This window comes from Pseudomonas sp. SORT22 (assembly GCF_018417635.1).
In the GTDB taxonomy this organism is placed as follows: Bacteria; Pseudomonadota; Gammaproteobacteria; order Pseudomonadales; family Pseudomonadaceae; genus Aquipseudomonas.
This window is the reverse complement of the sequence record NZ_CP071007.1, coordinates 3,780,644-3,835,001: the sequence shown is the minus strand read 5'-3', so window position 1 is coordinate 3,835,001 and position 54,358 is coordinate 3,780,644. Positions and strand designations below refer to the sequence as shown.

The following is a 54,358-nucleotide window of genomic DNA, read 5'->3' as shown; positions in this document are numbered from 1 at the left end:
GCCTGCAAACGCTGGCGCAGGGCCTCGGTGAAGCCGGCCAGCTCCTCAGGGCTTTCTTCCTTGTGGCGCAGCAGCATCAGGAAGGCGCCGAGCTGGGTTTCCTCGACCTTGCCATCGAGCAGCATGCCCATGGCCTCGCGGGCTTCCTCGCGGCTCAGGCCACGGGCGCCGCGCTTGCCCTTGCCAAGAATGCGCACGAACTGGGCAAACGGGTGTTCGGCCGGGGTTTCGGTGATCAACGGGCTGTGTTCGGTCATATGCAATTGGTCGGCTTCGGCAGGCCCGCAAGTTTCGCGGCGAGTTTGGCGGGGGTGCCCTTGAACAGGCGGTTCAGGTGCAGGCTGTTGCCCTTTTCCGCGCCCAGCTTGAGCGCGGTGTACTTGATCAGCGGGCGGGTGGCCGGCGACAGCTCGAACTCCTGGTAGAAGTCGCGCAGCAGCGTCAGCACTTCCCAGTGCTCCGCGGTCAGCTCCAGGTCTTCATGGGCGGCGAGGGCGCTGGCGACCTCCTCGGACCAATCACCGAGCTCGACCAGGTAGCCGTCCTTATCCAGGGCGATGCTGCGCTCGCCGACAGTCAGGGTACTCATAGCCAGCTGTTGACCTTGTCATAGTGCAGCGACAGCTCGACGAAGGCCGGGTAGTCGATGGCCTTGCCCAGCTCACTGAGGACGATGGCGCGGGCTTGCAGGTCTTCGTCCAGGGCGAACAGGCGTCCGCCCAGCTGGTTGGCCTGCAGGCTGCGCAGCGGCTCGCTGCCGGGCTGCAGGGCATACACCGCATCGCCGCACAGCAGCAGGCCGTCGGCGCTGCCAAGCAGGCGCAGGCAACTGCTCAGGCGGTTGTCGCCAAACGGCGAGTGGCAAATCACGTGCAAGGTGCTCATCAGAGGGTCACCACCTGGTCGAAACGGTCGATCAACGCGGCCAGCGCAGCGTCATCCAGCACCTGTACCGGCAGGCTCAGGGTGTCGGCAGCAAGGCCGCGCTCCTGCAGGCTGCTGCTGGCGGCGAACAGTTCCTCGACACCGAACATCGGCAATGCTTGCAGGTTGGCCGCGAGGTTCTTCTGCTGCAGCTGGGCCGGCTGCTGGCCGGGGGCGAGCTGGAACACGCCGTCATCGAGAAACAGCATGCCCAGCGGCAGGTCGAAGGCACCGCCGGCCAGGGCGATATCCAGCGCCTCGCGGGCGGATGGCCCGGCCCACGGCGCTTGGCGGCTGATAATCAGCAAGGACTTGGCCATCTCAATCGCCTCCAAAGCACATCAGTCGATCGGCGACTTGCGCCGCCTCATGCAACTGGCCCAGCCCGGACAGCTCCCAGGGCGCTGGCAGGTTGACCGCCGGGCGCTGGTAGCGCTGGGCTTCCTCGGCATTGAGCACGCCGCGGCGCAGAGCGGCGGCAATGCATACCACGGCATCGAGCTGCTGCGCGCTGACGAAGGCGCGCCACTCGGTGGGTAGGTCCAGCTCATCCTGAGGCGTCACGACATTGCCCGAGGCGCTGTGCACGCCGTCCTGATAGAAAAACAGCCGGACAATCTCATGCCCGCCAGCGAGCGCCGCCTGGGCAAAACGCAGGGCGCGGCGCGAGGAGGGCGCATGGGCCGGAGAAAAAACCGCAATGGCGAACTTCATGGAAGTCTCTTTCAGCAAATCTGCGGGAATGATAAAGCAAAAAGCCCGCTCCTGTTGGAGCGGGCTTGACCCGCGATGGGGGCAACCTCAACTTCAGGCCTTGTCTTTATGCTCCGGCAAGAACCAGTTCAGTACCAGGGCACAAATCCCCCCGGTGGCCACCCCCGACTCCAGCACATTACGCAGTGCCGACGGCATATGCGCGAGGAACTCCGGCACCTGCGCCACGCCCAGGCCCAGCGCCAGCGACACGGCAATGATCAGCAGCGCGCGACGATCCAGGCTGATGCTGGCAAGGATATTGATCCCCGAAGCCGCCACCGCGCCGAACATCACCATCGCCGCCCCCCCGAGCACCGGCTCCGGCACCGCCTGGATCACCCCGGCCACGCTCGGGAACAGGCCAAGAATCACCAGCATCGCCGCAATCCATACACCGATATGACGGCTGGCAATGCCGGTCAGCTGAATCACGCCATTATTCTGGGCAAAGATCGAGCTCGGGAAGGTATTGAACACCCCGGCCAGCAGCGAGTTGGCGCCGTTGACCAGCACCCCGCCCTTGATCCGCTGCATCCACAGCGGGCCTTCCACCGGCTGGCGCGAGACCTTGCTGGTCGCGGTCACATCACCAATGGCTTCCAGCGATGTAACCAGGTAAATCACCAGCATCGGAATAAACAGCGCCCAAGAGAAGCCCAGGCCGAAATGCAGCGGTACCGGCACCTGGAACAGCGCGGCTTCGTGCATACCGGTGAAATTCAGGCGGCCCAGGTAGCCGGCCAGGGCGTAGCCCACGGCCAGGGCGATAACGATGGCGCAGCTGCGCATCCACACCACCGGAATACGGTTGAGAATGACGATGATCGCCAGCACCACACCCGACAGCAGCAGGTTCTCGCCATTGGCAAAGGTACCGTTGCTCATCGCCGCAAAGCCGCCGCCCATGCTGATCAGGCCGACCTTGATCAGGGTCAGGCCGATCATCAGCACGACGATCCCGGTCACCAGCGGGGTGATCAGGCGTTTGACGAACGGCAGGATGCGCGAAATGCCCATCTCCACGAACGAACCGGCGATCACCACTCCAAAAATCGCCGCCATCACGCCTTCGACCGGCGTGCCTTGCTTGACCATCAACGCGCCACCGGCGATCAACGGCCCGACAAAGTTGAAACTGGTGCCCTGCACAATCAACAGCCCGGCGCCGAACGGCCCGAAGCGGCGGCACTGCACGAAGGTAGCGATCCCCGAGATCACCAGCGACATCGACACAATCAGGTTGGTATCACGGGCCGAAACCCCCAGTGCCTGGCAGATCAGCAGGCCGGGGGTGACGATCGGCACAATGATCGCCAGCAGATGCTGCAACGCCGCCAGCATCGCAATCAGCGGCCGCGGCCGGTCTTCAAGGCCGAGGACCAGTTCATTGGCCTGCGCGGGTGCGCCGGGTCCTTGCTCGATTGAACTCATGGGAGTGCTGCCCCGGAAGAAAAAAGGAGCGCATTCTACGGGGCCGCACTCGTTTACGGTAGTGCGGGAGCTGGTTTTGCCGGCGATGCAAGGCAAAGCCTTGGCAAACCCGGCCACAAAAAAGCCCGCCGAAGCGGGCTTTCTCTTAAAACATCACACCAACAACCAATCAGTCATCGCGACCCATCAGGCCGAACAGCTGCAGCAGGCTGACGAACAGGTTGTAGATCGATACATACAGGCTGATGGTCGCCATGATGTAGTTACGCTCGCCACCGTGGATGATCGCGCTGGTCTGGAACAGGATGCATACCGACGAGAACAGCACGAAACCGGCGCTGATCGCCAATTGCAGGCCGCTGATCTGGAAGAAGAAGCTGGCAACCACGGCGCCCAGCAGGACGAAGAAGCCTGCGGTGATGAAACCGCTGAGGAAGCTCATGTCCTTGCGGGAGATCAGCACATAGGCCGACAGACCACCGAACACCAGGGCGGTCATGGCAAATGCCGAGCTGACCACCTCGGCGCCACCGGCCATACCCAGGTAACGGTTGAGGATAGGGCCGAGCAAAAAGCCCATGAAACCGGTGAGGGCGAAGGTAGACACCAGGCCCCAGACCGAATCACGCAGCTTGTTGGTGAGGAAGAACAGGCCATAGAAGCCGATCAGCACCACGAAAATGTTCGGGTAGCCAACGCGCATCTGCTGCGCCACATAGGCCATGACGCCACTGAAGGCGAGGGTGATAGCCAGCAACCCGTATGTGTTACGCAGGACGCGGCTGACCTCCTGCTGCTCGACCTGCTGGCCGTGATTGACGGCGTAATCCTGTTCGCGCATGGCGACACTCCTGTGGGTTTGAAACGTTCAGATGCAAAGATCATAACAGAGCCGCGCAAAGCAGCCACATAGAGAGTTTGACAGCTTGTTTCATTTCGGTATTATGGCGCCCGCAATACGAGGAAGCGTGGCCGAGTGGTTTAAGGCAACGGTCTTGAAAACCGTCGATGGGCAACTATCCTAGAGTTCGAATCTCTACGCTTCCGCCACTTCCAAAGCCCTGATTAATCAGGGCTTTTTGCGTTTCTGAGGGTCGAAAAATAGGGCCTCGGGAACACGCTTGGGAATATCGCTTCCAATTCGGCTTGGAATCGCTTCGAAGACGTTCACTATTTTGCCTTCTGTGTGCGCGCCCCCTTCTCCGAAATCATGTCCGTTTCGTTTAGACCAACCTAGCCGGGGTGGCGCGCTTCGTTGAAGTGGGTAATATGCTTCGCTTCCTTCTAGGCGGGAGAGCGGTCATGCGCCAAAGGCTGCAGCAGCTTCGAGAGTGGCTCACACCGCGTAGGCGGCTATGGATGGGCATAGCTCTGATTACAGTCACTATCGCTGTGCCAGTTGTCAGTCCAGGAACCACCGTCAGTTGGCTTATCGGACCTGCGAGCGTTTTCTTCGTGGGTGCCTTTATGCCCGCTACGAACGGAAAATGATAAGGCGCTGGCGGGCATCCGGCAGATGGTTTTGGCGGTACCTTGGAATGTGAGTTTACCGGAATGGCAACTGCCTCGAGTCTGTCACCAGAACGGGCTGAATAAAGCCTTCGATGTCACCAGCCAGCCACGATTGTTCTGTTCTTGATAAGTAAAACTTAACGGCTGCGCCCGATTCGTCGGTCGACGCTACTGCGATCAATGTCTGCTGTGGATACTGTGTGCGCCACTGCTGAAACACTGCGTTGATCAACAGCAAGGCCTGTGCAAGATTATCGCCTGTGAGGTAGTTGAATTGACCCAGCATTCAACGCTTGTCTCGTCCGGGCGGAGCGATCGCTGAACAGTTCCAAGTCTTTTCTTGAAAGCGGCGTGAATCGCCTAACGCTACCACTGAAGGCAACTGGCCGATCATCGCTAGAAGGGAACGATTTGCCTCGCAGCATCACCCCGGACTCGCTAGGATGGGCTGAATTCGTATTTTTGCCAGGCGATGAGTGGATGTTCCAGGACTTAAAAAACAATTCCCCGCACGGGAGCATGCTAAGCAAACTCCAGCCTGTTGCCTCATCAATGCTTGCCCACCTGATCGAATGCTATCCGTCTCTTCCCGAGGATTACAGCGCCTTCCTGAAGGAATTCGGAAGCGGAGCAGTAGGTGCGGAGCAGCCGCTGTTCATTCTGTATGACGGTCTGCTAGCGCCGAATGAAGTTTACGATGCTGACAGTGCCACCGCGCTGGAGGGAATTCTGTTGTTCGGTGATGACATGCAGGGCTACTGCGCAGGCTTCGATACCGACAACGCCTGGCAGGTAGTCGAGATTGATCCGCTCGATGGGCAGGCTCATGTAGTTGCCGCCAGTTTTCAGGAGTACTTGTGGGACATGTTGGATTAGCGGCGAGTCCGCCGTAACCTTTGTCCTATTCAAGCGCGAGCGTTGGCGAGAAGCCGATAGCGAACAAAGCGCACGCCATCCAAACAAACTTCCCCATCCGGCTGAAACCCTAACCAAAGCATCCCCTTGACCCGCGTTCTGCTAGGCGCAAGCAAAACGGTAACCGATTCCAGCCCAATCTCCTCAAAGGCTCGCCGAAGGATTTCAGCAAAAATCGCTCTGCCATGGCCCCAGTAATCTGGATGTAAAACCAGCGCCAGGTCCGCATCACCTTCTGTTAACTGCAGACCACCCCAGCCGGCAAACTTCTGATTCACCAAGAAAGCCCACGGGCCATAGCCATTAACCTGCCACTGCGACTCTTTCTCGGCGACCCACGCTGCGCATTTGGCTTCGTCAAAGTCGGGGCGGCCCAAAGGCAGGTGGCGCAAGACCCGCGAGTTGTTGTTGAGCTCAATGATGTCGGCGCTGCTGATTTCACAGAGTCGCTTGAATTGCAGGTCCATGCTTTGCCTTTTCCGCAATGTTTGATGCGCGGGTTTGCACTCGCGCAGGCCAACCAATCTAGCCGGCGGGCTTGAAACTAGCAGCCCCTTTCGCAAGCTCAACAGCAGCAGTAATCGCTGCTCGCGCTTGCGGGCTGTTCTTCCAGCAGGTCGAGCCCAGTGCCGCTGAGGCCTGAGCCAGTATGTCACTGACATCCGCCTTGCCCAGTTCTGCCAGCGATTCAATCCCCATCTGTTCGAGCCGGGTAATGACAGTTGGGCCGACGCCCTTGAGGGCGAGCAATGCAGCGCGTTCGTTCGGTAAGAAGGGCATTTGCGAAATCCTTTTCTGGGTAGTCTGGGGTATGTTCAGGTATAGAAACACCGCAACTTGGCTTGAGTCGATGCACAGACCTGTGCCCGAAACTTCGCATCGTCCGAATTCCAGCACAACGCGTAGCCATAACAATTGGGCACGTGGTTGGCAATTTCATACGCCCGCCATTGTGTCATTGCCCGGCCATCCAGTGTATCTGGCGTGTACTCAAGTAACCAGGCAACAGCATTGATGAACTGCCCATGGGAGAACACTGCAATGTCCTGGGCAGGATGTGCGGCAAGTTGTTCCAGGAATGCCTTCGCCCGAGCCACGAAGTCCAGAAACGACTCTGCTCCGGCACCATCCCTGAATGCCGGGTCCGATCTGGCCCAGTACGCTTCAACCCAGTTGCGACGTTGGGCCACTGTCGTGTCGGTACAGCGCGCAGGTTCAAGGTAGGTGAACTCTTGCACAGCCCAGGTTTCGAGCGGCACGGCAGGGAAGGCGGTGGCCGTTGCCTTGGCGGTCGCTTGGGCTCGGAAGAATGGCGAGGCAACAATTAATTGCGGCGCCTGGGTGAACGAATGGGCCACCCGCTGCGCTTGTTCGATTCCCTTTTGAGTAAGGGCAATGCTCGCATGATCGCGACTGGCTTGGCCTGCGTTGGCAGCGCTTTCGCCGTGGCGAATCAGCTTGATGTGCTTCATTGACGACCTGTCTTTTCAACGTGAGTGTTGATTGTCCTGTTGCGCAGCATAACGGCAATCTGGTTTAAGATGGTGCATCATGGCTGACTGCCATGCAGCCACAAGACAAGGAGGTTTGACATGACCAACCCAAGCAAAAAGCCTTTCATCCTGGCCGGCGCGCCACTGATTGCCATGGGCTCGGGCTTCATTGCCGTGGGGTTATCCGGGCAACCTGCATTTGCTTACACCGGTCTGGGCTTGTTAATACCCGGCATCGTACTGGTTGCGATCGAATTCTATTCGAGACGTCGACGGGCTTGAGTGAGCCGCGACAGCATTCGAAGATAAGGATATCCGTGCAAAACCCACAACCGACCGACCCCGCTGAACGCCCTGCAGCAAACCCGCCCGATACATTAATGAACTGGTCGATCAAGGCGCGCCTGATTGCGCCCAGGGACCTGCGCAATGGCATCCTGGCGATGACCATCGCGGTGCTCGGGGTGGCCGGTATGCTCAGTTGGCTGGGGGCCGACAAGTGGGTCTACGGGTTATGCGCGGTGATGTACGTCCTGGTGCTGTTGTTATTAACGGTCAGAACCCACCTTTCATTCCAGCTCACCCGCGACGGCATAACCATCAGCAAGTACGTGCGCTCCGATCGCGCCGCCAGGACCACCATCGTCGTGGTTGTGGTAATCGAGGCGCTGTTGATGCTCTGGCTGGCGGTCGCGACCGGCACCTGGTGGCTGTTGCTGACGCCGCTGTTTATCGCTTATATCCTGTTCACTCGCGAGATGGTGCCGCCTTCGCCCGAAGCCTGTGCGAAACATGAACACGGCCCCGGGTGGGAGCAATATCGCTACCTGACCATCGACCGCAAGCGCCGGATCCTGGTCCCGCATATCAGTAACCTGTCCATCGGCTTCGAACTGCGCCTGCCCGACATAGCGATGTTCGAACAGTGCCTGGCGCTGTTGCGTGAGCTGTTACCTGCCGAGGTTGAGTATCTGGAGCGGGATTGGGAGTTTGCGTGATCTGCAGCGGGGCGGTTCAAACAGCCGCTCAAATGAACCCCTCAAAAAAACAATCCCCGAATACCGGGGATTATTTTTAAGTGGCGCTAAGCAACTTATTGCTTCCCCGTTCCCTCCGGCAACGCATAAGCAATGATGTAGTCGCCCACATCCGGCGAATGGCTCATGCCGCCCGCCGAGATCACCACATATTGCCGGCCGGTGGCCGGCGACTGGTAGATCAACGGCGCCGCTACAGCACCGACCGGCAGGCGGGCTTTCCACACTTCTTTACCGGTGGCCGAGTCGAGCGCGCGCAGGTAGTAATCCTGGGTGCCGGCAAAGAACACCAGGCCGGACGCCGTTGAGGTCGGCCCGCCAAGGGTCGGCATGCCCAGCGGGATCGGCAGGTGGGTTTTGATCCCCAGTGGGCCGGTGTCCTGGACAGTGCCCAGCGGCACTTGCCAGACCAGTTTCTGGGTATTCAGGTCGATGGCGCTCATGCTGCCGAACGGCGGGCTGTTGCACGGTACGCCCAGGGGGGATTGCAGAATATCGATTTTCACCCCGCCATAGATGCCGGCAACTTGTGGGCGAATGGTGCCCATGAAGCCAGGCACTTCATCGGTCGAGACTTTAAACTTCTTGGTGTTTTCCTTGGTAACCAGGGCCATACGCAGCGGCACGCGCATGTCGTTGACGAACATCATGCCGGTGTTTTCGTCGATGGAAATACCACCCCAGTTCATGCCGCCCAACAGGCCCGGCCATTCGATGTAGGGTTTTTCGGTTGGCGGGGTAAAGGGGCCGACGTAGACGGAGTCCTTGAACATGATGCGGCAGTACAGTTGGTCGAAGGTGCTCACGCCCCACATGGACTTTTCAGTCAGTGGCTCGGCACCAATCACCGGCATGCCCACCGAGTGCGGTTGGGTGGGCGCCAGGTGTTCCCCTTCTGCGGCCGGTGCAGTCGGCACCGGGCGCTCCTGCACTTCGGTAACCGGCTGGCCGGTGCGGCGGTCCAGTACGAAGATGTTGCCGGTTTTACTGGTCTGGATCAGCACCGGGGTTTTTTCGCCCTGGGCATTCTTGATGTCGTACAGCACCGGCTGCGATGGCAGGTCGTAGTCCCACACGTCGTGGTGAACGGTCTGGTAAACCCATTTCGCTTTGCCGGTCGAGGCATCGACGGCAACCACGGCCGAGCCATACTTTTCCTTGGCCTGGTTGCGGTCGCCACCCCAATAGTCGGGCGGGCCGTTGCCGGTTGGCAGGTAGACCAGGTTCAGTTCCTTGTCGAAAGTCGGAACGGTCCAGACGTTAGGGGTTTCCAGCGTGAAGGCGTGATCGGCGGCGGTGGTATCCGCATCCTCAGGCGCGCCGATATCCCAGGCCCACACCAGCGCACCGGTGAGTACGTCAAAGGCCCGCACCGCGCCGGAAGGTTCTTTGCCGACGATGTCGCGGACCCAGCCACCGACCACAGTGAGGTGGCCCATGACCACCGGTAGGGAGGTCGGGTGATAGCGCTTGCTGTTCTCGGTCGGGCCCATACCTTTTTTCAGGTCGACGAAGCCGTTGTCGCCAAAGTTCGGGCACAGGCTGCCGGTGTGCGCATCGAGGGCAAACAAGCGCGCATCGACAGACGACACCAGAATGCGCTGACGGCATTGTTGCTGATCGTTGTAGGAGGCTTTGACCTCAGCGCTCAGGCTGTCGTCCTTGTCGATGTCGTAATAGCCCACGCCGCGGCAGGTGACGTGCTCTGCACTGCTGGCGTGCGGGTCGAATTTCCAGATCGGCTTGCCGCTGTCGCCGTCGAGGGCGGTGATCAGGTTTTCCGGGGTGCACGAATACAGCACGTTGCCGATCTGCAGCGGGGTGTTTTCGTCGACACCGGCGCCATTGCCGGTGGTCCTGCGGCCGGTGCGGTAGATCCACGCCACTTGCAGGTCCTTGACGTTGTCTGCGGTGATCTGGCTGAACGGCGCAAAGCGCGTGCCGGATGCACTGCGGCCAAAGAACTCCCAGTTTTCGGGTGCGGAGGCGGGCGCTTTGGGCGCGGGCGCACCGTTGCTAGCGACCGGGTTGGAGATCGCGCCGTGCGGATAGAACGCAGCAACGAAGGTTGCGATCAGCGCCGCAAACACGACAAAACCGCTGCCGTTGGCCAGGCGCCTAGTGTTCGCAGAGGTACCTGGGAACGCAGCACCGACCCACAGGCTCAGGGTCAGGATAATCGCCGGAACCACTAGGCGCGGCAGCAGTTGCCAGTAAATAAACTGACCCACTTCGTAAAATGCCCAGGCACAGGTTGCAAGGGCGATAACCACGGAAAGGGTAATGCCACTGCGTTTGCGCCAGAAAAACAGTGCCGCCAGCAGTAAGTAGGCAAGGCCGGCGATCAAGTAATAAGTTGATCCTCCCAGTATCACCAGCTTGAGGCCGCCATATAGCAACGCCAGCGATATCACTAGAACCAGCAGGGAAAACAGCACGCTCGCGGTCGTGGCAAACTTCCGGGTTTGCGTTCGAGGGGCATCCGTCATTGTTTATACGTTCCGTTAGTCATAGGCATTGCACGCACGCAGTGCGCAAGGCTCAGGGGGAATTAAGTTGGCAGCATCAACGCCTGATGGGCAGCGCTGGTCAGCTGGGAAGCGGGGCAGGGGCTTGGCCTGGAAACTGATTTCAGTTTAGGCCGAGGGTGTTTGCGGATAAACGCCCGGGGCTGAGAAGCTTTATTGGTGAAACAGTAACAATGGCGTTTGCCGCACAAGCAATAAGCGCTAATGGCGGTTATCATCCGCGCCCGCAGGGTGTACTGCGGATGTCTTGGTCAAGGAGCAGGCTTGTAATGAGTCGAAGTGCGGCAGGGAAGCTGATGGTGGGTGCGGGTATCGGGTTGTGTGCACTGCTCGCTGTGGCCTTGTTCAAGGAGCCCAGGGTGGTGCTGGCGCAGTTGCAGTTCCAGGGCGGTGCCCATCCTCGCGGTGACGCCGGGCAAGTGCACGAGGTTTACCGCCAGGCCGTCGAGCAGCTGTTGGCCACCCAGCACATCGATACGCAACGGCTGCAGATCGAACTCGATCCCCAGCACAGTGACACCCTTGTGCTGCGCGGCCCTGAGCCTGCCCTGAGCGCCGCGCAACGCCAGGCCCTGGCCGGCCAGTTCGATACCATCCTGAAGGCGCGCAAGTCGGTGGTCTCCAGCGTGCAATTGCGGCTGGACTACAGTCAGGCCAAGCGCCTGAATGCAGCAGGGAGGGAAATCGGCCCGGCGCCTGCCAACGTCGTCGCGATGGGGCGCAAGGTCATACCGCTGTGGTTCGACTTGCCCTACGAAACGAGCCTCGATACCCGCATCAGCGACAGCGAGCGGCGCCATGCCTTTGCCGGTAGCCGCACGGTCAAGGCCGAGGTGAGCTGCCAGCTCGACAGTTTCGTGCAGAGCGCCTTGCCGTTCGTCATTACCGGCTTCAAGGCCGATAGCGCGCAACTGGAAGGCGGCATGGACATTCTCACCCACGACAAGATGACCCTGCGCGTGCCTGCCAGCCTGTACTTTGACGACCGTGACTTGCGCGAGCGCCTCGAGGCGGGAGGGCTGAAGGTCAGCATGGGAAGCCAGATGTCCTACGGCAAGTTTCGCTCGACCTGGCTGACCATTGAGTTCGGATCACTCGGCGAGCATCCCTACCAGCCCTTTGATATGGCCGACGCCGGGCGCCAGGGCCTGCGCGAGATGTGTGGCGATTACGCGTATCAGGCCGGGCGGCCGTTTTCGTTCTACTACGGGGTAGGGCTGGACCGACTGCAAAAGGTCGATATCGCGCCGCAGGGCTGAAGCCCAGCAGAAGCGCCGGCGCGGTGCCCGGCGTGATAGCATGCCGCCGCGTTTCAACGCGGGTCATCCAACCATCTTCACTGGCATCACCGAAAGGACTCAGCAAGCCCATGTACTTCACCCTGGAATTCTACAACGCCCTCACTTCGCAGTTCTGGACGCCGCTGCTCGCCGCTGTGCTCACCTGGATTCTGCTCTGGTTTCGCAGCCAGTCCTACGACGGCACCGGCGCCTGGACCCTGGGCTTGATCGTGGTGCTGTGCGCGGTGGCGTTCTTTCCCAATGGCTACCACGCGCTGTTCAACACCGGCCCGACCTTCTACAGCCATGACCGTATTTATGCGCCTGACTACTCGGCAAAGTTCAGCGCCGATGTGCTGCTGACCCTCGCCGGTATGTTGGTGGGCATGCTTGCGCGCAAAATCGTTATCAGCCTGCGCTAATCGCGAAACTTCACCACCTGGTTGCACTTGGGGCACTCGATCAGCTTCTGGGTGAAGACCTCGTGGGGCAGGAAGCCGCGGTGCATCAACAGCCCTTCACCCGGCTTGTACAGGTGGTGCATGGAGGTGTTGCATTCCGGGCAGCGCACGAACAGCGCGGTGAAGAAGAACAGGCAGAGGCTGACGATGGCAAACACTGCGTAGGTCTCGAAGTATCGCGTCGCATCACGGTCGAACAGCACCCAGATCATGTAGAGGCCGCCGGTCCAGATGCTGAGGTTGAGCTCCACCTGCATGGCGATGGCGAGAAAACGGTTCTTGAGGGGTTTCACCAGGATCATCCATTGATCGTTCAAAGGCGGGGCCGCGCGCGGGGATGCGCGGGCAGTACGGCGGCCATTGTACTTCGCCAGCGGCGAAAACGCCTGCTCCCGAGCGCAGCGCTCGGGAGCAGGGCGGCGTGCCTGGGGCTCAGCGGGTACCGAGCTTGCGCAGGTTGCCGGGGGTGAACTCGTCGGCGGCAAAGTTGCTGGCGTTGAGCTTGGCCGGCTTTTGCTCGTCGAGCAGGCGATCGACCAGGTAGGAGCCGGCGATCAGGTCGTGGTAGATCCCCAGGCGCGCGTGGAAGCGCTGGATCTCATAGGCATACACCGAGGTCTGCATGTTGGTGCGCCACAGCTGGCCACGGGCGTCGAAGTTGTCGGCCAGGGTAGCCGCCCAGCTGTCTTCATCGATGTAGATCAGGCGCTTGGCATAGATGTGCCGGGCAGATGGCTTGAGGCTTGCCTGCAGCACCCACACCCGGTGTTTTTCATAGCGCATCAGCTCCGGGTTGATGTGCCCGCTGGTGGAGAGGATCTGCGCGGTGTTCACCTCGGGGCTGTCGATCTTGTAGTTGTTGTAGGGGATGTAGATTTCCTTCTTGCCGACGATGCTCCAGTCGTAGCGGTCGGTGGCACCGTTGAACAGGCGGTCTTCATCGTAGACGCGAAAGCCGCCGGCACCGGTGGGCGAATCGTAGCCCACGGTCGGCGCCCGGCGTACCCGGCGCTGGCCCGGGGTGTATTGCCAGGCCTGGCGCGGTTGGGCGGCGGCGTTGATGAATTCGTGGCCGACGATGATCTCGCCTTTCTTGCGCACCGGCTCAAGGGTGGTGAGCAAAAAGTCGGTGAACACGCCGTTGACGCTTTGCGCGCTCTGCTTGGGGTCGGACCACAGCGAGTAGATCTTGTAGTTGACCTTCTCCAGGGCCTTGTTGTTGTCGGCATACACCACCACCTGCTGGTAGTTGGCCTCTTCGGTGACCGCCCGTGCCTGCATGTTGTGGTTGAGGATCAGCTCGTTGCCGTTCTTCGGGATCGGGAACGGCGAGGCGCCGAAGGCGTTGAGGGCATCGTTGCCGTCGGCGCTGAGCGTGGCGTTCAGTGCGTTGCGCTTGAGCGCATCTTCGCTGGCCTGGTCGACCCTGAAGTCCCGATGGCTGGGGTAGACCGGGATCTTGAACGAGTTGGGGTAGCGCTTGAACAGCGCCTTCTGGCCGTCGGTGAGGTTGGCGGCGTATTGCTCGACGTTCTGCGCGGTGATGGTGAACAGCGGTTTTTCGTCGGCGTATGGGTCGGGGTAGGGCGTGCCTGGGCCGGCGAATTTCAGATGCGGCGGCAGCCCGCGCCATTTGCCGGTCCAGGCCGGAATACTGCCATCGGCGTTGCCGGCGCGCTCGGCGCCGACCGGGGTCAGGTCCTGGCCCAGGCGCGCGGCATCGTTATTGCTGACATTGGCGTGGGCCAGGCTTGCGCCGAGCAGGGCGGCCGCCAGGGTGGTGCGCAACCAGGGATGCGTGAGAGTGGACATGCGGTGCTCCTCCATCAGGGGCTTCAGAAGCGGTACTTTAAGTTGAGGGCGACGTTGTCGCGGTCGGCCAGGGGCGAGTTGTTGGCGTTACCCAGGTAGGCGTTGTAGAGCGCTTCGACGGTGAAGTTGCCGAGGTAGCGCCAGGTGGTGCCGATGCTTGCGCGCTCATCGCCTTGCCCGGCATTGATCGAGCCGGTCAGGGCGCTGTCGTGCTGGGCGGCGCTGCTGTAGGTGACCGGTACCGACATGTCCCAGCCGCTGAACACGTCGTTGTAGTCGAAGGTCGCCTGTACCGTGTAGCCCCAGGCGTCGCGGTCCAGCACCAGGCTGTCGGTGCCCGGCAGGGTCAGGCCGGGGGCCAGGGTCAGCGGGGTGGAGGCGTCGTTGTCGAGCACGGTGTTGTAGACCAGCTCGCCGACCAGGGTGGTGTTGTCGGCAAAGGCGGTCGGGCCGACCACGTGGATCATCGACACCTGGGCCTGCAGGGTCTGCGCCCGCACCGGGCTTGAGAAACCGTTGTCGACCATCACCGGCGCGCCGTCGCGGTAGCTGACTTCACCGGCGATGCTGGTGTCGCCGAGCACGGTACCGAAGCTTGCGCCGTACTGGTCGATGTTGTCGAAGTAGCGCACGCGGTAGTGGCCCAGGTCGGTCTGGAAGTCCAGCGACGGGTTCTTGTCGTGGTAGCGCGAGTAGTAGAGGCCGAACTCGGTGTTGTTCAGCGACTCGGCGGTGTAGCGCAGGGCCACGCCGTACTGGCCGCTGTCACTGGGCTCGTCGTCCTTGAGGCGGGTAACGAAGCCTGAGGCGTCGCTGAAACCGCCGCGGTCGATCAGGTCGGTGCTGGAAAAATAGCTGCCGACCCCGAACAGGTCGGTCTTCTCCCACTTGTACTGGTAGTAGGCTTGCAGCTCCAGGGCCTCGGTCAGGCTGAACTGGCCGAACACCTGGCCGACCGGCAGCAGCACTTCCTTGACCTCGACCCCGGGGGTGGTGGCCTTGGTCGCATCGACCGGGCTCTGGGCCGCAGAGATGCCCGGGTAGAACAGGCTTTCACCCCAGCTCACCACCTGATCGCCGACCCGCAGGTTGAGGTTGTGGCCGCTAACGTCCCAGCTGCCGTAGGCATAGGCGTCGAGCAGGCGCAGATCGTCGCGGTGCTGGTCGATGGTGTCCTGGGAGAAGCGGTCGGCGCGCCGGCAGTTGCCGCTGGCCAGGCAGTTGGAGGCACCGCTGTTGTTGTCGTTGCCCTGGTCGTAGACGTTGTCGTAGAAGCCGGCAGCGCGCACGAACAGGCCGTAGTTGTCCTGCCACTTGAGGTTGGCCTCGGTGAGAAAGCCAACGCGGTTGTTGATCAGGCTGCCGCGGTCGAAGGCGTTGTCGCCATCGTTGCCGTCGGCGTTGGCCACCAACTTGTGGTCGCGGCCCTCGGTACGCCAGGCCAGGCTGTAGGTGAGGGTGGTGTCCCAGTCGATGCTCAGGTCATCGTTGGCCTGAAAGGTCAGGGCGCTGGCCGGGGTGCCCAGGCCGCCGGCCAGCATCAGCATCCCCAGGCGCACGCAGGTATTGAGTGAAGGTGGGGCGATTGTTGTTTTTATCATGTCGTCCTCATGCCGCGGTCAGACCTGCCCGACCGCTGTATTCAAGGTGGGAGGTGAAGCTGGAGGCGACTATGGAATCCCCTTGGCGGCGCAACATCGTCCAAGCGGACTAAGCGATGCCGCCACGTGCGCCGGACGCTGGCGCTAGTCCCATCGGACGATGTTGGCCCGTGCCGGGCATCGAACAATCAATGACCAATGCCCCCGGCCGACCGCCGGCGCGGCCTGTTGTCCATTGCCCTTTACAAGGTGAGCACATGAACGAAGCCGGGATCGACTGGGACCACTGTTGCGACGTGCTGGTGATCGGTTCGGGGGCCGGCGGCATGACCGCCGCCCTGCGCGCCCATGACCTGGGGCTCAAGGCCCTGGTGATCGAAAAAAGTAGCGAATACGGCGGTACCTCGGCGGTGTCCGGCGGTGGTGTGTGGATCCCCAACAACCCGCGCATCAGCGCCCTGGGCGGGCACGACTCGGCCGAGGAAGCTATCGCTTACCTCAAGGCCGTCACCCAGGGCGAGATCGACGACGGGCGCATCGAAACCTTCGTCGAGCAGGGCCGGCGCATGCTCGAATACCTCGAACAACACTCGCGGGTGCGCTTCGAGGCGCAGCCGCACTATGCCGACTACTACCCCGAAGTACCGGGCGGCAAGCCTGGCTACCGCTCCATGGACCCCTTGCCGTTCGACGCGGCGCAACTGGGCGACGAGTTCCTGAAGATGCGCGCGCCGTCACCGGGCACGCTGATGATGGGTAGCATGGCCATGACCATGAAAGAAGCCCAGGTGCTGCTGTGTCGCGGCAAGGGCTGGCTGCGCCTGACCTTGCGGGTGATGTGGCGCTACTGGCGCGACCGCACGGGCCGCAAGCTGTCGAAACGTGATCGCTTCCTGACCCTGGGCAACGCCCTGGTCGGCGCCTTGCGCTGCTCGTTGCTCGACCGTGAGGTGCCGCTGTGGCTCGACTGCACGCTGGAGCAACTGCTGATCGTCGACGGGCGCATCGGCGGCGCCCAGGTGCGCCGTGACGGCAAGCTGCTGCGGATCAAGGCGCGTCACGGGGTGATCATCGCCGCCGGTGGCTTCGAGCGTAACCAGGCGATGCGCGACCAGTATCACCCGCAGCCCTCGCAAGCGCGCTGGAGCGCGACGCCGCCGCACAACACCGGCGACGGCATTCGCGCCGGCCAGGCCGTGGGCGCGCGCACCGCGCTGATGGAACACAGCTGGTGGGCGCCGACCACCCATGTGCAGGGCGAAGAGAAGCAGCGCGCGCTGTTTGTCGAGCGCACCTTGCCCGGCTGCGTGCTGGTCAATGCCGCGGGCCAGCGCTTCGTCAACGAAGCGGCGCCGTACACCGACATCGTCTACGCCATGTATGCCAACAACCGCGAAGGCGCCAGCAGCGTGCCGTGCTGGATGGTCTTCGACGCCAGCTTCCGGCGTAAATACCCCTGTGGCGCGCTGTTGCCGGGCTATGCCCAGCGCGACTGGCAGTTACCCCGGCACCTGCGCGACTACTTCCACAAGGCCAACAGTCTTGAAGCCCTGGCGACCAGCATCGGGGTCGATGCCGCAGGGCTGGCGCGTACCGTGCAACGCTTCAATGCCATGGCCAGCCTGGGTCGCGACGAAGATTTTGCCAAGGGCGAGTCGTTGTTCGACCGCTATTACGGCGACCCCGGTGTGCAGCCCAACCCGTGCCTGGCGCCGTTGCTGCAGGCACCGTTCTATGCGGTGCGGGTCGATGCCGGCGATATCGGCACCAAGGGCGGCTTGCTCACCGATGTGCATGCGCGGGTGCTGCACGAGGACGGCCAGCCGATCCTCGGCCTGTATGCCATTGGCAACAGCGCCGCATCGATGATGGGCCGTACCTATCCGGGGGCGGGGTCGACCCTCGGCCCGGCCATGACCTTCGGCTACCTGGCCGCCAACCATATCGGCGCGTTAGCCAGTAATCACCAGGCCCAGGCGGCGCTGGTTTCTTGAGGATGCACCCCATGAGTACACAACACAGGCAGGTTGCCGTGGTCACCGGCGCCAGCCGCGGTGTCGGCCAGGGTATCGCCCTGGCCCTCGGCGCGGCCGGCATGACCGTTTACGTTAGCGGCCGGGCCCGCGGGCAGGGCGGTTCACATTTGTACGGGCATGCCCTGGACGGCGACCTGCAGGCCACCGCCGAGGCCATCAGCGCGGTGGGCGGGCAAGGTATCGCGGTGACCTGCGATCACGCCGACGATGCCCAGGTGCAGGCGCTGTTCGCCCGGGTCGAGCGCGAATGCGGGCACCTGGATCTGCTGGTCAACAACGCGGCGTTCATCCATGACCAGTTGATCGAACCGGGGCCGTTCTGGAGCAAACCGCTGGCGCTGGCGGGCATCCTCGACGTCGGCCTGCGTTCAGCCTATGTCGCCAGCTACCATGGCGCGCCGCTGTTGCTGCGCAGCCGCCAGGGGCTGGTGTGCTTCACCTCATCGTTTGGCGCTGGCTGCTACATGCATGGGCCGGCTTATGGCGCGCAGAAGGCCGGCTGCGACAAGCTGGCCGCCGACATGGCCATCGATTTCGAAGGCCAGGGCGTCGCCGCCGTGTCGCTATGGTTAGGCCCGCAACTGACCGAGCGCACGCGGATTGCCGGCGAGCAGCATGGTGAGCAGTACAAGGCGTTTCTTGCCGATGCCGAGACCCCGCAGTTCAATGGGCGGGTGATTCATGCGCTGCTCAATGACCCGCAGTTGATGCGCTATTCCGGGCAAACCCTGATCACTGCCGAGATAGCCGCTGGGTATGGCATCAGCGAAGCGGGCGGGCGCCAGCCGCCTTCCCATCGCGGCTTGCTCGGCGACCCGCGCCAGCAACATCCGGCGCGGGTGATCTGAGCGGCGGATTACGACCCCTTCGGGCTCGATCGCCGGCCTTGCCGGCGATGGGCTGCACAGCAGCCCTCACACCCAGCCGCGCAACACCTGCTTGGCCACCTTGCCCGTGGCATTGAGCGGCAAGGCCTCGACCACGTGCACCCGCCGCGGCACTTTGTAGTTGGCCATCTGCTCGCGGCACCAGGTATTGAACTGCGCCACGTCGATCACCTGTCCAGGCACCGCCAGCAAGAAGGCCATGGCCACTTCCCCCAGGCGTTCATCGGCAATCCCAATCACCGCCGCCTGGGCCACCCCGGGGTACTGCAGCAAGGTCTGTTCGATCTCCGCCGGGTAAACGTTGAAGCCACCGGTGATGAACATGTCCTTGAGCCGGTCGGTGATGCGCAGGTAACCCTGTTCATCCAGCACGCCAATGTCGCCGGTGTGCAGCCAGCCCTCGGCATCCACCGCTTCGAGGCTTGCCTGCGGGTCGTTGAGGTAGCCGTGCATCAGGTTGTAGCCGCGGATCAACACCTCGCCAGGCACGTTGGCCGGCACCCTGGCGCCGCTGCTGTTGACGCAGCGGATCTCGACCCCTGGCATGGCCCGGCCGCTGGTGCTGGCGACCCGCTCGGCGCTGTCGCCGGGGCGGCAGATGCTGGCAAAGCCGCAGGCTTCGGTCAGGCCGTAGGCGGTGACGATGGTGGCAAAGCCCAGCTCCTCGCGCATGCGCCCGATCATCTCCACCGGGATCGCGGCGGCGCCAGTGACGGCGACGCGCAAGGAGCTCAGGTCGTAGTTCTGGCGTTGCGGGTGGGCCAGCAGCGACTGATACAGGGTCGGCGGCCCGGGCAGGATGTTGATGCGCTGGCGCTGCACGCAGTCGAGCAGCGCCTGCACCTCGAACACCTGCTGCGGGATGATGGTACAGCCGCGCATCAACGCCGCCAGCCAGCCGGCCTTGTAGCCAAAGGAATGGAAGAACGGATTGACGATCAGGTAGCGATCGCCCCGGCGCAGGCCGACGATCTCGCTCCAGTCGCGCACCACCTGCAAATTCTGGCCGTGGGCGGTCATCACGCCCTTGGGCTTGCCGGAGGTGCCAGAGGTAAACAACAGGTCGGACAGGGTCTGCGGCCCGACCTGCTGCTCGCGGGCCTGCAACAGCGCCTGCGGCACTTGCTCGGCGAGGGCCATGAACGCCTCCCAGGCCAGGCCGCCGTGGCGCGGCTCTGCCGGGCGCAGGCTGATCACCTGGCGCAAGGCCGGCAGGGTTTGGTCGGCGAGCATGGCCGGGTAGTCGTTATCCAGAAAGCGGCTGATGCAAAACAGCACGCAGGTGCCGCTCTCGCGCAGGATGTGCCCGGCCTCGCTGCCTTTCATCCGCGTGTTCAACGGCACCAGGGTGGCGCCGATGCTCTGCAGGGCGCCGGCGGCAACGATCCATTCCCACAGGTTGGGCGCCCACACTGCCACCCGGTCGGCCACTTGCACGTCCAGGGCGAGCAGGGCGCGGGCGGCCTGCTGGCGCAACAGCTCGAGCTGGCGGTAGCTGATGCGCTGCCCGCCGTCTTCGATGGCCGGGCTGTCGCCGTAGTCCCGGGCGGCGCGGGCGAACAGTTGGGCGATGGTCTGAGCGTTTTCGACAGGCAGCATGATGCCTCCTCAGGCTGAGGATGAATGAGCAGGGAAAGCGCCGGGCAGGCTGCCCGGCACCGCGGGTCAGGCGCTAGGCGGGGCGAAGCGGCGGCCAGCGGAGAAACCGCCGTCCACGGCAATCATCTGGCCGCTGACGAACGACGCTTCGTCAGAGGCAAGAAACAGCGCGACGTTGGCCACTTCGTCCGGCTGCCCGGAACGGTTGAGCATGTGCTGCGAAGCGAAGAAGGCGTGGAATGCCTGCTGTTCGCGGACCATGCTGGTCATCGGCGTTTCGATCAGGCCCGGGCACAGGCCGTTGACGCGGATGTTGGCGTAGCCATAGTCGATGGCCATCGAGCGGGTCAGCTGGTTGATGCCGCCCTTGGAGACGTTATAGGCAACGTTGCCGTCGCAGCCCTGCAGGCCGAAGATCGAACCGATGTTGATGATCGAGCCGCTGCGCTGGGCCTCCATCTGCGCCAGCACGTGCTTGCTGGTGAGCATGCTGCCGGTGAGGTTGATGTCCAGCACCCGCTGCCAGTTGGCGGTGCTGGTCTGGGTCACGCTGCCCTGGTCGGCGACGCCGGCGGCATTGACCAGCACATCAATACGCCCGAAGCGGCTGATGACTTCGCTCATCACCTGCTGCACGCGGGTTTCATCGCGCACATCCAGGCTCATGAACAGGCCGGGGAAGTCCGCCGGCGCCTCGCCAATGTCCAGGCCGACGACCTCGGCGCCCTCGGCAATGAAGCGGCGCACGCACGCCAGGCCGATACCCGATGCGCCGCCGGTAACCACGGCGACCTTGTTGTGCAAACGAGCCATAACTGAACCTCTGTCTTATTGTTGTGGGGCTGCTGGCGCCGAGTCTAACCGCAGTCGGGGCCGCAGTGATCGTCCGATGAGACTAGCGGGCACCGGCCCTCAGCCGGGGAAGCGCAAGCGCACCCGCGCGCCCAGTGGCCGGCTCTGGCAGGCCAGGGTCCAGCCTTCCTCCAGCTCGCGGGCGTTGAGCACATCGTTGCGCGAAAGATGCGTTTCACCCTCGAGCACCGTACACATGCAGGCCCCGCAAAAGCCTTCTTCGCACGAAGACGGCACGTCCAGGCCCGCCGCCCGGCAGCTTTGCAACAGGGTATCGCCGGGCTGGCAACGGATTTCGTGTTGCTCGCCATCGAGCTCGACCAGCAGCAGCTCACAGGCCGAGTCGCTGCTGACGGCGCGGGCAACGGCCTCTTGCGCGGCGAGTTGATCCGGGTCGGGCGGCGAGACGAAGCGCTCGACATGGATGCACTCGGCAGCTTCGCCCAGGGCCAGCAGGCTGCGCTCGACGGTGTCCATGAACGGCCCCGGGCCGCAGATGAAGTAGTCGCCGCCGCGCATTTCGCTGACCAGTTGCTGGACCTGGGCGTCGCGCAAAAAGCCCTGCAGTGAATCGAGCAGGTGGATCACCTGCAGGCGCTGCGGGTGATCCTGGCTCAGCTGGCGCAGCTCGTCGCGAAAGATCACCGAGGCTTCGTCGCGGTTGGCATACACCAGCCTGATGGATCGAGCGCCGCTGTGCAGCACCGACTTGAGGATCGACATCACCGGGGTGATACCCGAGCCACCGGCAAACAGCACCAGTGGCCGTGAAGGGTCAGTGGCCAGGCGTTCATCCAGGCAGAAATGCCCGGCCGGTGGCAGCACTTCGAGCCAGTCGCCGACCTGCACCTGCTGGTTCATCCAGTTCGACACCCGCCCGTCGACAACCCGCTTGATGGTCACCTTGGGCCGGGCATCGCACAGCGGCGAGCTGGCCATGGAGTAGCAGCGGGTCAGCAGTTTGCCGGCACAGGGCACGCGAAAGCTCAGGAACTGCCCCGGCTTGTAGCGAAAGCGCTCGTGCAGCTGCGCCGGCACCTCCAGGACCAGCGAGCGCGCATCGGCGGTTTCGTCGATCACCGCGCAAACCTGCAGCCGATAGCTGCCGCTGGCCGACACCAGCGAGTCCTGCCCAAGCGCTTGCATGCCCATGTTCATCGTCGCCTCAAATGCCGCTGATAAATTGCGCGTTGTCCACCCGCAGTTCGGCGCCGTTGACGAAGTTCGATTCGTCGCTGGCCAGAAACAGCACCACGTTGGCGATATCGCGCGGCGCGCACATGCGGTTCATCGGGTCCTGGTCGAGCAGCGCCTGGTCGATCGGCTGGCCACCGGCCAGGGCCTGGGTCATCGGCGTGTTGACGCCGTCCGGGTGCACGCTGTTGCAGCGGATGCGATACCCCTGCTGCTTGCAGTGCAGGGCGATGGAGCGGGTCATTGCCGCCACCGCGCCCTTGGAGGCCGAATAGGCGCAGAACATCGGCATGGCGCCCAGGGCGGCCACCGAGGACATGTTGACGATCGAGCCGCCGCCACTGTCCTTCATGGCTTCAATGGCATATTTGCAGCCGAGAAAGTAACCGTCGCTGTTGATCGTCTGGACCTTCTGCCAGGTTTCCAGCGAGGTGTCCTCGATGGTGCCGGCCACCAGGATGGCGGCGTTGTTGACCAGCACATCGAGGCGCCCGAAGTGCTCCAGGGTGGTCTTGACCACCTGCTGCCAGTCGCTTTCACTGGCGATGTCGTGGCGGATGAACAGCGCCTTGCTGCCAATCTGCGCGGCGACTTCGCGACCGGCCTGTTCATTGAGGTCGGTAAGCACCACCCGGGCGCCCTGGCTGGCCAGCAGCAGGGCGTCCTCGCGGCCGATACCGCTGGCGGCGCCGGTGACGATGCAGACTTTGCCTTCTACACGTTGCATGGTTGTTCTCCTGATGGTGCGGGGTTGCGGGCGGCGTGCGCGGCGATATGCGCCGCAGCGCGCCGCCCGGAGTAAATGCAGTCGGCCAGGGACAGGCCGGAGACATATAGGTTGGAGGCCACGCCCACGGCATTGCGCCCGGCGCTGTACAGCCCGGCGATCGGCGCGCCGTGCAGGTCGAGCACCGCGCCGCTGCGCTCGTCGACGCGCAGGCCGCCCAGGGTCAGGGCCGGGCAGGGGAACAGGCGGCTGTCATAGGACAGGTCGAGGGCATACCAGGGGCCGCTGTCCAGCGGGCAGAGCATCGCCGCCGACTTGCCCAGCGGGTCGGCGATTTCGCCTCGGGCCGCGCTGCTGTACTGCGCCACGCTCTGGCGCAGGTTGCCGGCGGGCAAGGCGCAGCGTTCGGCCAGCTGTTCCAGGCTGTGGCCGCGTTTGGCGTTGAACAGCAGGTTGAGCAGCACCGGCAAACGCTGGAAGTTCCACACCTTGCCCGGGCCGACCTGCTTGAGCGCCTGGCACACCAGGGCGCGGTTGAGAATCAGGATGGCCTTGCCGCGCTGTTCTTCAACCATGGCGTGGCCGAGGGTGGCGCCGTACCCCTCTTCGTTGCAGTAGCGCAGGCCCAGGCCGTTGACGATCATGCCGCGGGCCCAGGCCAGCGGCGGGTTGATAAAGCGCCAGGCGCTGATCTTGTCCATCCGCGCCAGGCTGGCGCCTGCGCTCTGGCCCAGGAGCAAGCCGCTGCCATCGCAGGCGCTGCTACCCAGCGGCAGGCCGGCCAGGTACTGCGGCGCGTGCCGGGCCACCAGCTCGCGGTTGAAAATAAAACCGCCACAGCTGAGCAGCAGGCCTTTTTCGGCGCGAATCAGGGTGCGCACGGCATGGCGCTGCTCGATCTGTCGCAGGCGCTTGCGCAGCACCTCGGCCAGCGCCGGGGCGTACATCTGCAGGACGCTGACCCAGCGCGCCAGGCGTGCATGGCGGCGGGCGGCGCGGCTATCGGCAGGCAGTTGCCAGGCCACCACACCGAGCACCCGGTCGTGGTTGTCGACCACCAGCTGGCGCACTTCACACTGGCTGCGCAGGCGCACGCCGAGCTTCAGGGCGCTGGCGCGCAGCGGCGCAAACAGGCTGGCACCGGACATGCCCGGGCCTTTGGCGCGGTGCCCGCGAGGGGCGGGTGTGGCTTGCGCGGCGTAGGCCGGCACCGCTTCGTTGCCCGAGTAGTAGAGGTAGTAACGGTCGCTGGGGTAGGAGGTTTTCTGTGGCGGCACGCTGGCTTCGAAGGCCACGCCGTGGCGCTCCAGCCAGGCCAGTTGCTCGACACTGCGCTGGCAGAAGTCGCGCAGGGTGTCGGCCGATACCGCCTCGCCGACTTCCTGGCGCAAATAGTTGAACATCGCCTCGCTGTTGTCCGGGTAGCCGGCGCGCTGCTGGTAGGGCGTGCCGCCACCGGCATAGACCACGCCACCGCTGAGCGCCGTGGCGCCGCCACCGGCGAAGCGGTCCAGGGCCAGCACACTGAGGCCGCTGCTGGCGGCCTCGATGGCGGCGCAGACCCCGGCGCCGCCAAAGCCGACCACCAACAGCTCGGCCGCGGCGTGCCAGTGCAGCTCTCCCGCATGCTCCACCCGCAGCGGCGCCAATGCGCTCAGGCTGTTCATGGCCCGGCCTCAGCCCGCTGCCGCGATCATGCGCGCAGGCGCTGCGGTGGTGGTGTAGCTGCCGTCCAGGTACACCAGCGGGGTGATGCTGGCGCTGGTGCGGATGCGCAGGATGCGGCCAATGAAAATGGTGTGGGTGCCATAGGTCATGCGCCCGTCCTGGCGGCAAAGAATCGATGACTGCGCGTCGGCCAGAAACGGAATGCCTTCTTCGCTGGTCTGCCAGTCGCCGCGCTCGAAGCGTGCCTCGCCCTTGATCGCGCCGCTGCACAGGTGCGCCAGGTCTTGTTGCTCGACGCCGAGGATGTTCACGCAGAAGTCGGCGCCGTCCGCCAGGGCGGCATGCGGTGAGGCGCTGGTGTTGACGCAGATCAGCAGCGACGGCGGCTCGGTGCTCAGCGAGTCGACCGCAGTGGCGGCCATGGCGAAGCGCTGGGTGCCGTTGCTGGTACTGATGATGGTCACGGACTTGGCCAGGCGGCGCATGGCCTGGAGCATGTCGGCTTTGAGAGTGTTGTTGTTCATCGCACGGCCTCTGGTTGGCTTGGAGTGCGATGAATTCTTGCAATCGGTGCAAGGCCCAACATCGTCCGAGGGGACTAGTCGAGCCACGCCGGCGCGGCATGGTCCGTTTGAGGGATGTTGGCCGTCGGGCGCCTTGCTTGAATGCCGGGGCAGAGGCCGGTTGCGCCTCTGCTGCACGCGCGCCCCGGCGGACGGGGTGATCAGAGGAGAACAACAACATGCTCAATCACGACCTGATACGCCAGCGTCTGGCCCAGCGCGCCCGCGAGCTGGTGCCGATCCTGCGTGAACGTGCCGCCCATGCCGCGCAACGTGGCCAGCTACCGGAAGAAACCCTGCGCGATTTCCACGACGCCGGGTTTTTCCGCATCCTTCAGCCGGCGCGCTGGCAAGGCTACGAGCTGCAGCCACGGGACTTTTTCGAGGTGCAGATGACCCTCGCCGAAGGCTGCATGTCCTCGGCCTGGGTGCTGGGGGTGGTGGCCATCCACAACTGGCAACTGGCGCTGTTCGACGACCGCGCCGCCGAGGATGTCTGGGGCCAGGATTCCAGCGTGCTGATTTCGTCGTCCTATATGCCGGTGGGCAAGGTCGAGCGGGTCGAGGGTGGCTTCAAGCTCAGCGGCCGCTGGGGCTTTTCGTCGGGCAGCAAGCATTGCCAGTGGGCCTTCCTTGGCGCCCTGGTGCCGCCGCAAGAGGCGGGCGGGGCGCCGGACTACCGGACCTTCCTGGTGCCGCGCAGCGACTACCAGATCATCGACAACTGGAATGTCATGGGCCTGGAGGCGACCGGCTCCCACGACATCCAGGTGAGCGATGCCTTCGTCCCGGAGTACCGCACCCACCGCGCTGCTGACGGTTTCATGCAGTACAGCCCGGGCAACGCGGTCAACAGCGCGCCGCTGTTCCGCCTGCCGTTCGGGCAGATCTTCGTGCGCGCGGTGTCGTCGTCGGCCATTGGCGCCCTGCAGGGCGCGATCGATCTGTTCGTCGAGCACAACCGCAGCCGGGTCGGGGTCAATGACGGGCGCAAGATGCTCCAGGACCCGGCGGCGCAAACCGCCCTGGCCAATGCCATGGTCTGCGTCGACGAGTGCCGCACGGTGCTGCTGCGCAACTTCGATTTCATGCTCAAGGCCGCCGAGGCCGGCGACGCCCTGGCCATGCAGACGCGGGTGAAGATGCGCTACGACTCGGCGCTGGTCGCCGACAAGTGCGCCAAGGCGGTGGCCGAGCTGATGTTCAACAGCGGCGCCTCGACGATCTTTCGCAGCCACGCCATCAACCGCGCCTTTCGCGACATTCATACCGGCCGCGCCCACGTTGCCAACAACCCGGCCAAGTACGCCTGGAACCTGGGCGGCGTGAGCATGGGCCAGGACAGCAGCGACTTCTTCCTCTGAAGCGCCAGATCACAGAAACCGGCTAGTCCGTTTGCGGGATTCGAGCGGCGCGGCGATCCCCGAGCATGGTGGCAAGGCGCGGGTCCCTGGCGCCGACCGAGCGGTTAACAAGAACAAGGATCAAGCATGAAATTCTCATTGATTTACGAAGCACAGACGGTGGACTCCAGCCGCGAAGGCGACCGCAAGATCTTCGATGACACCGTCGAGCAGGCAGTACTGGCCGACCAGCTCGGTTTCGACACCTTCTGGTGCGTGGAACACACCGCCCTGAGCAACTACTCGCACATGTCGGCGCCAGAAACCATGCTCGCCTTTGTCGCCGGCAAGACCGAGCGCATCGGCATCGGCCATGGCGTGGTGTGCCTGCCGCCGGCGATGAACCACCCGGTCAAGGTCGCCGAGCGCATCGCTACCCTCGACCTGCTGTCCAAGGGCCGGGTGCATTTCGGCGTGGGCAAGGGCGGTACCCAGCAGGAGGCCGGCACCTTCGGCTACGACCTGGCGACCCTGCAGCCGCAGATCGATGAAGCCATGTACCTGATCCCGAAAATCTTCGTCCAGGACGAGATCGAGCACCACGGCGACTTCGTGCAGATCCCCAAGCGGCCGATCCATCCCAAGCCGTACCAGGACCCGCACCCGCCGATGTACCTGGCCTGCACCAACACCGAATCGCTGAAGAACGCCGGCGGGCGTGGCATGGGCGCGCTGGTGCTGGGTTTCGGCGGCCCGGAGGAAATCGCCAAGAAGGTCGAGGTGTACCACCAGGCCTGGGACAACCGTGACGCCAAGCAGCAGGTCGGCTTTCGCCCCAACCGCCACATCGCCGCGCTGTGCCCGGCCATCGTCCTCGACGACAACGAACTGGCGCGGCGCATCGGCATCCGTGGCCAGCGCTACTTCATGGAGTCGCTGGGCTACTGGTACGGCGGCGGCGAGCGGCCGGACCCGCAAAAGTGGAAAGACGACACCTACGTCGACGGCAACGGCCAGGCAGTGATCAAGTCGCGCTTTGCCTCCGAGGAAGTCAGCGTCGACTTCTCCGACCCGACCATGGCGATGATGAACCCCAACCATGCCTACGGCACGGTCGAGGACTGCATCGGTTACGTGCAACGCCTGATTGATGCCGGCGCCGACGAGATCCTGTTCATCTGCCAGATGGGCACGGTGCCGCAATGGGCGCAGCTGGAGACCCTGCGCAACATCGGCGAGAAGGTGATTCCGCATTTTCGCAAGCAGTGAGGTGAAAGCATCGCGGGTCAAGCCTGCTCCCACAGACCCGCGAAATTCACCCGATAGCGCTAGTCCCAACAGACGATGCCCGGCCTTGTGCAGCGGGCTTGAATAGCGCTCAACACGTCGATCAACGCGAGGATAACAAGCATGGATATCCGCGGCCTGGGTTACGTCACCCTGCTGTCCACCGACCTGGCGCAATGGCGTCATTACGCAACCCAGGTGCTGGGCATGATGGTGGCCGGCGATGGCGCTGACAGCGCCCGGCTGTACCTGAAAATGGACGATCGCCCGTACCGCCTCCTGGTGTTGCACAGCGACCAGGACAGCTTCGGCGCCTGTGGCTGGGAGCTGGCCGGCGAGGCCGCCTTCGAGCAGGCAATCGCCGAGCTGCAGCAGGCCGATATCGCCGTCGAGCGCGGCAATGCCGCCCAGGCCGAGCTGCGCAAGGTCCAGGCGGTGGCGCAGTTCTGCGACCCGGACGGCAACCGCCACGAACTGTTCTGGGGCCCGCGCCAGGATTTCGCCCGCTTTGTCTCGCCGGTGGCAGTCAAGGGCTTTGTCACCCATGAGCTGGGCATGGGCCACGTGGTGCTGCCGGCGCCAACCTTTGAGCGCTGCCGCGATTTTTATCAGCGGGTCATGGGTTTTGGCCTCTCGGACCTGATGAAAGTGCGCTTTACACCTGACCCGGCCGAGGCGGAAAAGCGCATTCATTTTCTGCACTGCAACAACGGCCGTCACCACTCCCTGGCGATCTTCGAATGCCCGGTGCCCCATGGCTGTGTGCACATGATGGTCGAGGTCGACGGCCTCGACGAGGTCGGCCGCGCCCTGGACCGCATGCACGCCCACGGCGTCAAGCTCTCGGCCACCCTTGGCCAGCACACCAACGACCAGATGGTCTCGTTCTACATGAAGACCCCTTCAGGCTTTGACCTGGAGTACGGCTGTGACGGCCTGGTGGTCGACTGGAACCAGCACACCCCCTTCGAAAGCACGGTGGTCAGCCACTGGGGCCACGACTTCAGTGTCGGCCGCCCATGAGGACAACGATGATGGACAAACAAATGACCACGGCGCAGATGGTCGGCCAGCTGCGCGACGGCATGACTCTCGGCATCGGGGGCTGGGGCCCTCGGCGCAAGCCCATGGCGCTGATCCGCGAGATTCTGCGTTCCGACCTCAAGGACCTGACCGTGGTCGCCTACGGCGGTGCCGATGTCGGCATGCTTTGCGCCGCGGGCAAGGTGAAGAAGCTGGTATTCGCCTTCGTCTCGCTGGATTTCATTCCGCTCGAGCCGTACTTTCGCAAGGCCCGCCAGGACGCCGCCATCGAGGTCATGGAGATCGACGAAGGCATGCTCCTGCTTGGCCTGCGCGCGGCGGCCATGGGCGTGCCGTTCATTCCCACGGCGGTCGGCCTGGGCACCGATGTGCTGCGCCACAACCCGCAAATCAAACTGGTGGCCTCGCCCTATGCCGACGGCAAGGACTGGGTGGCGATGCCGGCGCTTGACCTCGACGCGGCGCTGATCCACGTCGACCGTGCCGATGCCCGCGGGGTCTGCCAGATCAGCGGCCCCGACCACTACATGGACGATCTGTTCGTGCGCGCCGCCCGCCACAGCTACGTGACCTGCGATCAGCTGGTCGACAGCGACTACTTCCACAGTGCGCCGGAGCGCGCGCACCAAGTGTTCTGGGAGCGCAACCTGACCACCGCCGTGGCCCATGTGCCGGGCGGTGCGCACCCCTCGTCATGCGCGCCGCTGTACGGTTTCGATGTGCCGCATTTCAAGGCCTACACCGCCTCGGCCCAGGCCGAGGAGGGCTGGCAGGCCTATGTCGAGCAATTTGTCGCCTGCTCCCACGAGCAGTACCTGGAACAGGTCGGTGGCCTGGGCGCCATCCGCCAGCTTCCCCTGCCGGTTTTCTAAGCGAGTTTTCTATGACCACGCCAGCTACGACGTACAGCCTCGCCGAACTGATGATCTGCGCCGCCTCCGAGGCCTGGCGCGACGACGGTGAAGTCCTGGCCACCGGCATCGGGGTGATCCCGCGCCTGGCCGCCTCCCTGAGCATGCTGACCAGCAACCCGCAGTTGCTGATGACCGATTCCGAAGCCTACATGGTCGCGGAACCTGTGCCTCTCGGCGCACGCAACGGCTATCAACCCAAGCGCGACAGCTGGATGGGTTTTGCACGGATTTTCGACAACGTCTGGGGCGGCAAGCGCCATGCCCTGGTCGGCCCGATCCAGATCGACCGCTTCGGCCAGGCCAACCTCTCGTGCATCGGCGACTATGCCCGGCCCAAGGCGCAGATGCTCGGGGTGCGCGGCCTGCCGGGCAACTCGATCAGCCATGCCAACTCGTTCTTCGTGCCCAGCCACAACCGCCGGGTGTTCGTCGAAGGCGAGGTCGATATGGTCTCCTCGATCGGCTACAACCCCGCGCGTCTGGCCCGAGGCTGGGCGCTGGATGAGGTGGATATCCGCCTGATCGTCACCGACCTGTGCGTCCTCGATTTCCACGGCCCGCAGCACCAGGTGCGGATCCGCTCGCTGCACCCGGGGGTGAGTGTCGATGAGGTGCAGGACAACACCGGCTTCGCCTTGCAGGTGGACGCCGATTGCCCGGTTACTGCCGCGCCCAGCGAGGCGCAGTTGCAGCTGATCAGGCGCCTCGACCCGCACAACCTGCGGGCCAGCCAGTTGAAAGACAACCCCGCCGGCCTGCGCAACCTGCGTTGAGCCAGGCCCGGGCAGTACGCCTTGCCGGAGTAGCAATCGATGAGCGAACAGAACAATAACAACCAGGCCGAGGTGGTGCTGTACGAGGTCCGTGGCGCGGTGGCCATGGTCACCATGAACCGCCCGCAGTACCACAATGCGCAGAACTCGCGCATGACCTACGCGCTGGACGCGGCGTTTCGCCGGGCCTGCGCCGACGACGCGGTCAAGGTCATCGTGCTGTGCGGGGCCGGCCGGCATTTTTCCGCCGGTCACGACATCGGCACCCCGGAGCGCGACGTCAACCAGAGCTTCGAGCGCGTCAGCCTGTGGTACGACCACGTCGACAAACCGGGCGGCGAGTTTCTCTATGCCCGCGAGCAAGAGGTGTACCTGGGCATGTGCCGGCGCTGGCGCGAGATGCCCAAGCCGACCATCGCCATGGTCCAGGGCGCGTGCATTGCCGGCGGCCTGATGCTGGCCTGGGTCTGTGACCTGATCGTCGCCAGCGAGGATGCCTACTTCACTGATCCGGTGGTGCGCATGGGCATCCCCGGGGTCGAATACTTTGCCCACGTGCATGAGCTCAACCCGCGGATCGCCAAGGAATTCCTGTTCATGGGCACGCCGATGCCGGCGCCGCGGGCCTATCAGATGGGCATGGTCAACCGCGTGGTGGCGCGCGAGGCCCTGGAGCCGGAAACCCTGGCCATCGCCGAGCGCATCGCGCAAATGCCGCGCCTGGGCCTGCAGCTGAGCAAGCAGGCGGTGAACAACGCCGAGGATTTGATGGGCAAGCGCGCGACCATGGACATGGTCTTCGGCCTGCATCACTTCGCTCACGCCCACAACGAGCTGGTGTCCGGCGACCGCCTGGGCGGTTATGACGCCCGCGCCATGGCCAGTGCCCAGCGCAAGCCGGAGGGGGTGTAAGCATGACGGTCTGCTTGCAAACGCCGCTCACCGAACTGTTGGGCTGTCGCTACCCGATCATCCAGACCGCCATGGGCTGGGTCGCCGAACCGCTCCTGGTGGCGGCCACCGGTAACGCCGGCGGCTTCGGTTTTCTTGCCGGCGCGACCATCGAGCCGGCACGCATGGAAGCGGCGATCGTCGAGACCCGGCGCCTTAGCGACCAGCCGTTCGGGGTCAATTTTCACATGTACCAGGCCAATGCCGCCGACATCGTCGAGCTGGTGCTTCGGCACAAGGTCAAGGCGGTCAGCTACAGCCGTTCGCCGGGCAAGCAGATGATCGCCCGGCTGAAAGATGCCGGCGTGGTCTGCATCCCCACCGTTGGCGCCCTCAAGCATGCGCAAAAGGCGGTGGAAATGGGCGCCGACGCGGTGACCATCCAGGGCGGCGAGGGCGGCGGCCATACCGGCGCGGTGCCGACTTCGCTGCTGCTCGGCCAGGTGGTCGAGGCGCTCAAGGTGCCGGTGGTCGCCGCTGGCGGCTTCAAGGACGGTCAGGGCCTGGTCGCCGCCCTGGCCTATGGCGCCGCCGGCATTGCCATGGGCACACGCTTTTTGATGAGCGCCGAAAGCCCGGTGCCGAGTGCGACCCTGGCCCGCTACCTGGCAGTCAACGACCCGGCGGCAGTGATCGTCAGCCGCGCCATCGACGGCATGCCGCAACGGATGATCCGCAACGAACTGCTCGATGCGCTGGAAGCCAGCGGCGGCCTCAAGCGCTGGTTACTGGCGCTCAAAAGTGGCCTGGCCTACCGCCGCCACAGCGGCACCAGCCTGGCGCAGTTGCTCGCCAGCGCGCTGAAGATGCGCGGCAGCGGCGAGCTGAGCGCGGCGCAGGCACTGATGGCCGCCAACGCGCCGATGGTGATCCAGAAGGCCATGGTCGACGGCCTGCCCGCCGAGGGTGTACTGCCGGCCGGGCAAGTGGCAGCGAACATTCACAGCCTGCCCAGCTGCGCCGAACTGATCGCGCAGATCGTCGGTGACGCCGAAGCGCGCCTGGGCGAACTGAGCCGCCGTATTTCATGAAGGGGAAGGGCATGAGCACATTTAGCGTCAGTATTGACAACGGCATTGCCGAGCTGGTCTTCGACCGGCCACCGGTGAATGCTTTCGACTGCAAGGGCTGGGCGGCAATCGCCAGCGCCATTGAAGCGCTGGGCAGCGATGCACAGGTGCGGGTGATCGTCATCCGCGCCGAAGGCCGTGGTTTTTGCGCCGGGGTCGATATCAAGGAACTGGCCGCCGACGGCAACCTGATCGTCGCGGTCAACAAGGGCAACTACGACAGCTTCAAGGCCATCCACCGCAACCCGAAACCGGTGATCGTTGCCGTGCACGGCTTTGTCCTTGGTGGCGGCATCGGTATCTGCGGCGCCGCCGACATCGTCGTCGCCGCCGACTGCGCACGCTTTGGCGTGCCCGAGGTGGACCGTGGCGCCATGGGCGGCGGTGCCCACCTGCAGCGCCTGTTCCCGGTGCAGAAGGTCCGTCACATGTACTTCACCGGCGAGATGATCGACGCCGCCGAAGCCTACCGCCTGGGCGCCGTCGAGCGGGTGGTCAAGCGTGAGGCGTTGCGCGACACCGCGCTACAGATCGCCCGCAGCATTGCCGCCAAGAGCCCGGCGATGATCGCCCTGGCCAAGGAGGCGCTTAACGGCATCGAGGACGGCAATCTCGAAGACAAATACCGCTGGGAGCAGGGCTTCACCCTCGAAGCCTACCGCACCCAGGATTCCCAGGAAGCGCGTGACTCGTTCGTCGAGAAGCGCGATGCCCACTTCAACGGCTGAAGGTACTGCGATGGACCTGACTTACACACCGGCGCAACAGGCCTTGCGTGCCGAGGCCCGGGCCTGGCTCGCGGCCAACGTACCGGCGCAAGCGTTGCAATCGTTCGACACCGAGCTCGGTTTTGCCCAGCACCGGGCCTGGGAGGCCCGCCTCAATGAAGGCCGCTGGGGCATGGTCACCTGGCCGACCGAACTCGGCGGGCGCGGTTGCGACCTGATCGAATGGCTGATTTTCGAAGAAGAGTACTACCGCGCCGGGGCGCCGGCACGGGTCAACCAGAACGGCATCTTTCTGCTCGGCCCGACCCTGATGGAATACGGCAGCGAAGCGCAGAAAGCGCGCTTTCTGCCGCGCATGGCCACCGGCCAGGACATCTGGGCCCAGGGCTGGTCGGAGCCGGGCGCAGGTTCCGACATGGCGGCGATCCGCTCCCGCGCCGAGCGGGTTGGCGACCACTATGTGATCAACGGCCAGAAAACCTGGTCGACCCGCGCGGTCTGGGCCGACTGGCTGTTCGGCATCTTTCGCACCGACCCCGATTCCCAGCGCCACCACGGCCTGACCTTCATCCTGTTGCCGCTCGACAGCCCCGGCATCAGCGTACGGCCAATTGCACAGCTCAATGGCTTGCCGGGCTTTGCCGAGATCTTCTTCGACGACGTCAAGGTGCCGGTAGAGAACGCCCTGGGCGGCGAGGGCATGGGCTGGCACGTGGCGATGTCCACCGCAGGTTTCGAGCGCGGATTGATGCTGCGCTCGCCCGCGCGCTTCCAGGAAACCGCCCGGCGCCTGGTGCAGTTGTACCTGGACAACCGTGAAGCTGCCGACCGCGACCCGGCGATTGCCGAGGCGGTGATGCGCGCCTGGCTGGACGCCGAGGCCTACACCCTGGCGACCTACATGAGCGCCTCGAAACTGGGCAAGGGCGGCAAGATCGGCCCGGAATCCTCGACCAACAAGATCTTCTGGTCGGAGCTCGACCAGCGCATGCACGAAACCGCCCTGAGCATCCTTGGCCTGCGCGCCGAACTGCTGCCCGAGGCACCCGCCGCCGGCGATGTCGGCCAGTGGCTGGATGGCTTCCTGTTTGCCCAGGCCGGGCCGATCTATGCCGGCACCAACGAGATCCAGCGCAACATCATCGCCGAGCGCATGCTCGGCATGCCTCGCGCCTGAGGAGCAGACCATGGACTTTAGTTTCAACAGCGATCAATTGCTGTTCCAGGACAACGTGCGCAGTTTTCTGCTCAACGAAGTGCCCCCGGAACGCCTGCGTGAACTGTGCCAAAGCGACAGCGGGCGCTGTGATGCGCTGTGGGGGCAACTGGTAGACCTGGGCCTGAGCGCCATCACCGTGCCGCAAACCTGCGGTGGCATGGGCATGAACGCGCTGGATTTCATCCTCCTGGCCCAGGAGTGCGGTTACGCCGGGCTGCCCGAACCGCTGGTCGAGACCATGCTGGTGGGCGTGCCGCTGCTCGCGGGTGTCGACGCGCCGCGCCGCCAGCATTGGCTGGCGCAGGTTGCCGAGGGCCAGGCGCGCCTGGCGGTGGCCGAGCCGGGCAACTCGCTGGTCAGCGATGCGCATGTGGCCGGGCTGCTGTTGCTGGCCCATGGCGACGAGGTGCATGCCGTGGAGCGCAGCGCAGTCAGCCTGACCCGCAATGTGTCGGTCGACCCCAGCCGCCAGTTGTTCCAGGTGCAGTGGACGCCGAGTGCGTCTACTTGTGTTGCCAGCGCTGAGCAAGGGCGGCAGCTGTGGGCTGATGCCTTCAACCGCGGCGCCCTGGGCAATGCTGCGCAACTGCTGGGGCTGGCCAAGCGCATGGTCGACCTGGCGGTGGACTACAGCTTCGAGCGCAAGCAGTTCGGCAAGCCGGTGGGCTCGTTCCAGGCGGTCAAGCACCTGATGGCCAACGTCGCGGTGCACATCGAATTCGCCAAGGGCCCGCTGTACCGCGCCGCCCATGCCGTCGCCCACAACCTGCCGGGCCAGGCCGTGCAAGTGTCGCACGCCAAGCTTGCCTGCGCCGAAGCAGCGGCGCTGGCGGCGAAGAACGCCATTCAGGTGCATGGCGCCATGGGTTACACCTGGGAGGTCGACCTGCAGCTGTTCATGAAGCGTGCCTGGGCCCTGGACAAATGCTGGGGCGACCGCGGCCTGCACAAGGCGCGGGTGCGTACCGCGCTGTTCGAAAGCGGCCTGGCGATTGGCGCCGGCAGCACCTTCTGATCCTGTTTCCTGTTGAGGTAGAGCATGCCTGAAGCCTATATCGTCGACGCCCTGCGCACCCCCACCGGGCGGCGCAAGGGCGGCCTGAGCCAGATCCACGCCGCCGACCTGGGCGCCCATGTGCTGCGCGCGCTGGTCGAGCGCAACGGCATTCCCGAAGACGACTACGACGACGTGATCTTCGGCTGCGTCGACACCATCGGCCCGCTGGCCGGCGACATCGCCCGTACCAGCTGGCTGGCGGCGGGCCTTTCGCAAGTGGTGCCCGGCACCACCATCGACCGCCAGTGCGGCTCGTCCCAGCAGGCCGTGCACTTTGCCGCGCAGGCGGTGATGAGCGGCACCCAGGACGTGGTGATCGCCGGTGGCGTGCAAACCATGACCCAGATCCCGATTTCCTCGGCCATGACCGTCGCCGAACCCCTGGGCTTTAGCGACCCGTTCAGCGGCTCGACAGGCTGGGTGCGGCGCTACGGCGCGCAGCCACCGACCCAGTTTCGCGCGGCGCAGATGATTGCCGAACACTGGCGGCTGAGCCGCGCCGAGCTGGAAGCCTATGCGCTGGAGTCCCATCGGCGGGCCCTGCATGCCATCGAACAGGGGTACTTCGAGCGCGAGATCGTGCCGCTGGCAGGGGTCGAGCACGACGAAACCCCGCGCCACACCAGCCTGGCGAAAATGGCCGAGCTGGAATACCTGTTTGGCTGCGAGCGGGTCACGGCGGCGGTGTCGAGCCAGACCTGCGACGCCGCCAGTGCGCTGCTGATCGTCTCGGAGGCGGCCTTGAAGCGCTACGGCCTGACGCCGCGGGCGCGCATCCATCACCTCAGCGTGCGCGGCGACGACCCGGTATGGATGCTCACCGCACCGATCCCGGCCACTGCCCATGCGCTCAAGCGTGCCGGCATGACCCTGGCTGACATCGACCGGGTGGAAATCAACGAAGCCTTTGCTTCGGTGGCCATGGCCTGGCTCAAGGAGACCGGCTACCCCCATGCGCAGACCAACGTCAACGGCGGCGCCATCGCCCTTGGCCACCCGCTGGGCGCCACCGGCACGCGGCTGATGTGCAGCCTGCTCCATGAGCTGGAGCGCAGTGGCGGGCGCTATGGCCTGCAGACCATGTGCGAAGGCGGCGGCCAGGCCAACGTAACCATTATCGAGCGCCTCTAGGCGCCAGCAACCACACAGGGGAGAGCGACAATGCACAGCTGCGAGAACCGCGTAGTGATCATCACCGGCGCCGGCGGCGGGCTCGGCCGCGCCTATGCCCAGGCCTTTGCCAGCGAAGGCGCGAAAGTGCTGGTCAACGACATCAACCGCGATGCGGCCCAGGCCGTGGTCGAACAGATCCAGGCGGCAGGCGGCGTGGCCGTGGCCAACAGCGACGACATCACCCGCTATGACGACGCCGGGCTGATCGTGCGCCAGGCCATCGAGACTTTTGGCGGCCTGGATGTGCTGGTCAACAACGCCGGCATCTGCCGCGACCGCATGTTCGCCAGCCTCACCGAGGCCGACTGGGATGCGGTGATGGCCGTGCACCTCAAGGGCCACTTCTGCCTGGCCAGCCATGCCGTGCGCTATTGGCGCGAGCAGGCCAAGGGCGGCGCCAGGCTCACTGCGCGGATCATCAACACCAGCTCCGGCGCCGGTTTGCAGGGCTCGATTGGCCAGGCCAACTATGCCGCGGCCAAGGGCGGGATCGCCTCGCTGACCCTGGTGCAGGCGGCGGAGCTTGGGCGCTACGGCATTACCGCCAACGCCCTGGCCCCGGCGGCGCGTACCGGCATGACCGAAGCGGTGTTTGCCGAGGTGATGAAGCGCCCGGAGCAGGGCTTTGACTACTTTGCTCCGGAGAACGTCGCGCCGCTGGTGGTGTGGTTGGGGTCGGCGGCGTCCCAGGCGGTGACCGGGCAGATGTTCGAAGTCGAGGGTGGCAAGCTGTCGATTGCCGATGGCTGGCGGCGCGGGCCCCAGGTGGACAACCAGGGCCGCTGGGCGCTGGCTGAGGTGGGTGCGGCGGTGCAGCAACTGCTGGCCGAGGCGCTGCCGGCGCAGAAAGTCTATGGCAGTTGATTGAGGTTGTGCGCCGCTTAGGCGGGCCGCGCCATCCGTGAGGGTGGCGCGGCTTTTTTGCGTTACCCGTCTTGAAGGCACTGCCAATCCTGTGGGAGCGGCGGTACGGCGACCCGACTTGACCCGCGATCGGCCGCACCCCAGGCGCATCGGCCATCCGGACTAGGCGAGGCAAACGATTCTGCCGCCCGCGCATCTGGCCACACTCGCCGGTACTTCCGCCAGACGAGTAAAAGGCGCCGCGATGGAATTTGCATTCAGCGACGAGCAGGAAATGATCCGTACTTCGGCCGAGGGCTTTCTCGCCGATGTCTCCCATTGCGCCGCCGTGCGCGCGGCCATGGCCAGCGACAAAGGCTATGACCCGGCACTCTGGCAGCGCCTGTGCACCGAGATGTACTGGCCGGCGATCCACATCCCCGAAGCCTACGGCGGCCTGGGCCTGGGCTTTGTCGAGCTGAACATCCTGCTCGAACAGATGGGCCGGCGGCTGTTCTGTTCGCCGTTTTTCGCCACCGCCTGCCTGGCCACACCCGCTTTGCTGCTGGCCGGCAACCAGGCGCAGAAAAGCACCTGGCTTGCGCCTATCGCCGAGGGCCGTCTTACCGCCACCCTGGCCTTCACCCGCGGCAGCGGCTGGGCCGCGGAGGATATCCAGGCCAGCGCCAGCGCCGAAGGCCAGGGTTTTGTCGTCGATGGCCTGTTCGGCCAGGTGATCGATGGCGACAGCGCCGGGCTGTTGATCGTCGCCGCGCGCACGCCCGGCAGCAGCGGTGAATCTGGCATCAGCCTGTTCGCCGTCGAGGCCGACCGTGACGGTATCGAGCGCCAGTGGCTGCCGACCATGGACCAGACCCGACGCTTGGCGCGTCTTGAGTTCAACCGCGTGTACCTGGGCCCCGAGGCGCTGCTGGGCGAGGTCGGCAACGCCTGGCCGACCTTGCATAAGGTGCTGCAACTGGCCTGCATCGGGCTTGCCGCCGAGCAGGTCGGCGGCGCCCAGCAGGTGCTCGACCTGAGCGTTGCCTACATGCAGGAGCGCCAGCAGTTCGGCCGCCCGATCGCCAGCTTCCAGGCGCTAAAGCACCGCGCCGCCGACATGATGCTGCAGGTCGAATGCGCGCGCTCGGCCAGTTACTACGCCGCCTGTGTCGCCCAGGAAGTGCTCGACCCCGACGGCGACCCGCAGGTGGCCGCCGAGCTGCCGCTGGCCGCCGCCCTGGCCAAGGCGCAGTGCTCGCACAGCTATTTTCACTGTGCGGCGGAGTCGATCCAGCTGCATGGCGGCGTCGGCTTTACCTGGGAATACGACCCGCACCTGTATTTCAAGCGTGCCCGCGCCAGCGAGAGCTACCTCGGCGCGCCGGCCTGGCATCTGCAGCAGATCGCCACGCTGATCATCGGAGAGCAACCATGAAGCTCAGTTTCAGTGAACAGGACGAGCAGTTTCGCCAGGAGGTCGCCGGCTGGCTGGCCGCCAACCTCTGCGGCGAGTTCGAGCCCCTGCGTTTTCGCGGCGGCCCGGGTGATGAGCACATGTTCCCGCAGCAGCGCAAAGCCTGGGAGCGCAAGCTGGCCGAGGGCCGCTGGACTTGCGTCGGCTGGGCGCCGGAGCATGGTGGCCGGGGCCTGTCGATCAGCCAGCAGGTGATCTTCCACGAAGAATACGCCCGTGCTGGCGGCCCCGGGCGCATGGGCCATATCGGCGAAGGCCTGGCCGGGCCGACCATCGCCGCCTTCGGCAACGACGAGCAAAAGCGCCGCCTGCTGCCCGCTATCGTCAGCGGCACGCAGTTCTGGTGCCAGGGCTACTCGGAACCGGGCGCAGGCTCTGACCTTGCCAACGTCAAGACCCGCGCCAGCCTTGAGGGCGGCAGCTGGGTGATCAACGGCCAGAAGGTCTGGACTTCGCTGGCCCATGAGTCGGACTGGTGCTTTGTGATCGCCCGTACCGAGCCTGGCAGCGTCGGCCATCGCGGCCTGTCGTTCCTGCTGGTGCCGATGGCCCAGGCCGGCATCAGCGTGCGGCCGATCGAGCAGATGACCGGCACTTCGGAATTCAACGAAGTGTTCTTCGACAACGCCCGCACCGACGCCGCCAACCTCATCGGGTCGCCTGGCGACGGCTGGAAGATCGCCATGGCCTTGCTCGGTTTTGAGCGCGGGGTTTCGACCCTCGGCCAGCAGATGCAGTTTGCCAACGAACTGAACGAGATCATCGCCATCGCCAAGGCCAACGGCGCAGCCCGCGACCCGCTGCTGCGCCAGCGCCTGGCCGAAGCCTGGTGCGGCTTGCGGATCATGCGCTTCAACTCGCTGCGCATGCTCTCCGGCGCCCAGGACGGCGCGCTGCGCAAGGAGGCGACCATCTACAAGCTGTTCTGGTCCAGCTGGCACGCCAACCTCGGCAAGCTGGCCATGGACGTGCTCGGCCCCGACGCCGAACTGCTCGAGGCCGCGCCCTATCAGCTGACCCGACTGCAATCGCTGTACCTGTTCAGCCGCGCCGACACCCTGTACGGCGGCAGCAACGAGATCCAGCGCAACATCATCGCCGAGCGCGCCCTGGGCATGCCCAAAGAACCGCGCCTGCGTCCCTGACCCAAGGAGTTAGTCGATGTCCACCCCCAACTATGTAGCGGGCCATGGCCTGTTGCGCGGCAAGTCCGTGCTGATCACTGCGGCGGCAGGTTCCGGGATCGGTTTTTCCGCCGCCTTGCGCGCCGCCGAAGAGGGCTGCCGGGCCCTGATGATCAGTGATATCCACCAAGGCCGGCTGTTTGAAGCCGTGGCAAAGATTCGCCAGGCCACCGGGCTTGCCGAGGTCTTCGGCGTGCTCTGCAACGTCACCGACGAAGCCCAGGTGCAGCACCTGGTGAGCTGCGCCGAGCGCGACCTGCACGGCGTCGACGTGCTGATCAACAACGCCGGCCTCGGTGGCTCGCGGGCGCTGGTGGAAATGCCCGACGAAGAATGGCAGCGGGTCCTCGACGTTACCCTCACCGGCACCATGCGTATGACTCGCGCCATGCTGCCGAAGATGATGGCCCGGCGCGCCGGGGTGATCGTCAACAACGCCTCGGTGCTTGGCTGGCGGGCCCAGAAGGAGCAGTCGCACTACGCCGCAGCCAAGGCCGGGGTCATGGCCCTGACCCGTTGTGCGGCGGTCGAGGCGGCCAGTCACGGCATCCGCATCAATGCGGTCAGCCCGAGCATTGCCCTGCATGATTTTCTCGCCCGCTCGGCGCCCCAGGCAGTGCTCGAGCAACTGGCGGCCAACGAAGCCTTCGGCCGCGCCGCCGAAGTCTGGGAGGTGGCCAACGTGATGATGTTCCTGGCCAGCGACTACAGCTCGTACATGACCGGCGAAGTGCTGTCGGTTTCCAGCCAGAGGGCCTGAGCATGACGCGCCTATTCGACACCCCGCACGCGCTGCAAGACGCCGTCGGTGAAGTCCTGGGGGTCAGCGACTGGCTGCTCATTGACCAGGCGCGCATCGACCTGTTCGCCGAGGCCAGTGGCGATCACCAGTGGATTCATGTCGACCCGCAACGCGCCGCCAGCGGCCCGTTTGGGGCCTGCATCGCCCACGGTTACCTGAGCCTGGCGCTGGTCAACCTGTTCCTGCCGCAGATCGTCGAGGTGCGCGGCATCGCCATGGGCGTCAACTACGGCTGCGAGCGCGTGCGGTTTCCCAGCGTGGTGCCGGTGGGTTCGCGGGTGCGCGGCCACGCCCAGCTGATCAGCGCCGAGCAGGTCAAAGGCGGTGTGCAGGCGCTGATCCGCGTCAGCGTCGAGATCGAGGGCCAGCAGCGCCCGGGTTGTGTGGTCGACACCATCAGCCGTTATTACCCCGCCTGAGTCCAGGCATCGGAGCATGTGAACATGAATGAAGCCGTTATTGTTTCAACCGCGCGCACGCCGATCGGCAAGGCCTTTCGCGGTGCCTTCAACGACACCGAAGCGCCGGCCCTCGGCGGCCATGTGGTGCGCGAGGCCGTGCGGCGCGCGGGGATCGAGGCCGGGCAGGTCGACGATGTGATCATCGGCGCCGCCGCCCAGCAGGGCACCCAGGCCTACAACCTCGGGCGCTTGTGTGCGATTGCCGGCGGCCTGCCGCCGTCGGTAGCCGGGATGGCCGTGGAGCGCCAATGCGCCTCGGGGCTGATGAGCATTGCCCTGGCGGCCAAGGGCATTATCTGCAACGAAATCGACATCGCCGTCGCCGGCGGCCTGGAGTCGATCTCGCTGGTGCAGAACAAGCACAAGAACCTCTACCGCAACCAGTCCGGCGCCGTGCTTGAGCGCGACCCGCAGGCCTATATCCCGATGATCGAAACCGGCGAGATCGTCGCCCAGCGCTATGGCGTGACGCGCCACGAGCAGGATGCCTATGCCCTGCAAAGCCAGTTGCGCACTGCCCAGGCGCAAGCCGCGGGCCTGTTCGACCTGGAGCTGGCGCCGCTGAGCACGCGCAAGGCGATCATCGACAAGGCCAGCGGCGAGACCCGTTACGAGACCGTGACCCTGCTGCACGACGAATGCAATCGCGCCGACACCAGCCTGGCCAGCCTCGCTGCACTGGAGCCGGTGTGGCAGGGCGGGCAGTGGACCGAGGCCGGGCGCTTCATTACCGCCGGCAACGCCTCGCAGCTGTCTGACGGCGCTTCGGCCTCGGTATTGATGAACGCCAAGCTGGCCGAGCAGCGCGGCCTGGCGCCGCTGGGCATCTATCGCGGCCTGGCGGTGGCCGGTTGCAATGCCGACGAGATGGGTATCGGCCCGGTCTACGCGATTCCCAAACTGCTCAAGCGCCACGGCCTGAAAGTCGAGGACATCGGCCTGTGGGAACTCAACGAAGCCTTCGCCAGCCAGGTCCTGTACTGCCGCGATACCTTAGGCATCGACAACCAGCGCCTGAACGTCAATGGCGGGGCGATTGCCATCGGTCACCCGTTCGGCATGTCGGGGGCGCGCATGGTTGGCCACGCCTTGATCGAGGGCAAGCGACGCGGCGTACGTTACGTGGTGGTGAGCATGTGTATTGGCGGCGGCATGGGTGCCGCTGCATTGTTCGAGGTGGCTTGAGAATGAACCGTTTTGATGAGCACGGCCGGATCCAGACCATGCAAGCCTACTGGAGCGAGGTCAACCTCAGCGTGCGCGAGCCGCAATAGCGCGCAAGCAAGGCTCACACCCGCCAGGGTGTGGCCTTGCGCAGGGGGAGCGCTTACGGCGATTTTGCCGCGTCGAGGAACGCCGGGCGCTCGCCACCGCCATGCACGGCAATGTCGGCGCCACTGACATAACGGGCCAGCGATGAGGCCAGGTACAGGCAACTGTCGCCAATGTCTTCGGGGCTGGCCAGGCGTTGCAGGGGGATGGTCGCGGCCACCTCGGCCAGGTCGCTTTCATCGCCATAGTGCAGGGCCGCCTGCTCGGTGAGGATCAGCCCGGCGGTGACAGCGTTGACCCGAACCTTGGGTGCCCACTCCACCGCCAGCGAGCGGCTCAGGTTGAGCAAGCCGGCCTTGGCCGCGCCGTAGGCGGCGGTGCCGGGGGAAGGGCGGGTGGCGCTGACGCTGCAGATGTTGATGATGCTGCCGCCCTCGGCCTGGGCCTGCATGATGCGGTTGGCCAGCTGGCTGAGGTTCAGCGGCGCCAGCAGGTTGAGGCGGATGATCGATTCGCTGAAGCGCGGCGAGGCGCTGGCGGCTTCGGCATAGGGCGCGCCGCCGGCGTTGTTGACCAGTACATCGAGGCGCCCGAAGCGCTCGACTATAGCCGTCATCATCTGCTGGGCCTGCTCGATGTCACGCACATCGCAGGCCAGGAACAGCGCCTCGCGCCCGCCGCTGGCCGGCAGTGTCGCAGGCGCCTGGCGCCCGCAGATCACCACCTCGGCGCCGCATTCAAGAAAGCGCCGGCTGATGCCGCGGCCCACACCCTTGCCACCACCGGTCACCAGTACCACCTTGCCGCGAAAATCCATAGGGTCGTGCATGCCTGCCTCGTGTTCGCCACTGTAATGAGCTCGATGCTAGGCAGCGCACGGGCAGGGGCCAACGTCCGAAGGGACTAGTAGTCCTGACGGACGATGTTGGCGCCCTGGCCGCTCTGAATAATCCCGGTACAACAACAAGCCGGGAGGACACCTCATGGGCGCATCCGCGCAAGGGCACGTGGTAACGCTGGCCGATGGTCTGCAGCTGCATTACCAGGACGTTGGCACGGGCGAGGCGGTGGTGTTCATCCACGGCAGCGGCCCGGGTGCCAGCGGGCACAGCAACTTCAAACAGAACTACCCGGCATTCGCCGCGGCCGGCTACCGGGTGATCGTCCCCGACCTGCCCGGCTACGGCGCTTCGAGCAAGCCGCAAACGGTCTACAGCCTGGACTTTTTCGTCAGCGCCCTCAGCGGCCTGCTCGATGCCCTGGATATCCAGCGCTGCGTGCTGGTCGGCAATTCCCTGGGTGGCGCCATTGCCATCAAGCTGGCGCTGGACCAGCCTGGGCGGGTCAGCCGCCTGGTGCTGATGGCCCCCGGTGGGCTGATGGACAAGGAGCAGTACTACCTGCAAATGGAAGGCATCCAGAAGATGGGCGCGGCCTTTGCCAACGGCGAGCTCAACGATGCCGCCGGCATGCGCCGCCTGCTCAGCCTGCAGTTGTTCGACCCGGCGCTGATCAGCGATGAAACCGTGGCCGAACGCGTGGCAGTGGTGGGCCAGCAACCGGCCTGCGTGCTGACCAGCATGCAGGTGCCGAACCTGACCTCACGCTTGCCTGAACTGCAATGCCCGATTCTTGGTTTTTGGGGTATCAACGACAAGTTCTGCCCGGCCTCCGGCGCGCAGACCCTGCTTGCAGCCTGCAGGCGGATCCGCTTTGTGCTGCTCAGCGAATGCGGACACTGGGTGATGGTCGAGCACCGCGAGCTGTTCAACCGTGAATGCCTGGCGTTCCTTGGGGAGGCACGGGCATGAGCGAGCAATTGCGTCGCCAGTATGGCGAAGAGCTGTACCAGGCCCTGTGCAGCGCCAGCACCCTGGCCCCCTTGAGCGAGCGCTGGGAGACCATCAGCATCGAGGATGCCTACCATATCTCGCTCTACAGCATCGAGCGGCGGGTGGCGGCGGGTGACCGCATCGTCGGCAAGAAGATCGGCGTCACCTCGGCGGCGGTGCAGCGCATGCTTAATGTGCACCAGCCGGATTTCGGTTTTATCACCGAGCAGATGGCCTTTGCCGATGGCGCGCAGATATCTCTTGGCGCCAACCGCCTGATCCAGCCGCGCGCCGAAGGCGAGATCGCCTTCAAGCTCAAGCATGACCTGGTCGGCCCCGGCGTCACCGAGGCCGATGTGCTGGCCGCCACCGAGTACGTGATGCCGTGTTTCGAGATTGTCGATTCGCGCATCCAGGACTGGCGCATCCGCATCCAGGACACCGTCGCCGACAACGCCTCCTGCGGGGTGTTCGTGCTCGGCGACAGCCAGGTCGATCCGCGTCGGCTCGACCTGCCGAACCTGCGCATGCAGGTGTTCAAGAACGGCGAGCTGATCAGCCAAGGCCTTGGCTCGGCGGTGCAAGGCAACCCGCTGACCGCGGTGGCCTGGCTGGCCAACACCCTGGGCGCCTTCGGCATCCCGTTCAAGGCCGGGGAAATCATTCTTTCCGGCTCGCTGGTGCCGCTGGAGCCTGCACGGGCCGGCGACCAGTTTGCCCTGACCATCGACGGCCTGGGCAGCGCCCGGGTGTCGTTCTGTGCGTGACGTGCGAGGTTCAAGCGAATGAGCAAAAAACTGAAAGCGGCGATTATCGGGCCGGGCAACATCGGCACCGACTTGCTGATGAAAATGTGCCGCTCCGAGTGGATCGAGCCGGTGTGGATGGTCGGCGTCGACCCGCAGTCCGAAGGCCTCAAGCGCGCTCGTGAGCTGGGGGTGAAGACCACCGCCGACGGCCTGGACGGATTATTGCCACATGTCCTCGACGACGATATCCGCATCGCCTTCGATGCCACCTCGGCCTATGTGCATGCGCATAACAGCCGCAAGCTCAACGAGTTTGGGGTGATCATGGTCGACCTCACGCCGGCGGCCATCGGCCCGTTCTGCGTGCCGCCGGTCAACCTCAAGCAGCACGCGGCGAGCCTGGCGATGAACGTCAACATGGTCACCTGCGGCGGCCAGGCGACCATCCCCATGGTCGCGGCGGTGTCGCGCATCCAGTCGGTGGCCTATGGCGAGATCGTCGCCACGGTGTCGTCCGGCTCTGTGGGCCCGGGTACCCGGCAGAACATCGACGAATTCACCCGCACCACTGCCGGTGCCGTCGAGCAGGTCGGCGGTGCCCGGCGCGGCAAGGCGATCATCGTCATCAACCCGGCCGAACCGCCGCTGATGATGCGCGACACCATCCACTGCCTGACCGACGAAGAGCCCGACCGCGAGGCCATTCGCGCCTCGGTGTTGAGCATGGTCAAGGAGGTGCAGCGCTACGTGCCCGGCTACACCCTGATCAACGGGCCGATTTTCGATGGCCGCAAGGTGTCGATCTTCATCGAGGTCGAAGGCCTCGGCGACTTCCTGCCCAAGTCTGCCGGCAACCTCGACATCATGACCGCTGCCGGTTTGCGCACCGCCGAGATGTTTGCCGAAGAAGCCCACAAGGGCACCCTGCAACTGCCCGTCCGTTGAGTGGAGAACTGCCATGAATCTGCAAGGTAAAAGCGTCCGTCTGCACGACATGAGCCTGCGCGACGGGATGCACGCCAAGCGTCACCAGATCAGCCTGGAACAGATGATCGCAGTGGCCAGCGGCCTGGATGGCGCCGGCGTGCCGCTGATTGAAATCACCCATGGCGATGGCCTGGGTGGCGCGTCGCTGAACTACGGCTTTGCCGCCCACAGCGATGAGGAATACTTCGCCGCGGTAATTCCCACCCTCAAGCAGGCCAAGGTATCGGCCTTGCTGCTGCCGGGGATCGGCACCCTCGATCACCTGAAAATGGCCCATGAGCATGGCGTCTCGACCATCCGCGTGGCCACCCACTGCACCGAGGCGGATGTTTCCGGCCAGCACATCGGCATGGCGGCGAAGATGGGCCTGGATACCGTCGGCTTTCTGATGATGGCGCACAGGGTCAGCGCGCAAAAGCTGCTGGAACAGGCGCGGCTGATGGAAAGCTACGGCGCCAATTGCATCTACTGCACCGATTCGGCGGGCTACATGCTGCCGACTGAAGTCAGCGAGAAGATTGGCGTATTGCGGGCAGGTTTAAGCGCCGGCACCGAAGTCGGTTTTCATGGCCATCACAACCTGGGCATGGCGATTGCCAACTCGCTGGCGGCCATCGAGGCTGGCGCCGTGCGCATCGATGGCTCGGTGGCCGGGTTGGGGGCGGGGGCGGGCAACACGCCGCTGGAAGTGTTCGTCGCCGTGCTGGAGCGCATGGGTGTGAGCAGTGGTGTTGACCTGTACCGGATCATGGACGTCGCCGAGGACCTGGTGGTGCCGATGATGGACCAACCGATCCGCCTTGACCGCGATGCCCTGACCCTGGGCTATGCCGGGGTGTACAGCTCGTTCCTGCTGTTTGCCAAGCGTGCCGAGCTCAAGTACGGCATTGCTGCCCGCGACCTGCTGGTGGAGCTGGGGCGGCGCGGCACGGTGGGCGGTCAGGAAGACATGATCGAAGACCTGGCCCTGACAATGTCGCGGGCGCGAGGGGTGATGCCGACCTGAGGTGCGCGCTGGCTTCATCGCGGGTCAAGCCCGCTCCCACAGGTCCCGCACAATTCTGTGGGAGCGGGCTTGACCCGCGATCGAGTGCAGCGGCCTCATCGCGGTTGAGCCAGCGCTCCCATGGCCATGAACAACGCGGCAATGGCCCGGGCCTCATGCAACTCGCCACTGGCCACCCGTGCCGGGATCTGCGCCAGCGGCACCTTGATGCATTCCAGCGGCTCCGGCTCGTCACCTTGCAGAGCACAGAGGCTCAGGTCCTGGGCCAGCACCACCCGATAACGATGACACAAATGCCCGGGCGCCAAGGTCAGTTCGCCCAGCTCGGTCAGCCGCGCCGCCCTCAGGCCGACTTCTTCGCACAGCTCGCGCTGGGCCGCCTGCAGGTAGCTTTCATGCGCCTCGGCACCGCCCTTGGGCAGGCCGAGGATGGTGCCCTCTACGCCCACCGCATACTCGCGCACCAGCAGCACGTGCTCGGGGTCGGGCATCGCCACCAGCATCACCGAGCGGTAGCCGGTGCCGCGCAAGCGTTCGTAGATGCGCCGCTGGCCGTTGCTGAACTGCAGGTGCAGGGCTTCGATCTGGAAATGACTGCTTTGGGCCAGCAGTTCGGTCTTGAGGATGGTCGGACAGTTGCGCATGTGCAGGCCCCTGGCGGCGGGTGGATACCTGCACTGTGCGCTGTGCCCGGCAACCCGCCATCGTCCAAGCGGACGAGGGCGGGTGCTTCAGCCGAGGGTCGCCACGCTGCGCAAGATCAAGCGCACGAGCATGGTCTGGCGGGTCACGCCGGTCTTGGAAAAGGTCGAACGCAGGTGCGCCCGCGAAGTGTTGCGGCTGATGCCCAGTTCCTCCGAGGCTTCGTCCAGGGTCAGGCCGTTGGCCAGCAGCATCGCCAGCTGGGTTTCGGCCGGGGTGAAATCGAACAGCGCCCGGACGATCTCCTGCGGCGCCGAGGATTGCTGCTCGGGGTCGCTGATGAAGATCACCACGGTCGGGCATTGCTTGCCTTCGCTCCAGGTCGACAGCGGCACCGAGCGCACGATGATGCCAAGGTCGGCGCGCCCGGACGGGCGTTGTACGCGCATGGCCTCGACCACCGAGGGGTTGCTGCTTTTTTGCGACAGCAGCGATTGCTTGACCAGCCGGCGGAACTCCTGGGTGTCGCGCGCGGTGCCAACCTGCAGGCCGTCATTGACCAGCTTGATGCCGTCCTTTTCCTGGATCAGCCGCTCGGCAACCTGGTTGGTCTGCAGCACCTTGCCGGTTTCGTCGAGGATGATGGTGCCCACCGCCAGCTGGTCGACGGCGCCGGCGTAGAGGTTGCGTTCGGTCTCGATGCGGTTGAGCTGCATGTGCAGTTTGATCGAGCGTTCCAGGTGCGGGATGAAGCGCGCCAGCAGGGTTTTTTCCTGGTCGCCGAAGGCCTGCTCATCGCGCCCGCGGCTGATGCGGATACGGCACTGGGCGCCGTCGCCGGTATTGATGTCGGCCCCGAGAATATGGAACACGTCCACCGGCTCGAGAAAGTTCTTGTAGAACTCCGATTGCAACAGCTCGTCGTTGGAGACGTAGCTGGCGAGGGTCACCACTTCGCGGTTGGGCAGGTCGACGAACGGGTCGAGGGCAAAGAAGTGCTTGTTGTACGAGGCGGTGGTTTCGCTCGAACTGCCGGTGGTGTTAACCATCAGGCCGTCAACGTGGGCGCTGGGCGGGCGTAGAATGAAGGTGACGTATTTGCTCTGTAGCTGCAGGTTGAGCTGGTTGAGGAAGGTGACCCAGGGAATGTTCTCCATCGGCCCTTGATAGAGGTGACCGAGCAAGTCGCTGAATGACTCGAGGGTGAGGCACGGCTGCATAGGGAACTACCATTTTTTATTATTAGCGTTGGCGATGGCAGAGAATAGTTGGCGTTAACGCGTGCACGCAACGCTCCGTACACGCATCCGGACAGGCGTAGCGCACGCCTGTCCAAAGCGCTCGGCAAGGCTCAGGCGCGCTCGCCGTCAAGCACCACGAAACGCTTGCTGTCGGCGGTTTCGGCAGGCAGCAGGTCGACGTCGGTATAGAACTGCTCATACCAGCGCCGCAGCTGGTACACCGGGCCGTCGCCGTCGCACAGCAGCGGGTTGTCGACCCGGGTCTTGCTGTGCCAGATCGCCACGTCTTCGTAGAAAGCCGACTGGGCCTGCTGCACGTAGGCCTTGGCCATGGCCTGGTTCTGCTCCTCGCTCAGGCCGGGGATCTTTTTCACCAGCACGCCGTAGCGCAGGGTGAAGCTGTTGAGGTCGATCGGCACATGGCAGTTGAGCAGGATCGAATGGATCGGCTGGCCGTTCATCGCCCCGGTCATTTCGGTGATCTGGTAGGCCGGGCCGAAGTAGGTGGCCACCGTGCTCAGCTCGCTGTCGCCAGACAGCCGTTCGCTGCGCGCACGCATGACCTGGGTGGCCAGGTGGCCTGCGAAGACGTTGCTGAACTCGGCCACCGGCGCGCCATGCACGGTGCCGAAGTGGGCCATGTCGGCGACGTTGTCGATCAGCTCGCGGCAGTTGGTGTCGATCTGCAGTTCGGCCACTTCCCAGGCGGCCCACTGGTCACTGAAGCAGGCGTCGATGCGCGGGATCGCCTGCTCGGCAATCGGCGGGTTGCCTTGCGGGTCGTTCCAGACGAACAGCAGCTGGTTTTCTTCCATGATCGGCCAGCGCTTGACCTTGGCCCGCGGTGGAATGCGCTTGGCGTAGGGAATGTCGTCGCACACGCCATCGGCGCCCCAGCGCCAGCTGTGGAACGGGCAGCGGATCGAGTTGCCTTCGATGCAGCCGGTGCTCAGGTCGGCGCCCATGTGCGGGCAAAAGCCGTCGAGAATGTTCAGCTGGCCGTCTTCACCCTGGAACGCCACCAGGCGGGTGCCAAACACGTCCAGGCGGTGGGCCTTGCCGTCGCGGTAGTGCGCGGCCAGGCCCAGGCAGTGCCAACCACGGGCGTAGCGGTCTTCCAGCAGCTTGGCTTCAATGCGGTGCAGGGTGCTCATCTTATTGTTCTCCGGGGTATCACGGGGTGTGCTGTGCGAGTGATTCTGCCGCCCCTGTACCAGCAGGCATCGTCTGAACGGACGATGGCCGGCCGTGGGCTGACGGCTCTACTGGCGCAATCAAGCCAGCAGCAGGAGAACGCAATGAGCAATGAGCAGGGGCGGGTGGCGGTGATTACCGGCGCCGCCAGCGGGATCGGCCGGGGTCTGGCCGAGCATGCGGCAGGGCTGGGCATGCAGCTGGTACTGGCCGATGTCGATGGCCCGGGTTTGCAGGCGCTGAGCGCGCAACTGCAAGGCCAGGGCGTGCAGGCCATTGCCCAGCTGACCGACGTCAGCGATGTGGCCCAGGTCGAGCGCCTGCGCGATGTCGCCCTGGCGCATTTTCAGCGGGTCGACCTGCTGTTCAACAATGCCGGGGTGATGCAGACCGGCTACAGCTGGCAGATCAGCCACGAGCAGTGGCAGCGCATGCTCGCCATCAACCTGCAAGGGGTGATCAATGGCATCCGCAGCTTTGTGCCGCTGATGCTCGAGCAGGGCCACCCGGCCCAGGTGATCAACACCGCGTCGCTCGCCGGCTTGCTCAGCAGTCCGTTGATGGCGCCCTACAACGTCACCAAGCAGGCGGTGGTGGCGTTATCCGAAACCCTCAAGTACGAGCTGGACATGCTCGGCGCGCAGGTCTCGGTGTCGGTGCTCTGCCCGGGGCCGGTGGCCAGTGACATCATGGCCTCCAACCAGGCCCGCGAGCAGGCCGACGCCACTTTCAGCGCCGTGCTCGACGAGCACATTCGCCAGGGCATGACGCCCCGCGAGCTGGCCGCCCAGGTATTCGCCGCGCTGGCCGAGCGGCGCTTCTGGATCTTCCCGCACAAAGACTTCAAGCCCGCCCTGGAGCTGCGCCTGCGCAGCATCCTTGAAGAAACCAACCCGCAGTTCCAGATGATCGCCGAAGGAGACGCCCATGCCGCTCGATAAACAGATCGCCGCCGTGCTCGAACAGTTCAGCGTCCAGGGGGAGCCCGACTACCACCGGCTCGATGCCGTGCAGTATCGGCAATATGCCGACCACCTGTTGCCGCCGATCCCTGGCGCGCAGATGGCCGAAGTGCGTGAGCTGCGCGTGGCGGGCGCCGCTGGCGAGCTGGATGCCCGCCTGTACCGGCCGCTGGCGCAAGACAACCTGGCGCTGCTGGTGTTCTTCCACGGCGGCGGTTTTGTCATCGGCACCCTCGATACCCATGACCATCTGTGCCGGGCACTGGCCAGCGCCACTGGCGCGGTGGTGGTGTCGGTGGCCTACCGGCTGGCACCGGAGGCGCGCTTTCCGGCGGCGCCGCTCGATTGCTATGCCGCCACCTGCTGGCTGGTCGAACATGCCGCCAGCCTGGGCGTCGACGGCAGCCGCCTGGCCGTGGCCGGCGACAGCGCCGGGGCCAACCTGGCGATCGCCGTCAGCCGCCTGGCCGCAGAGCGCCAGGGCCCGCAGATTCGCTACCAGTGCCTGTTCTACCCGGTCACCGATGGCCGCTGCGACACCCCGTCGTACCAGGTGTATGGCGAAGGGTATCTGTTGTCGCGGGCGATGATGGCCTGGTTCTGGCGCAGCTACCTGCAACAGCCCGAGCAGGTCGAGGAGCCATTGGCCTCGCCGCTGCTCGCCGAGTCACTGGAGGGTTTACCCGCCACCACCCTGATCACCGCCGAGTACGACCCATTGCGCGACGAAGGCGAAGCCTTTGCCCAACGTTTGCACCAGGCAGGTGTGGCCATCCGCCTGGAGCGTTGCGAGGGCATGGTGCATGGCTTTATCAGCATGAGCGCGTTTGTCGAGGGCGCCGCTCTGGCCCTGGCCGGGGCCGCAGCCGACCTGCGCCGGGCGCTGGGCTGAATGGCGGCGGCCTAGTCCGTTTGGACGAAGCAGGTTGTCGCAGCAGTTTCTAGTCTTGAGCGCACAACGTCTTTTCCTCACCTGTGGTGGAATGGCCATGAAAACAACAAGAACAATTTGCCTTGCCTTGACCGTCTGCGCCTTTGGCGCTGTCTACAGCGCCTTGCTGACCCGCCCGCTGCCGGCGCCGGTGACCATGGCCTATTACTGCCAGCCCAGCTTCCAGCCGTGTTACATCCCGGTGCCGAGCGTCGCCAGGCTGATGCCTTAGGCCTTGTTGCCCAGGGCCAGCAGCGCCCGCTCGCGGCTCAGTGGCTGGAGGACCCCGGGCGAGCCGCTGATGTGCACGTACAGGTAGTGCTGGCCTTGGTCATCGCGCAGTATCCGGTGCACCTGGGTCGTCTCCGGGTGATACTGGCGCTGGGTGCGGTCGAGCAGCACTTCGTGGTGGTCGATGTGCAGGCGGCGCAGCGCCGCTTCGAACTCGCTGTCGACGGCCTCGCGCAGCTTGCGCATGCGGCGTATCGACAGATAGCCAAGGCCGAAGGTCAGCGCAAAGAAGAACAGCGCCTGTAACAGTGATTTGTAGTGCTCCATCCTGGATTTGATTAGCCCTTGATTCTTGTAGTGGACGGCGCTTGTTTGAGGTCTGAGCGCCGCCTGTGGGCGTTAAAGGCTCATGTCGAAGGCATGGATTCGGTAGGGCAGCTCCATGTCCGGGTATCGCCGTCTTTCTCACCCAGTGCCAAGATTTCCAGGCAGCCCGGGTAAGCTGGTTGCTTATCGGCAGGCCCTTCAATGTAGGTGATGGCCTTGGGTGGGTTTTGCAGTTGCTGCTGGCATTGCTGGACCTCGCTGGCAAATCTTTCAAGGGCAGCGGAAGGGGGCTGAGTCGTGATCATGCCTGCTACGGTTTGCCAGTATTCCGAGGCTGCGTAGCCGCTTGCTCGGCAGTGAGAAAGCGGAGAAACAATTGAACCAACTCCGTCGCCTTCGACTTTAAGTGCTTGCATCTTCTGGTGTTGCGCAGGCAGGGCAGGGCCAACCGGAAGCGCTTCCATGGCCTTGATCTCAGCGACATAAGCCTGAACTTTGGTCAGGTAAGCGGCGGCGCTTTCGCGCTGCTGGTTGTACTGGCTTATTTCGTTGGCGTTGGTGCCGGTGACCTTATACTCAGGTTCGTTGTTGCAGCCCGCCAGGAGAGCAGAGGCGCCAAGGGTGATGATTGCGGTGCGTGTGGTGAACTTCATGTTCTTCAGTTATCTCGCTTCAGGGTCGTTTGCTTGACCTGACAGTGGAGCACAATGGCTATCCCTGCCAGTGTTTGTCGCACAGTACTCGCGTTTGACGTCGAATACTGTTGCCTCAGTCCAGGTCCTGCGCCGAATGCCGCTCGGGCACCTGGCTGGCTTCATCGCCCCAGGTGCGGTTGACCCGCAAGCCGCGGACGACCGCCGGGCGCTCGGCAATGGCTTGCGCCCAGCGTTGCACGTGGGTGTAGTCCTGCACGCTGAGGAACTCGCCCGCCGAATACAGCCTGCCCAGCGCCAGTTGGCCGTACCAGGACCAGACGGCGATATCGGCGATGGTGTAGCTGTCGCCGGCCAGGTATTGGCTTTGCGCCAGGCGCTGGTCGAGCACATCCAGTTGGCGCTTGGTTTCCATGCTGAAGCGGTTGATCGGGTATTCGAATTTTTCTGGCGCGTAGGCATAGAAGTGGCCGAAGCCGCCGCCCAGGTAGGGCGCTGCGCCCATCTGCCAGAACAGCCAGTTGAGGGTTTCGGTTCGACCCGCTGGGTCGCGGGGCAGGAACTCGGCGAATTTTTCTGCAAGGTAGAGCAGGATCGAACCCGACTCGAACACCCGCACCGGCGGTTGCACGCTGCGGTCGAGCAGGGCGGGGATCTTCGAGTTGGGGTTGATCTCGACGAAGCCGCTGGAGAACTGCTCGCCTTCGCTGATGCGAATCAGCCAGGCGT

At 64.5% G+C, this 54,358-nt stretch carries 59 protein-coding genes and 1 tRNA gene (2 of these 60 cut by a window edge); 32 read left to right on the top strand and 28 right to left on the bottom strand.

Features of this window, described 5'->3' with window-relative positions; translation table 11 throughout:
* The 7 genes from JYG36_RS17555 to JYG36_RS17525 all read right to left on the bottom strand — a co-directional run.
* Positions 1-239: the 5' portion of a glycosyl transferase family protein gene (locus JYG36_RS17555; protein WP_176794334.1), read on the bottom strand. Its footprint begins 736 nt before the window's first position; the window shows 239 of its 975 coding nt (coding positions 1-239); the start codon lies at positions 237-239; its stop codon lies off the left edge, out of view.
* A gap of 14 nt (positions 240-253) precedes the next feature.
* Positions 254-589, bottom strand: a complete 336-nt coding sequence (locus JYG36_RS17550; RefSeq protein ID WP_115087747.1) for a TusE/DsrC/DsvC family sulfur relay protein — start codon at positions 587-589, stop codon at positions 254-256.
* Positions 586-885 (bottom strand): sulfurtransferase complex subunit TusB, encoded by a 300-nt coding sequence (gene tusB, locus JYG36_RS17545; protein WP_213601861.1) that lies wholly within the window; start codon positions 883-885, stop codon positions 586-588. The genes JYG36_RS17550 and tusB overlap by 4 nt, the downstream gene beginning before the upstream one ends.
* Entirely contained in the window at positions 885-1,244 is a 360-nt protein-coding gene (gene tusC / locus JYG36_RS17540) for a sulfurtransferase complex subunit TusC (RefSeq protein WP_213601859.1), read from the bottom strand. The genes tusB and tusC overlap by 1 nt, the downstream gene beginning before the upstream one ends.
* Before the next feature lies 1 nt (position 1,245).
* Positions 1,246-1,638 (bottom strand): sulfurtransferase complex subunit TusD, encoded by a 393-nt coding sequence (tusD, locus tag JYG36_RS17535; protein WP_115087744.1) that lies wholly within the window; start codon positions 1,636-1,638, stop codon positions 1,246-1,248.
* Positions 1,639-1,731: 93 nt separating this feature from the next.
* Positions 1,732-3,111, bottom strand: coding sequence for a nucleobase:cation symporter-2 family protein (locus JYG36_RS17530; RefSeq protein WP_045201415.1), 1,380 nt, complete (start codon positions 3,109-3,111; stop codon positions 1,732-1,734).
* A 169-nt stretch (positions 3,112-3,280) separates the two neighbouring features.
* Positions 3,281-3,952 (bottom strand): Bax inhibitor-1/YccA family protein, encoded by a 672-nt coding sequence (locus tag JYG36_RS17525; RefSeq protein ID WP_045201416.1) that lies wholly within the window; start codon positions 3,950-3,952, stop codon positions 3,281-3,283.
* A 121-nt stretch (positions 3,953-4,073) separates the two neighbouring features.
* On the opposite strand from JYG36_RS17525, the gene JYG36_RS17520 reads away from it, so the two are divergent.
* Positions 4,074-4,161 (top strand) — tRNA-Ser (locus JYG36_RS17520).
* Between the two features lie 496 nt (positions 4,162-4,657).
* Here JYG36_RS17520 and JYG36_RS17515 read toward each other — a convergent pair.
* A complete protein-coding gene (locus tag JYG36_RS17515) occupies positions 4,658-4,909 on the bottom strand; it encodes a PM0498 family protein (RefSeq protein ID WP_093384870.1) in 252 nt (83 codons plus the stop codon).
* Between the two features lie 194 nt (positions 4,910-5,103).
* Here JYG36_RS17515 and JYG36_RS17510 point away from each other — a divergent pair, with 194 nt between their 5' ends.
* The gene (locus JYG36_RS17510; RefSeq protein ID WP_213601857.1) at positions 5,104-5,499 is read left to right on the top strand and encodes an SMI1/KNR4 family protein; all 396 of its coding nucleotides are present in this window, start codon (positions 5,104-5,106) and stop codon (positions 5,497-5,499) included.
* Positions 5,500-5,528: 29 nt separating this feature from the next.
* Here the strand turns inward: JYG36_RS17510 and JYG36_RS17505 are convergent, their stop codons facing one another.
* The 3 genes from JYG36_RS17505 to JYG36_RS17495 are packed head-to-tail and all read right to left on the bottom strand — an operon-like array spanning position 5,529 to position 7,010.
* Positions 5,529-6,005 (bottom strand): GNAT family N-acetyltransferase, encoded by a 477-nt coding sequence (locus JYG36_RS17505; RefSeq protein WP_213601855.1) that lies wholly within the window; start codon positions 6,003-6,005, stop codon positions 5,529-5,531.
* A 58-nt stretch (positions 6,006-6,063) separates the two neighbouring features.
* A complete protein-coding gene (locus tag JYG36_RS17500; RefSeq protein ID WP_213601853.1) occupies positions 6,064-6,318 on the bottom strand; it encodes a helix-hairpin-helix domain-containing protein in 255 nt (84 codons plus the stop codon).
* Between the two features lie 35 nt (positions 6,319-6,353).
* Entirely contained in the window at positions 6,354-7,010 is a 657-nt protein-coding gene (locus JYG36_RS17495; protein WP_213601851.1) for a histidine phosphatase family protein, read from the bottom strand.
* A gap of 120 nt (positions 7,011-7,130) precedes the next feature.
* Between JYG36_RS17495 and JYG36_RS17490 the strand changes: the two genes are divergently transcribed.
* Positions 7,131-7,313: a hypothetical protein gene (locus tag JYG36_RS17490; RefSeq protein ID WP_213601849.1), complete on the top strand. Its 183-nt coding sequence runs from the start codon at positions 7,131-7,133 to the stop codon at positions 7,311-7,313.
* A 35-nt stretch (positions 7,314-7,348) separates the two neighbouring features.
* Complete coding sequence (locus JYG36_RS17485; protein ID WP_213601847.1) at positions 7,349-8,029, top strand: hypothetical protein; 681 nt, start codon at positions 7,349-7,351, stop codon at positions 8,027-8,029.
* A 95-nt stretch (positions 8,030-8,124) separates the two neighbouring features.
* Here JYG36_RS17485 and JYG36_RS17480 read toward each other — a convergent pair whose 3' ends face one another.
* Entirely contained in the window at positions 8,125-10,557 is a 2,433-nt protein-coding gene (locus JYG36_RS17480) for a membrane-bound PQQ-dependent dehydrogenase, glucose/quinate/shikimate family (RefSeq protein WP_213601845.1), read from the bottom strand.
* A 308-nt stretch (positions 10,558-10,865) separates the two neighbouring features.
* On the opposite strand from JYG36_RS17480, the gene JYG36_RS17475 reads away from it, so the two are divergent.
* Positions 10,866-11,855, top strand: coding sequence for a hypothetical protein (locus tag JYG36_RS17475; protein ID WP_213601843.1), 990 nt, complete (start codon positions 10,866-10,868; stop codon positions 11,853-11,855).
* A gap of 110 nt (positions 11,856-11,965) precedes the next feature.
* On the top strand, positions 11,966-12,298 hold the full coding sequence (locus JYG36_RS17470; protein WP_123567500.1) for a hypothetical protein: 333 nt from the start codon (positions 11,966-11,968) through the stop codon (positions 12,296-12,298).
* Here the strand turns inward: JYG36_RS17470 and JYG36_RS17465 are convergent.
* From JYG36_RS17465 to JYG36_RS17455, 3 genes are all read right to left on the bottom strand, one after another.
* A complete protein-coding gene (locus tag JYG36_RS17465; RefSeq protein ID WP_143013296.1) occupies positions 12,295-12,630 on the bottom strand; it encodes a hypothetical protein in 336 nt (111 codons plus the stop codon). The genes JYG36_RS17470 and JYG36_RS17465 overlap by 4 nt on opposite strands.
* 139 nt (positions 12,631-12,769) lie before the next feature.
* A complete protein-coding gene (locus JYG36_RS17460; protein WP_213601841.1) occupies positions 12,770-14,149 on the bottom strand; it encodes a DUF1329 domain-containing protein in 1,380 nt (459 codons plus the stop codon).
* A gap of 23 nt (positions 14,150-14,172) precedes the next feature.
* Positions 14,173-15,750, bottom strand: a complete 1,578-nt coding sequence (locus JYG36_RS17455; RefSeq protein WP_213601839.1) for a DUF1302 domain-containing protein — start codon at positions 15,748-15,750, stop codon at positions 14,173-14,175.
* 257 nt (positions 15,751-16,007) lie between these two features.
* On the opposite strand from JYG36_RS17455, the gene JYG36_RS17450 reads away from it, so the two are divergent.
* Both JYG36_RS17450 and JYG36_RS17445 read left to right on the top strand, forming a co-directional pair.
* The gene (locus JYG36_RS17450; RefSeq protein WP_213601837.1) at positions 16,008-17,744 is read left to right on the top strand and encodes an FAD-dependent oxidoreductase; all 1,737 of its coding nucleotides are present in this window, start codon (positions 16,008-16,010) and stop codon (positions 17,742-17,744) included.
* 11 nt (positions 17,745-17,755) lie between these two features.
* Complete coding sequence (locus JYG36_RS17445; protein WP_213601835.1) at positions 17,756-18,634, top strand: SDR family NAD(P)-dependent oxidoreductase; 879 nt, start codon at positions 17,756-17,758, stop codon at positions 18,632-18,634.
* A gap of 66 nt (positions 18,635-18,700) precedes the next feature.
* On the opposite strand, the gene JYG36_RS17440 is transcribed toward JYG36_RS17445, so the two are convergent.
* The 6 genes from JYG36_RS17440 to JYG36_RS17415 all read right to left on the bottom strand — a co-directional run bounded on the left by JYG36_RS17440 (position 18,701) and on the right by JYG36_RS17415 (position 25,237).
* Positions 18,701-20,272 carry a FadD3 family acyl-CoA ligase gene (locus JYG36_RS17440; RefSeq protein WP_213601833.1) on the bottom strand — a complete coding sequence of 524 codons (1,572 nt, stop codon included), beginning with the start codon at positions 20,270-20,272 and terminating at the stop codon, positions 18,701-18,703.
* 66 nt (positions 20,273-20,338) lie between these two features.
* Positions 20,339-21,085, bottom strand: a complete 747-nt coding sequence (locus JYG36_RS17435) for an SDR family NAD(P)-dependent oxidoreductase (protein WP_093384815.1) — start codon at positions 21,083-21,085, stop codon at positions 20,339-20,341.
* 99 nt (positions 21,086-21,184) lie between these two features.
* Positions 21,185-22,276, bottom strand: coding sequence for a ferredoxin--NADP reductase (locus tag JYG36_RS17430; RefSeq protein ID WP_249744362.1), 1,092 nt, complete (start codon positions 22,274-22,276; stop codon positions 21,185-21,187).
* A gap of 13 nt (positions 22,277-22,289) precedes the next feature.
* Entirely contained in the window at positions 22,290-23,045 is a 756-nt protein-coding gene (locus tag JYG36_RS17425) for a glucose 1-dehydrogenase (RefSeq protein WP_213601831.1), read from the bottom strand.
* A complete protein-coding gene (locus JYG36_RS17420) occupies positions 23,033-24,712 on the bottom strand; it encodes an FAD-binding protein (RefSeq protein ID WP_213601829.1) in 1,680 nt (559 codons plus the stop codon). The genes JYG36_RS17425 and JYG36_RS17420 overlap by 13 nt, the downstream gene beginning before the upstream one ends.
* 9 nt (positions 24,713-24,721) lie before the next feature.
* A complete protein-coding gene (locus JYG36_RS17415) occupies positions 24,722-25,237 on the bottom strand; it encodes a flavin reductase family protein (RefSeq protein WP_093384802.1) in 516 nt (171 codons plus the stop codon).
* Between the two features lie 218 nt (positions 25,238-25,455).
* On the opposite strand from JYG36_RS17415, the gene JYG36_RS17410 reads away from it, so the two are divergent.
* The 17 genes from JYG36_RS17410 (at position 25,456) to JYG36_RS17330 (ending at position 42,787) form a co-directional block, all read left to right on the top strand.
* Positions 25,456-26,640 (top strand): acyl-CoA dehydrogenase family protein, encoded by a 1,185-nt coding sequence (locus tag JYG36_RS17410; RefSeq protein WP_045201624.1) that lies wholly within the window; start codon positions 25,456-25,458, stop codon positions 26,638-26,640.
* Positions 26,641-26,766: 126 nt separating this feature from the next.
* Positions 26,767-27,888: an LLM class flavin-dependent oxidoreductase gene (locus JYG36_RS17405; RefSeq protein WP_045201622.1), complete on the top strand. Its 1,122-nt coding sequence runs from the start codon at positions 26,767-26,769 to the stop codon at positions 27,886-27,888.
* A gap of 141 nt (positions 27,889-28,029) precedes the next feature.
* The gene (locus JYG36_RS17400; RefSeq protein ID WP_213601827.1) at positions 28,030-28,929 is read left to right on the top strand and encodes a VOC family protein; all 900 of its coding nucleotides are present in this window, start codon (positions 28,030-28,032) and stop codon (positions 28,927-28,929) included.
* An 11-nt stretch (positions 28,930-28,940) separates the two neighbouring features.
* The gene (locus tag JYG36_RS17395; protein WP_213604447.1) at positions 28,941-29,822 is read left to right on the top strand and encodes a CoA transferase subunit A; all 882 of its coding nucleotides are present in this window, start codon (positions 28,941-28,943) and stop codon (positions 29,820-29,822) included.
* 11 nt (positions 29,823-29,833) lie between these two features.
* Positions 29,834-30,637 (top strand): CoA-transferase subunit beta, encoded by an 804-nt coding sequence (locus JYG36_RS17390; protein WP_213601825.1) that lies wholly within the window; start codon positions 29,834-29,836, stop codon positions 30,635-30,637.
* A gap of 39 nt (positions 30,638-30,676) precedes the next feature.
* On the top strand, positions 30,677-31,549 hold the full coding sequence (locus JYG36_RS17385) for an enoyl-CoA hydratase (RefSeq protein ID WP_045201616.1): 873 nt from the start codon (positions 30,677-30,679) through the stop codon (positions 31,547-31,549).
* A gap of 2 nt (positions 31,550-31,551) precedes the next feature.
* Positions 31,552-32,619 carry an NAD(P)H-dependent flavin oxidoreductase gene (locus tag JYG36_RS17380; RefSeq protein WP_213601823.1) on the top strand — a complete coding sequence of 356 codons (1,068 nt, stop codon included), beginning with the start codon at positions 31,552-31,554 and terminating at the stop codon, positions 32,617-32,619.
* An 11-nt stretch (positions 32,620-32,630) separates the two neighbouring features.
* Entirely contained in the window at positions 32,631-33,386 is a 756-nt protein-coding gene (locus JYG36_RS17375) for an enoyl-CoA hydratase family protein (RefSeq protein WP_093384780.1), read from the top strand.
* A 10-nt stretch (positions 33,387-33,396) separates the two neighbouring features.
* Positions 33,397-34,563, top strand: coding sequence for an acyl-CoA dehydrogenase family protein (locus tag JYG36_RS17370; protein ID WP_045201610.1), 1,167 nt, complete (start codon positions 33,397-33,399; stop codon positions 34,561-34,563).
* Between the two features lie 10 nt (positions 34,564-34,573).
* Positions 34,574-35,620 (top strand): acyl-CoA dehydrogenase family protein, encoded by a 1,047-nt coding sequence (locus JYG36_RS17365; RefSeq protein ID WP_213601821.1) that lies wholly within the window; start codon positions 34,574-34,576, stop codon positions 35,618-35,620.
* A gap of 24 nt (positions 35,621-35,644) precedes the next feature.
* Positions 35,645-36,793 carry an acetyl-CoA C-acetyltransferase gene (locus JYG36_RS17360; protein ID WP_213601820.1) on the top strand — a complete coding sequence of 383 codons (1,149 nt, stop codon included), beginning with the start codon at positions 35,645-35,647 and terminating at the stop codon, positions 36,791-36,793.
* 30 nt (positions 36,794-36,823) lie between these two features.
* A complete protein-coding gene (locus JYG36_RS17355) occupies positions 36,824-37,699 on the top strand; it encodes an SDR family oxidoreductase (protein WP_195883624.1) in 876 nt (291 codons plus the stop codon).
* 244 nt (positions 37,700-37,943) lie between these two features.
* Positions 37,944-39,116: an acyl-CoA dehydrogenase family protein gene (locus JYG36_RS17350; protein WP_213601819.1), complete on the top strand. Its 1,173-nt coding sequence runs from the start codon at positions 37,944-37,946 to the stop codon at positions 39,114-39,116.
* Positions 39,113-40,300: an acyl-CoA dehydrogenase family protein gene (locus JYG36_RS17345; protein ID WP_093384760.1), complete on the top strand. Its 1,188-nt coding sequence runs from the start codon at positions 39,113-39,115 to the stop codon at positions 40,298-40,300. The genes JYG36_RS17350 and JYG36_RS17345 overlap by 4 nt, the downstream gene beginning before the upstream one ends.
* Positions 40,301-40,316: 16 nt before the next feature.
* Positions 40,317-41,099 (top strand): SDR family oxidoreductase, encoded by a 783-nt coding sequence (locus JYG36_RS17340; protein ID WP_213601818.1) that lies wholly within the window; start codon positions 40,317-40,319, stop codon positions 41,097-41,099.
* Between the two features lie 2 nt (positions 41,100-41,101).
* Positions 41,102-41,560 carry a MaoC family dehydratase gene (locus JYG36_RS17335; RefSeq protein WP_093384752.1) on the top strand — a complete coding sequence of 153 codons (459 nt, stop codon included), beginning with the start codon at positions 41,102-41,104 and terminating at the stop codon, positions 41,558-41,560.
* Positions 41,561-41,584: 24 nt separating this feature from the next.
* Positions 41,585-42,787 carry an acetyl-CoA C-acyltransferase gene (locus tag JYG36_RS17330; protein ID WP_213601817.1) on the top strand — a complete coding sequence of 401 codons (1,203 nt, stop codon included), beginning with the start codon at positions 41,585-41,587 and terminating at the stop codon, positions 42,785-42,787.
* A gap of 142 nt (positions 42,788-42,929) precedes the next feature.
* Here the strand turns inward: JYG36_RS17330 and JYG36_RS17325 are convergent, their stop codons facing one another.
* Entirely contained in the window at positions 42,930-43,703 is a 774-nt protein-coding gene (locus JYG36_RS17325) for an SDR family oxidoreductase (RefSeq protein ID WP_045201592.1), read from the bottom strand.
* Between the two features lie 154 nt (positions 43,704-43,857).
* Between JYG36_RS17325 and JYG36_RS17320 the strand changes: the two genes are divergently transcribed.
* From JYG36_RS17320 to dmpG, 4 genes are read left to right on the top strand one after another with little or no spacing between them, the layout of a single operon-like run.
* On the top strand, positions 43,858-44,685 hold the full coding sequence (locus JYG36_RS17320; protein WP_213601816.1) for an alpha/beta fold hydrolase: 828 nt from the start codon (positions 43,858-43,860) through the stop codon (positions 44,683-44,685).
* Entirely contained in the window at positions 44,682-45,473 is a 792-nt protein-coding gene (locus JYG36_RS17315; RefSeq protein ID WP_045201588.1) for a fumarylacetoacetate hydrolase family protein, read from the top strand. Before JYG36_RS17320 ends, JYG36_RS17315 begins: the two co-directional genes overlap by 4 nt.
* Before the next feature lie 18 nt (positions 45,474-45,491).
* Positions 45,492-46,400, top strand: a complete 909-nt coding sequence (locus JYG36_RS17310; protein ID WP_213601814.1) for an acetaldehyde dehydrogenase (acetylating) — start codon at positions 45,492-45,494, stop codon at positions 46,398-46,400.
* Between the two features lie 13 nt (positions 46,401-46,413).
* Positions 46,414-47,448, top strand: coding sequence for a 4-hydroxy-2-oxovalerate aldolase (dmpG, locus tag JYG36_RS17305; protein WP_213601812.1), 1,035 nt, complete (start codon positions 46,414-46,416; stop codon positions 47,446-47,448).
* Between the two features lie 95 nt (positions 47,449-47,543).
* Here the strand turns inward: dmpG and nudE are convergent, their stop codons facing one another.
* The 3 genes from nudE to JYG36_RS17290 all read right to left on the bottom strand — a co-directional run bounded on the left by nudE (position 47,544) and on the right by JYG36_RS17290 (position 50,485).
* The gene (gene nudE, locus JYG36_RS17300) at positions 47,544-48,092 is read right to left on the bottom strand and encodes an ADP compounds hydrolase NudE (RefSeq protein WP_213601810.1); all 549 of its coding nucleotides are present in this window, start codon (positions 48,090-48,092) and stop codon (positions 47,544-47,546) included.
* 87 nt (positions 48,093-48,179) lie between these two features.
* Positions 48,180-49,310: a helix-turn-helix transcriptional regulator gene (locus JYG36_RS17295; RefSeq protein WP_195883632.1), complete on the bottom strand. Its 1,131-nt coding sequence runs from the start codon at positions 49,308-49,310 to the stop codon at positions 48,180-48,182.
* A 131-nt stretch (positions 49,311-49,441) separates the two neighbouring features.
* Positions 49,442-50,485 (bottom strand): 3-ketosteroid-9-alpha-monooxygenase, oxygenase component, encoded by a 1,044-nt coding sequence (locus JYG36_RS17290; RefSeq protein ID WP_213601808.1) that lies wholly within the window; start codon positions 50,483-50,485, stop codon positions 49,442-49,444.
* A gap of 144 nt (positions 50,486-50,629) precedes the next feature.
* Between JYG36_RS17290 and JYG36_RS17285 the strand changes: the two genes are divergently transcribed.
* The 3 genes from JYG36_RS17285 to JYG36_RS17275 all read left to right on the top strand — a co-directional run bounded on the left by JYG36_RS17285 (position 50,630) and on the right by JYG36_RS17275 (position 52,650).
* A complete protein-coding gene (locus JYG36_RS17285) occupies positions 50,630-51,466 on the top strand; it encodes an SDR family NAD(P)-dependent oxidoreductase (RefSeq protein ID WP_045201575.1) in 837 nt (278 codons plus the stop codon).
* Positions 51,453-52,379, top strand: coding sequence for a LipP1 family hormone-sensitive lipase (gene lipP1, locus JYG36_RS17280; protein WP_213601806.1), 927 nt, complete (start codon positions 51,453-51,455; stop codon positions 52,377-52,379). Before JYG36_RS17285 ends, lipP1 begins: the two co-directional genes overlap by 14 nt.
* A gap of 97 nt (positions 52,380-52,476) precedes the next feature.
* Entirely contained in the window at positions 52,477-52,650 is a 174-nt protein-coding gene (locus tag JYG36_RS17275) for a hypothetical protein (protein ID WP_176794279.1), read from the top strand.
* Here JYG36_RS17275 and JYG36_RS17270 read toward each other — a convergent pair.
* The 3 genes from JYG36_RS17270 to yghU form a co-directional block, all read right to left on the bottom strand.
* A complete protein-coding gene (locus tag JYG36_RS17270; protein WP_093384710.1) occupies positions 52,647-52,976 on the bottom strand; it encodes a hypothetical protein in 330 nt (109 codons plus the stop codon). The two genes, JYG36_RS17275 and JYG36_RS17270, sit on opposite strands and share 4 nt — an antisense overlap.
* Positions 52,977-53,056: 80 nt before the next feature.
* Positions 53,057-53,629: a hypothetical protein gene (locus JYG36_RS17265; RefSeq protein ID WP_093384705.1), complete on the bottom strand. Its 573-nt coding sequence runs from the start codon at positions 53,627-53,629 to the stop codon at positions 53,057-53,059.
* A gap of 115 nt (positions 53,630-53,744) precedes the next feature.
* On the bottom strand, positions 53,745-54,358 hold the 3' portion of the coding sequence (gene yghU, locus JYG36_RS17260) for a glutathione-dependent disulfide-bond oxidoreductase (RefSeq protein ID WP_093384701.1). Its footprint extends 226 nt past the window's final position; 614 of the gene's 840 nt are visible here — the last part of the coding sequence; its start codon lies off the right edge, out of view — the gene reads right to left on this strand; the stop codon is at positions 53,745-53,747.

Coding starts and splice junctions, on each gene's coding strand:
- JYG36_RS17550 (WP_115087747.1), bottom strand. CDS start 589: ATGAGTACCCTGACTGTCGGCGAGCGCAGCATCGCCCTGGATAAGGAC.
- JYG36_RS17380 (WP_213601823.1), top strand. CDS start 31,552: ATGACGGTCTGCTTGCAAACGCCGCTCACCGAACTGTTGGGCTGTCGC.
- JYG36_RS17530 (WP_045201415.1), bottom strand. CDS start 3,111: ATGAGTTCAATCGAGCAAGGACCCGGCGCACCCGCGCAGGCCAATGAA.
- JYG36_RS17355 (WP_195883624.1), top strand. CDS start 36,824: ATGCACAGCTGCGAGAACCGCGTAGTGATCATCACCGGCGCCGGCGGC.
- JYG36_RS17435 (WP_093384815.1), bottom strand. CDS start 21,085: ATGGCTCGTTTGCACAACAAGGTCGCCGTGGTTACCGGCGGCGCATCG.
- JYG36_RS17475 (WP_213601843.1), top strand. CDS start 10,866: ATGAGTCGAAGTGCGGCAGGGAAGCTGATGGTGGGTGCGGGTATCGGG.
- JYG36_RS17340 (WP_213601818.1), top strand. CDS start 40,317: ATGTCCACCCCCAACTATGTAGCGGGCCATGGCCTGTTGCGCGGCAAG.
- tusD (WP_115087744.1), bottom strand. CDS start 1,638: ATGAAGTTCGCCATTGCGGTTTTTTCTCCGGCCCATGCGCCCTCCTCG.
- JYG36_RS17360 (WP_213601820.1), top strand. CDS start 35,645: ATGCCTGAAGCCTATATCGTCGACGCCCTGCGCACCCCCACCGGGCGG.
- tusB (WP_213601861.1), bottom strand. CDS start 885: ATGAGCACCTTGCACGTGATTTGCCACTCGCCGTTTGGCGACAACCGC.
- JYG36_RS17460 (WP_213601841.1), bottom strand. CDS start 14,149: ATGTCCACTCTCACGCATCCCTGGTTGCGCACCACCCTGGCGGCCGCC.
- JYG36_RS17445 (WP_213601835.1), top strand. CDS start 17,756: ATGAGTACACAACACAGGCAGGTTGCCGTGGTCACCGGCGCCAGCCGC.
- JYG36_RS17505 (WP_213601855.1), bottom strand. CDS start 6,005: ATGGACCTGCAATTCAAGCGACTCTGTGAAATCAGCAGCGCCGACATC.
- JYG36_RS17365 (WP_213601821.1), top strand. CDS start 34,574: ATGGACTTTAGTTTCAACAGCGATCAATTGCTGTTCCAGGACAACGTG.
- JYG36_RS17410 (WP_045201624.1), top strand. CDS start 25,456: ATGCTCAATCACGACCTGATACGCCAGCGTCTGGCCCAGCGCGCCCGC.
- JYG36_RS17310 (WP_213601814.1), top strand. CDS start 45,492: ATGAGCAAAAAACTGAAAGCGGCGATTATCGGGCCGGGCAACATCGGC.
- JYG36_RS17430 (WP_249744362.1), bottom strand. CDS start 22,276: ATGGGCATGCAAGCGCTTGGGCAGGACTCGCTGGTGTCGGCCAGCGGC.
- JYG36_RS17440 (WP_213601833.1), bottom strand. CDS start 20,272: ATGCTGCCTGTCGAAAACGCTCAGACCATCGCCCAACTGTTCGCCCGC.
- JYG36_RS17285 (WP_045201575.1), top strand. CDS start 50,630: ATGAGCAATGAGCAGGGGCGGGTGGCGGTGATTACCGGCGCCGCCAGC.
- JYG36_RS17270 (WP_093384710.1), bottom strand. CDS start 52,976: ATGGAGCACTACAAATCACTGTTACAGGCGCTGTTCTTCTTTGCGCTG.
- JYG36_RS17320 (WP_213601816.1), top strand. CDS start 43,858: ATGGGCGCATCCGCGCAAGGGCACGTGGTAACGCTGGCCGATGGTCTG.
- tusC (WP_213601859.1), bottom strand. CDS start 1,244: ATGGCCAAGTCCTTGCTGATTATCAGCCGCCAAGCGCCGTGGGCCGGG.
- JYG36_RS17370 (WP_045201610.1), top strand. CDS start 33,397: ATGGACCTGACTTACACACCGGCGCAACAGGCCTTGCGTGCCGAGGCC.
- dmpG (WP_213601812.1), top strand. CDS start 46,414: ATGAATCTGCAAGGTAAAAGCGTCCGTCTGCACGACATGAGCCTGCGC.
- JYG36_RS17275 (WP_176794279.1), top strand. CDS start 52,477: ATGAAAACAACAAGAACAATTTGCCTTGCCTTGACCGTCTGCGCCTTT.
- JYG36_RS17405 (WP_045201622.1), top strand. CDS start 26,767: ATGAAATTCTCATTGATTTACGAAGCACAGACGGTGGACTCCAGCCGC.
- JYG36_RS17335 (WP_093384752.1), top strand. CDS start 41,102: ATGACGCGCCTATTCGACACCCCGCACGCGCTGCAAGACGCCGTCGGT.
- JYG36_RS17400 (WP_213601827.1), top strand. CDS start 28,030: ATGGATATCCGCGGCCTGGGTTACGTCACCCTGCTGTCCACCGACCTG.
- JYG36_RS17515 (WP_093384870.1), bottom strand. CDS start 4,909: ATGCTGGGTCAATTCAACTACCTCACAGGCGATAATCTTGCACAGGCC.
- JYG36_RS17425 (WP_213601831.1), bottom strand. CDS start 23,045: ATGCAACGTGTAGAAGGCAAAGTCTGCATCGTCACCGGCGCCGCCAGC.
- JYG36_RS17350 (WP_213601819.1), top strand. CDS start 37,944: ATGGAATTTGCATTCAGCGACGAGCAGGAAATGATCCGTACTTCGGCC.
- lipP1 (WP_213601806.1), top strand. CDS start 51,453: ATGCCGCTCGATAAACAGATCGCCGCCGTGCTCGAACAGTTCAGCGTC.
- JYG36_RS17415 (WP_093384802.1), bottom strand. CDS start 25,237: ATGAACAACAACACTCTCAAAGCCGACATGCTCCAGGCCATGCGCCGC.
- JYG36_RS17395 (WP_213604447.1), top strand. CDS start 28,941: ATGGACAAACAAATGACCACGGCGCAGATGGTCGGCCAGCTGCGCGAC.
- JYG36_RS17375 (WP_093384780.1), top strand. CDS start 32,631: ATGAGCACATTTAGCGTCAGTATTGACAACGGCATTGCCGAGCTGGTC.
- JYG36_RS17510 (WP_213601857.1), top strand. CDS start 5,104: ATGTTCCAGGACTTAAAAAACAATTCCCCGCACGGGAGCATGCTAAGC.
- JYG36_RS17390 (WP_213601825.1), top strand. CDS start 29,834: ATGACCACGCCAGCTACGACGTACAGCCTCGCCGAACTGATGATCTGC.
- JYG36_RS17265 (WP_093384705.1), bottom strand. CDS start 53,629: ATGAAGTTCACCACACGCACCGCAATCATCACCCTTGGCGCCTCTGCT.
- JYG36_RS17495 (WP_213601851.1), bottom strand. CDS start 7,010: ATGAAGCACATCAAGCTGATTCGCCACGGCGAAAGCGCTGCCAACGCA.
- JYG36_RS17525 (WP_045201416.1), bottom strand. CDS start 3,952: ATGCGCGAACAGGATTACGCCGTCAATCACGGCCAGCAGGTCGAGCAG.
- JYG36_RS17385 (WP_045201616.1), top strand. CDS start 30,677: ATGAGCGAACAGAACAATAACAACCAGGCCGAGGTGGTGCTGTACGAG.
- JYG36_RS17450 (WP_213601837.1), top strand. CDS start 16,008: ATGAACGAAGCCGGGATCGACTGGGACCACTGTTGCGACGTGCTGGTG.
- JYG36_RS17480 (WP_213601845.1), bottom strand. CDS start 10,557: ATGACGGATGCCCCTCGAACGCAAACCCGGAAGTTTGCCACGACCGCG.
- JYG36_RS17315 (WP_045201588.1), top strand. CDS start 44,682: ATGAGCGAGCAATTGCGTCGCCAGTATGGCGAAGAGCTGTACCAGGCC.
- nudE (WP_213601810.1), bottom strand. CDS start 48,092: ATGCGCAACTGTCCGACCATCCTCAAGACCGAACTGCTGGCCCAAAGC.
- JYG36_RS17490 (WP_213601849.1), top strand. CDS start 7,131: ATGACCAACCCAAGCAAAAAGCCTTTCATCCTGGCCGGCGCGCCACTG.
- JYG36_RS17295 (WP_195883632.1), bottom strand. CDS start 49,310: ATGCAGCCGTGCCTCACCCTCGAGTCATTCAGCGACTTGCTCGGTCAC.
- JYG36_RS17470 (WP_123567500.1), top strand. CDS start 11,966: ATGTACTTCACCCTGGAATTCTACAACGCCCTCACTTCGCAGTTCTGG.
- JYG36_RS17455 (WP_213601839.1), bottom strand. CDS start 15,750: ATGATAAAAACAACAATCGCCCCACCTTCACTCAATACCTGCGTGCGC.
- JYG36_RS17325 (WP_045201592.1), bottom strand. CDS start 43,703: ATGCACGACCCTATGGATTTTCGCGGCAAGGTGGTACTGGTGACCGGT.
- JYG36_RS17500 (WP_213601853.1), bottom strand. CDS start 6,318: ATGCCCTTCTTACCGAACGAACGCGCTGCATTGCTCGCCCTCAAGGGC.
- JYG36_RS17345 (WP_093384760.1), top strand. CDS start 39,113: ATGAAGCTCAGTTTCAGTGAACAGGACGAGCAGTTTCGCCAGGAGGTC.
- JYG36_RS17420 (WP_213601829.1), bottom strand. CDS start 24,712: ATGAACAGCCTGAGCGCATTGGCGCCGCTGCGGGTGGAGCATGCGGGA.
- JYG36_RS17330 (WP_213601817.1), top strand. CDS start 41,585: ATGAATGAAGCCGTTATTGTTTCAACCGCGCGCACGCCGATCGGCAAG.
- JYG36_RS17290 (WP_213601808.1), bottom strand. CDS start 50,485: ATGAGCACCCTGCACCGCATTGAAGCCAAGCTGCTGGAAGACCGCTAC.